Genomic DNA, 57,671 nt, shown 5'->3' with positions numbered 1-57,671 from the left:
GCGGGCTGGGCGATTCAGTTTGTCGGTCATCACTATGAAGGACGCAAACCGGCGTTTGTCGATGATGTGACGGGGCTGATTGTCGGGCCGTTGTTTGTGGTGGTTGAGCTGGCGTTTTTGCTGGGGATGCGGCGTGAGTTGAAAGAGCAGATCGAGGCGCGGGTTGGGGGCGTGCGGGTCAATCCGAATCGCGCGGCGGTTTAGACCGCAATCGCCAGCAGGCTGGCTGGCTCCCACAGGGTATTTGTGTCGATCACAGATCCAATGTGGGAGCCAGCCTGCTGGCGATGCTTTTTGCTTTAGATGTTGGCGACTTTCTGCCAGACCTTCGGTTTGAAGAACAGCGTCTCGCCCTTCGCCAGCCCGACCAGGCTGTCGTGATCCTTCACCACTTCAGCTTCGATCAATTCGCTCTGGCCTTCGACCTTCAATGTCACCCGAGTCGTCGCGCCCAACGGACGAATATCGCGCACCTCGGCCGCATGGTGATCTTCCAGTTCATGGCGCGACAACGACACCTCGTGCGGACGGAACAGCACGTGTTTGTCTTCACCCAGATGCAGACGGTTCGAGTCACCCAGGAAGTGATAAACAAAATCGCTGGCCGGGTTTTCGTAAACGTCGCCCGGTGAGCCAATCTGCTCGATCACACCCTTGTTCATCACCACGATACGGTCGGCGACTTCCATCGCCTCTTCCTGGTCGTGGGTCACGAATACCGAGGTCAGGTTGATGTCTTCGTGCAGCCGCGCCAACCAGCGACGCAGTTCTTTACGGACCTTGGCGTCGAGAGCGCCGAAGGGTTCGTCAAGCAGCAGAACCTTCGGCTCCACCGCCAGGGCGCGGGCTAACGCGATGCGCTGACGCTGACCACCGGAGAGTTGTTCCGGGTAGCGGTCCGACAACCAATCCAGTTGCACCATGTTCAGCAGTTCATGGACTTTCACCGCGATCTGGCTTTCGTTCGGGCGCTGGTTTTTCGGCTTCATGCGCAGGCCGAACGCGACGTTGTCGAACACCGTCATGTGGCGGAACAAGGCGTAGTGCTGGAACACGAAACCGACGTTGCGATCACGCACGTCGTGGCCGGAAACGTCTTCACCGTGGAACACGATGTTGCCCTGATCCGGGGTTTCCAGACCGGCGATGATCCGCAGCAGCGTGGTCTTGCCGCAACCGGACGGGCCGAGCAGCGCCACGAGTTCGCCGCTTTGAATGTCCAGGCTGATGTTGTCCAGCGCCTTGAACGCATGGAAATTTTTGCTGACGTTACGCACTTCGATCGACATGAATTATTCCTCCGCGGCGCTGGCGCGCAGGCGGTTAATACGGTTTTCGCTCCACTGCTTAAGCAGCAGGATGAAGAGCGCCATGATCAGCAACAGGCTCGCCACGGCGAACGCGGCCACGTGGTTGTATTCGTTGTAGAGGATCTCGACGTGCAACGGCAAGGTGTTGGTCACCCCGCGAATGTGCCCGGAAACCACCGACACCGCACCGAACTCACCCATCGCCCGCGCGGTACACAGCACCACGCCGTAGATCAGGCCCCATTTGATATTGGGAACGGTGATATGCCAGAACATCTGCCAGCCATTGGCGCCAAGCAGGCGCGCGGCCTCTTCTTCCTGAGTGCCTTGTTCCTGCATCAGCGGGATCAGTTCGCGCGCCACGAACGGCACGGTGACGAAAATCGTCGCCAGCACGATGCCCGGCAAGGCGAAGACGATCTGGATGTCGTGATCCTGCAACCACGGCCCGAACAGGCCTTGGGCGCCGAACATCAGCACGTAAACCAGACCTGCGATCACCGGCGACACCGAGAATGGCAAGTCGATCAGGGTCACGAGGATGCTCTTGCCGCGGAAAGAATATTTGCTCACGCACCACGCCGCACTGACGCCGAACACCAGGTTCAGCGGCACCGAAATCAGCACGGCGATCACCGTGAGTTTCAGCGCCGACAGCGCGTCCGGCTCGAAGATCGCGGTGAAGAACGCACCGATTCCGAGCTTGAGGCCCTGAGACACCACGATCACCAGTGGCAGCAACAGGAACAGGGCGAACACCAGCCAACCAAGGCCAATCAGGATTCGCCGCGATGAGGCACTGCCGCGGCGGGAGGCGTTAGAGGAAGCAGCAATAGACGATTGGGACATTTCTGCGCCTCCTTATGGGGTTTCGATGCGCCGCTGCAACAGGTTGATCAGCAGCAACAGGATGAAAGAAACCACCAGCATCAGTACACCAATGGACGTGGCACCGGTGTAATCGTACTGGTCGAGTTTGACCATGATCAGCAGCGGCAGGATTTCGGTTTTCATCGGCATGTTGCCGGCGATGAAAATCACCGAACCGTACTCGCCGACCCCGCGGGCAAAGGCCAAGGCAAACCCGGTGAGCCAGGCCGGCAGCAGCGCCGGCACCAGAATATGGCGGAAGACCTGCAACGGCTTCGCACCGAGGCAAGCGGCCGCTTCTTCCACTTCACGGGGAATATCAGCCAATACTGGCTGTACGGTACGTACTACGAATGGAAGTGTCACAAAAGTCAGGGCAAGGGTGATGCCCAGAGGGGTATACGCAACCTTGAAACCCATATCCGCTGCGAACTGACCCACCCAACCATTGGGCGCGTATAGCGCGGTTAGCGCGATACCGGCCACCGCAGTGGGCAACGCGAACGGCAAATCAATCATTGCATCGATGATCTTGCGGCCCGGAAAGGTATAGCGCACCAGCACCCAGGCCAGCAGCGTGCCGATGATGCCGTTGATGATCGCGGCGTACAGCGCGGTGCCGAAGCTCAGCTTCAACGCCGCCAGCACCCGTGGCGCCGAGATAATCGCCCAGAACTGATCCCAGGTGAGTTGAGCGGCATGCACGAACATCGCCGCCAGTGGAATGAGCACAATCAGGCTGAGGTACACCAAGGTGTAGCCCAGCGTCAGCCCGAAGCCGGGTATGACGGGGGAGATACGACGCGACATAAAAGTCCTTGGTTGAGAACGCGCAAAGCCCCGAAGGTAAACCCGGGGCTCGTTGATGGCTATTTAAGATTACTGCGCCTGGTAGATCTGGTCGAACACCCCGCCGTCGTTGAAGAACTTCGGTTGAGCGGTTTTCCAGCCGCCGAAATCCTTGTCGATGGTTACCAGGTCCAGTGTCGGGAACTGTTTGGCGTACTTGGCGGCCACGTCCTTGTCACGTGGACGATAGAAGTTTTTCGCCGCAATTTCCTGGCCGGCCGGGCTGTACAGGTGCTTGAGGTACGCTTCGGCGATCTCGGTGTTGCCCTTTTTCTCGGCGTTCTTGTCGATCACGGCTACCGGTGGTTCGGCGAGAATCGACAGCGAAGGCACAACGATGTCGAACTTGTCGGCACCGCCATCTTCTTTCAGCGCCAGGAAGGCTTCGTTTTCCCACGCCAGCAACACGTCGCCCTGACCGTTGTTGACGAAGGTAATGGTCGAACCGCGAGCACCTGTATCCAGTACAGGAACGTGCTTGAACAAGGTCTGCACGTACGCTTTGGCCTTGGCTTCGTCACCGCCGTTGGCTTTCAGGCCATAGGCCCAGGCTGCGAGGAAGTTCCAGCGAGCGCCGCCGGAGGTTTTCGGGTTCGGGGTGATGACTTCCACGCCGTTTTTGGTCAAATCGCCCCAATCCTTGATGCCTTTAGGGTTGCCCTTGCGCACCAGGAACACGATGGTCGAGGTGTAAGGCGTGCTCGCTTGCGGCAGACGCGTCTGCCAGTCGGCTGGCAGGGTCTTGCCAAGCTTGGCGATTTCGTCGATGTCACCGGCCAGGGCCAGGGTCACCACGTCGGCCCGCAGACCGTCGATCACTGCCCGGCCCTGTTTACCCGAACCACCGTGGGACTGCTGGATTTTCACACTGTCGCCGGCATGGTCCTTCTTCCAGAAGTTGATGAATTCGGCGTTGTAGTCCTGATACAGCTCACGAGTCGGGTCGTACGACACGTTGAGCAGTTCGTAATCTTTGGCAACCGCGGAACCAGCAAAAAGAGCACTGGCCAAAGCGGCCAAAGCGAAATGACGAATCGACGACATGGTGAAAGCTCCTGGAATTCTGATTGTGTTGGCTTTTTCTTATGGTTTGTGGAATCGGGTTGCCGGTTTTTTAGCTCGGTTTGTTGCTCGGGTTCTGCAAACGGAATTTTTCTTTGCGTTCGATCTGGACCACCTGCGCGTTGTGCACGGTGATTTCCACGGCGCCAAACCGCAGGTCGCGCAAAGCGCTCTGGATCTCACGCAAGATGGTTGCTTCGTCTTGACCGTCAACGCTACGTAGAGATGCGCTCATAGTGCTGCTCCTTCAACTGAGAGATTGCCAGGCAGTGGGCGGCACTGCTTGCGGCGTGAGGGCAATAGTAGATAGGCGCAGATATTCTTAAAAAGACTATTTAAGAATGTTTATATAACTAGAAACGATTATCTGACGGGATAAGGGCTTGCGAGGGATTTCAAGCTGATCGCTCCCATGCTCTGCGCGGGAATGCATCCAGTGCGACATTCCCACGCTGGAGCGTCGGAACGATCAGTGCTGCTGAATCAGCGGTGTATGCTCCCAATCCAGCTGCTGCGCCGGTACCGGCCGCCCAAACCAGTAGCCCTGCCCGAGATCGCAACTGTGTTCGAGCAGGAACCCCGCCTGCTCGACCTGCTCGATCCCCTCGGCATGAACCTGCATCCCCATGCTCTGGGCCAACGCAATGATCACCCGCACGATCGCCGCGTCATCTTCATCCCACGGCAACCCGGCAACGAAACCCTGATCGATCTTGAGCTTCTGCACCGGCAAACGCTTGAGTCGCAGCAACGACGAATAGCCGGTGCCGAAGTCATCGATGGCCAGCCTCACACCCAATTCACGCAACCTGTGCATTTGTTCCAGCGCGACTTCCGGGTCGTCCATCACCGCGCTCTCGGTGACCTCCAGCTCCAGACAGGCAGGATCAAGCCCGGTTTCGTGCAGCACCTTCGCCACCTGTTGAAACAGCTCACGGCGGGCGAACAATCGAGACGAGACATTCACCGCGACAAACGACAACACCACCCCGGCCCGCTGCCACTGGCACATCTGCTCACACGCCTGGCGCATCACCCAGGCATCAATTTCGGCGATCAGACCGGTGCGCTCGGCAATGGGAATGAATTCTGCCGGAGACACCAGCCCGCGCTGCGGATGCTCCCAGCGCACCAACGCCTCGACACCGATCAGGCGACTGGTCTTGAGGTCGTGAACCGGCTGGTAATACACCCGCAGCTCCTGCTGTTGCAGCGCACGGCGCAGTTCGAATGCCGTCTCGACCCGTTGCTGGGCATGGGCGGTCAATTCTTCGGTGTAGAGGGCATAACCGTTACGGCCGGCACTCTTGGCCTTGAACAGCGCAGAGTCGGAGTTGCGCAACAACTGCTCGGCGCTCAAGGCGTCGCCAGGAAACAGGCTGATGCCGACACTAACATTGACGAACAACTGATGCCCGTCGATCTGGAACGGCTCCTTGAGGCCATCAATGATCCGCTGGGCCAGCGCCGCAGCGTGGACCAATTGCGGACAGCTTTCAGCCAGCACGGCAAACTCGTCACCGCCGAGGCGCGCCAGCGTGATCCCCGGGCCGAACATCGCCTTCAAACGCTCGGCCACACCCTTGAGCAACTGGTCCCCGATGCTATGCCCGAGGCTGTCGTTGATCATCTTGAAATGATCCAGATCGATCATCAGCAACGCGCAGCCACGCTTGTGGATCTGCGCCGAAGCCAGGGCCTGCTCGGTGCGGTCGGTGAACAGCAAGCGGTTGGGCAGATCGGTCAACGGATCGTAGTGAGCCAGGTGCGTCAGCTCGTGTTCGGAATTCTTGATCGCGCTGATATCGGAAAACACTGCCACGTAATGGCTGCGTCGCCCCATTTCGTCGTCAATGATGCGGATTGTCTGCCATTGCGGGTAGATCTCGCCGCTTTTGCGGCGATTCCAGATTTCCCCGCTCCACTCGCCGGTGCTGTTCAGTGACGCAAACATTGCCTGGTAGAACGCCGGCGGATGATGGCCGGACTTGAACAGACTGGGGCGCTGACCGAGCACTTCTTCACTCTGATAACCGGTAATTGCCATGAAGGCCCGGTTTACATGGACGATCAAACCTTGGTTATCGGTGACCAGCACGCCTTCGCGAGTGCAATCGAACACCGCGGCTGCCTGCCGCAACCGCTCTCGGTCCTCATTGCGCTCGCGCAGTTTGGCGCCGATGCCCAGGCAACGGAACAGTCGCGCCCGGGCGAGGAAAATCAACCCGGCACTGAGCAGCACCCAGGCGTAACCGTTGATCAGTTGCCACCGCAACAGGTCAGTAGAGCTATCGAATAAACTGTTCAATAAATAGCCACTGGACTCCAGCCAGACGACGGAAACCAACAGGTAGAGCAGCGCTGCGCGAAAGGCATCACGATAGGTGGCAGACATTCGGCCGTCCATGTCCCTTCAATAAGGATGGAATTATAGGTTAAAGACACATCCAGCCACTCTTATCTGAAAGAGCGACTGGTTTTATCTGCGGGCTCAGTGATAATGCAACGGCTGTTTATTTCTTTATCGAGGGCCCAATAGCCTATGTGGTACGAAGGTTTTCTCGGCTTGTCGCCCTGGTCACTGGTGGCAGTCACCCTGCTGATGACCCACGTGACTATCGTCGGCGTCACGGTCTATCTGCACCGTTATTCAGCCCATCGCTCGCTTGAGCTCAATGCTGGCCTGAAACATTTTTTCCGCTTCTGGCTGTGGCTGACCACGGCGCAGAACACCCGCGAGTGGACCGCCATCCACCGCAAGCATCACGCCAAATGCGAAACCGTCGATGACCCGCACAGCCCGGTCATCAAGGGGCTGTCCACCGTTCTGCGCAAAGGCGCCGAACTGTACCGCGCCGAAGCGGAAAACCCCGAGACTTTGCGCATCTACGGCAAGAACTGCCCCGAAGACTGGATCGAACGCAACCTCTACAGCCGTTTCCCGTTGCTGGGCGTGGCGATCATGGGCGTTATCGACCTTATGCTGTTCGGCACCATCGGCATCACCATCTGGGCCGTCCAGATGATGTGGATCCCGGTCTGGGCCGCCGGCGTGGTCAATGGCCTGGGCCATGCCATCGGCTACCGCAACTTCGAATGCCGCGATGCGGCGACCAATCTGGTGCCCTGGGGCATTCTGATCGGCGGCGAAGAACTGCATAACAACCATCACACCTACCCTAACTCGGCAAAACTGTCGGTGAAGAAGTGGGAGTTCGATCTCGGTTGGGCCTGGATACAAGTCTTCAGTTTCCTGCGTCTGGCCAAGGTCCAGCGGGTTGCACCGATCGCCCACCGGGTTGAAGGTAAAGGCAACCTGGACATGGATACCGCCATGGCCATCCTCAACAACCGCTTCCAGATCATGGCCCAGTACCGCAAATTGGTGATCGCACCGCTGGTCAAACAAGAGCTGGAAAAGGTCGATCACTCGGTCCGTCACCAGTTCCACCGGGCCAAACGCCTGCTCTCGCGGGAAACCAGCCTGCTGGATGAAAAACACCACGTTCGCATCCAGACCATGCTCGAGCACAGTCAGGCGCTGAAGGTAATTTACGAGAAACGCCTGGCCTTGCAGCAGATCTGGGTCAAGACCAGCTCAAATGGTCACGATATGCTGGCCGCCATCAAGGATTGGGTACACGAAGCCGAAGCCAGCGGGATTCAATCGCTGCGCGACTTCGCCGATCAGTTGAAAACCTACTCCCTGCGCCCAGCCGCTGTCTGACGCCGTTGATCGGTGCGCCCCGTTCGCGGGCGCACCCTTCGGAACTTAGCTCAAAATCCCCTATCTCAAAGACACTTCGCCACCCCGGCGGGCAATGTAGTGGTCGCAGCCTAAATAGCGGCACGCCCTTTGAGATCTGTGTCGATGGTCAATAAAAACCTACAAGACTCATCCCTCCCGCAATGGCCCGAGGCCGCGCAAACGCTGATGGCGCTAATGCATGCCCAAGGCGAAGTGGCGCGCTTGAGCGAACGCGAACAGCTGTTCAGCGCTCTGCTGGTGAGCGTCAATGCGGTGCTTTGGGCATTCGACTGGGAATCCCGTCAGGTGCTCTATGTCAGCCCCGCCTATGAACGGATTTTCGGTCGCTCCGCAGGCCTGCTGCTGTCCGACTACAACCAATGGCGCGACAGCATTTATCCCGACGACCTGGACTATGCCGAACGCAGCCTGGCTGAAGTGCTGGTCAAAGGCGCCGTTGAAGACCGCGAATACCGGATCATTACCGCCGACGGCGAAGTGCGCTGGCTCAGTGACAAATGTTTCATCAACCGTCAGGCCGAGCCGGGGCAGCCGGTGATCATCGTCGGTATCGCCGAAGACATCACAGACAAGAAGCAAATAGAAACCGAGCTGCAACGCCTGGCCACCACCGACGCGCTGACCGAAAGCAGCAACCGCCGCCACTTTTTCGAATGTGCCCATCGCGAGTTCGAACACGCACGGCAATACGGCGCGCCGCTGGCGTTCCTGCTGCTGGACATCGATGACTTCAAAGTGATCAATGACACCTACGGTCACCAGGAAGGCGACAACGTGCTGCAACGAATCGCCGAAAGTGGCCGCGCGACTTTGCGTCGCGGTGACGTGTTCGGGCGAATTGGCGGAGAGGAGTTCGCAGCAGTGTTTCCCGGTTGTGCGCCAGACATGGCCATGCAGGTGGCCGAGCGCTTGCAACGGGAGATTCAGCGATTGAGTTTCAGACATGACGACCAGACGTTCGGCATCACCATCAGCCAGGGCCTGACCAGCCTCACTGCCGAGGACGAAAGCCTCGACAGCCTGTTTGCCCGCGCGGATGCGGCGATGTATGAAGCCAAACGCCAGGGCAAGAACCGTATCATTTCATCCTGAGCCCCAACTCAGGCCCAACACAATTCCAATGTGGGATCGCCGCACCGCCGCTCCCACATTGAATGGTGGTGATTTTATTTTTTGCGCAAGCGCATCAACTCTGGCAAACCAATCTTGAGCAACCTTGCCGTGCGGCTCTTCGCCAGGTCCTCAATGCCCTCGTGCTCGGTCAGCCGCGCCATTTGCGCGGCCATGTTCATCACCAGCGCTTCGCGGGAGTAAACCCCGCCACCGAGCTGATAGACCGCCGCAATCAGCTCTCGCAGCTCCAGCGGCAAACGCCAGCGGGTGCGCAGCGCCGAACCATAGGCCGCACCGAACCCGGCCAATGCATCGCCGACCTCTTCCCATTCATCCAGCTCACCGCCGGCCTGTTTCCACTCCTGCAAACACCGCAGCAACGCCAGGTCGCCCAAGCGATGCAGCATGCCGGCGCAGTAGCAGCGCTCCTGATCCAGATCCAGCAAGCGCGCCAGGGTCCGGCCATACTCGGCGGTGCGCAGCGACAACTCCCAATAGTGCTCGGCATAGTCGGCCAGAAACGGATCGCTGAGACGAGCACTGCGCTTGAGCGCCAGCCCCAGAATCAGGTTCATGCTTTGCCCGGTGCCGAGACGGTGCAGCGCTTGGGACAAGGTTTGTGCGGCAGTGCCATGATGCTGAGCCGCGCTGTTCGCCGCAGCGATGAGCACGGCGGTGATCTGCGGATCTTTGCGGATCTCGTCTTCCAGTACCGTTAAATCCAGGCCGTTGGGATTGAGGCTGCGTTTGACCGCCAACTGCACGTCAGTCATCAACGGCGCACCGTCAGCCAGTTCACGACGACGTTCCAGGTACACCGACAAGGTCATGCCCGGGGTCAGTGACGGAGCCTCGCAAGACACCTCTTCACCAGCGTTCAGCAGCAACTCCTTCAGGCGGTGGGTCAGGCTTTCCATGTTCAGGGGTTTGGTCAGGTACGCCGAAGGCGCCAAGGGCAAGACTTCACGGACGCTGGCGCTGTCATTGCGGCTGCTCATCAGAATGAACGGCAGCGGCGGGTTGCGTTTGCGCTGACGGACACTGCGCAAGACATTCAAACCATCGACGCCGGGCAACTCCCACTCAACAATCACCAGGTCGTAAGGATTTTTCGCCAGCAGTTCCAGCGCTTGCTGGCCATCGGCACACAGATCCGGCCGTGCGTCACAGCGCACATTCAACAACACTTGCTTGAGCAGGTCGCGGGACCAGGGGTCGGCTTCGGCAATCAACACACGCGGTGAAGCGGGTAAAACTACAACGGTCATCTGCACGCTCCATTTGCAATGCTTGTACCTTAGTCAATGCTGGCCATTCGAAACAGTGCAATGGGTTCTCAGGACACAAAAAAACCCGCCGAAGCGGGTTTTTTGTCGAACAGCTCACACATTCATCGGAGCACTTTAAATCAAAGCTCCGAGAAGCACTCTTCGATGATTGCCAGACCTTTGTCCAGTTGCTCGTCCGGCGAAGTCAGCGGTACCAGGACGCGCAGAACGTTGCCGTAAGTGCCGCAGGACAGCAGGATCAGACCCTTGTCGCGAGCCTTGGCCACAACAGACGCAACGGCTGCAGCGTTTGGCTTGTGGCTGTCGCCGTCGACGAACAGCTCGACCGCGATCATCGCGCCCAGGGCACGGACTTCGCCGATCACCGGGTATTTGGCCTGAATGGCTTTGAGGCCAGTGACCAAGCGCTCGCCGACTGCCTTGCAGCGGTCCAGCAGGTGTTCTTCTTCAAACACTTCCATCACGGCCAGGGCCGCGGCGCAAGCAATTGGGCTACCGGCGTAAGTGCCGCCCAGGCCGCCTGGAGCAATGGCGTCCATGTATTCGGCCTTGCCGCAAACACCGGCCAACGGGAAGCCGCCAGCGATGGATTTGGCGAAGGTGGTCAGGTCGGCAGCAACACCCATCTGTTCCATGGCGAAGAAGGTGCCGGTACGGCCAGCGCCAGTCTGCACTTCGTCAGCGATCAACAGAATGCCGTGCTGGTCGCACAATTCACGCAGACGCTTCATGAACGCTTTAGGCGCGACGTAGAAACCGCCTTCGCCCTGAACCGGTTCGATGATGATTGCAGCGATGTCACGCGGCTCGGCGTCGTTCTTGAAGATGCGTTCGATGCTGGCGATCGAATCGTCGATGCTCACACCGTGCAGTTCGTTCGGGTACAGCGCGCGGAAGATGCCGCCTGGCATCAGGCCCATGCCGGCCGAGTAAGGCACGACTTTACCGGTCAGGCCAAGGGTCATCATGGTGCGGCCGTGGTAAGCGCCGGTGAACGCGATCACGCCGGCACGGCCAGTGGCGGCGCGGGCGATTTTCACGGCGTTTTCCACGGCTTCGGAACCGGTGGTCACCAACAGGGTTTTCTTGGCGAAATCACCTGGCACTTTGGCGTTGATTTTTTCGCACAGCTCGACGTACGGCTCGTAGGCCAATACCTGGAAGCAAGTATGGGTCAGCTTGTTCAGCTGCGCGGTCACGGCGGCGATGATTTTCGGGTGCAGGTGACCGGTGTTCAGCACGGCGATACCGCCGGCGAAGTCGATGAACTCACGACCTTCAACGTCGGTCACGGTGGCATTCTTCGCGGACTCGGCGAAGATCGGGTGAATCTGACCAACACCGCGTGGTACAGCGGCTTCGCGGCGTTTCATCAGGGATGCGTTAGTCTTGCTCATAAAGTCCTCATTCACCGCTCATCGGGCGGCGTGGTTCAAGGAAAATGCGGCGGGGAGGCAACTACGGCAGCATGCGATGATCGACTGCCACAGCGTTCCCGGCCACAGAGAAAATTCCGTTTGAAGCGCGCAAAGGGACAGCGCTCTCGTGCCCTTTGCGCTTGAAGCAATGCCTAGTTAGATGCCCAGGCAGAGGTATTTGATTTCCAGATAATCTTCGATGCCGTACTTGGAGCCTTCACGGCCCAGGCCCGAGGCCTTGATGCCGCCGAACGGCGCGACTTCGTTGGAGATCAGCCCGGTGTTGACGCCGACCATACCGTATTCCAGGGCTTCAGCCACACGGAACACACGACCCAGGTCGCGAGCATAGAAGTACGAGGCCAGACCGAACTCGGTGTCGTTCGACATCGCGATCACTTCGGCTTCGTCTTTGAAACGGAACAACGGCGCCAATGGACCGAAGGTTTCTTCCTTGGCCACGGCAGCGTTCTTCGGCACGTTGGTCAGGATGGTCGGCTCGAAGAAGTTGCCCTCCATGCTCTTGCCACCGGACAGCACGGTTGCGCCTTTGCTGACGGCGTCAGCAATGTGCTCTTGAACCTTGGCCACGGCTTTTTCGTCGATCAGCGGGCCAGTGGTGGTGCCTTCTTCCAGACCGTTGCCGATCTTGAGCTTGGACACAGCCACCTTCAGCTTCTCGGCGAACGCGTCGTAGACCGAATCCTGAATGTACAGACGGTTGGCGCAGACGCAGGTCTGGCCGTTGTTGCGGTACTTGGAAATGATCGCGCCTTCGACGGCCTTATCCAGGTCCGCGTCGTCGAACACGATGAACGGCGCGTTACCACCCAGTTCCAGCGAGACTTTCTTGATGTCCTTGGCGCACTCGGCCATCAGCTGACGGCCGATTTCGGTCGAGCCGGTGAAGGACAATTTACGCACGATCGGGTTGCTGGTCAGCTCGCTGCCGATATCGCCGGCGCTGCCGGACACAACACTGAACACGCCAGCAGGAATGCCTGCACGCTGGGCCAATTCAGCCAGGGCGAACGCGGAGAACGGGGTTTGCGAAGCAGGCTTGAGCACCATGGTGCAACCGGCGGCCAGGGCCGGGCCGGCTTTACGGGTGATCATCGCGGCCGGGAAGTTCCACGGGGTGATTGCAGCGGTCACACCGATTGGCTGCTTGATCACGATCAGGCGCTTGTCTGGCTGGTGACCCGGAATCACGTCACCGTAGATGCGCTTGGCTTCTTCGGCGAACCACTCGATAAAGGAAGCGGCGTAAACGATTTCGCCCTTGGCTTCGGCCAATGGCTTGCCCTGCTCCAGGGTCATCAGGCGAGCCAGGTCGTCCTGGTTCTCGATGATCAGTTCGAACCAGCGACGCAATTTGTTCGCACGGTCCTTGGCGGTCAGTGCACGCCAGGCCGGCAGCGCTTTGTCAGCGGCTTCGATGGCACGGCGGGTTTCGGCAGCGCCCATTTTCGGCACAGTGCCCAGAATTTCGCCCGTTGCCGGGTTGTTGACCTTGATCGTCTGACCATTGTCCGCATCAACCCAAGCGCCATCGATAAAGGCTTGCTGGCGGAACAACTGGGTGTCTTTAAGCTGCATGTCGGCTTTCCTTAACAGCACCGCGGCAAGCGCGGAGCGAATTATGATTGTAGAAAGGCGCCTTAATAGGCTGCCGTCAGGGAAATCATTCACCGGGCTGAAGCACATAAATAGCGCACTGATCGAACTCGTGCGGTTCAGCACCCAGACAAGAGCGTTTGAAATCTCAAACGAATCCTAGGATCAAAGGGGGTAAAGGACAATAGGCTGTTCGAAAAAAAGAACGAAAACGCCGCATTTGCCTCAATTTTCAGATCAGCGTAGCAAACACGGGTTACGCTTGGAAAAACGCAGGCGATTCAGCAGCATGGACGCCCGCAGCGCATATGAGTATCATGGCGCCCGCATTGCACCAGTAGCTCAGCTGGATAGAGTACTGCCCTCCGAAGGCAGTGGTCGTGGGTTCGAATCCCGCCTGGTGCACCAAACGTAGAAACGAGAAAGCCTCAGATCTTAGGGTCTGGGGCTTTTTTGTGGGCGTCATGAAATGAATAGAGCAGTTTTGTCCGAAACAAAAACTGACGACACCCAAGTTACCGATGGTGGTGGATTTGTGGCTCGAGTGTTCAACTGTGTCAACGGCGTGGACCCTGTTCCAACCATCTCAATGACAAACCGGGGCTGATTGTGGAGCACCCAGATGATTGATCAAAAAGACAACGACCTTCCTTCTGCACCACAAGGCGAACTTCTGCTGTTTCAAAGCGCTGATGGTCAGGTCCGCCTTGAGTGTCGCTTCGGAGCCGATACGCTTTGGCTTTCCCAAGCGATGATCTGCGAGTTGTATGGTAAGGCCAAAGCCACCATCAGCGAGCACATCAGCCACATCCTCGCGGAGGGCGAGTTAGTGGAAGATTCAGTTGTTCGGTATTACCGAACAACTGCCGCTGACAACAAACCTTACAACGTCAAATACTTCAGCCTTCCGCTGATTCTCGCAGTGGGTTACCGAGTCCGCTCTAAACGCGGTACCCAGTTCCGTCAGTGGGCTACGCAGACTCTGCAGGAGTACCTGATCAAGGGTTTCGTGATGGATGACGAAAGGTTGAGAAATCCCCCTGTAGGACATTCACTGGTACCCGATTATTTCGACGAAATGCTGGAACGTATTCGCGATATTCGGGCCAGCGAGCGGCGAGTTTATTTAAGGGTAAGGGATATCTTCGCGATGGCTGCGGACTATGCGCCATCAAACAAAGAGACCACCGCGTTCTTCCAGATCATTCAAAATAAGATACATTTCGCCAGCACCGGCCTGACGGCAGCCGAGTTGATTGCTGACCGCGTTGACGCTACCAAGCTGAATTTGGGCTTGACGGGATTCAAAGGGGATGAGGTGCGCTAAATCGCATCGTCACCATGTGGCTGGATTTCGCAGAAGATCAGGCATTGATGCGCAAGCAGATTTTCCTACGAGACTGGCAGGAGAAGCTGGACCAATTTCTGGAATTCAACAGTCGTGAAGTTCTGCAAGGTGCGGGAAAGATCAGTAAACAGGAAGCTGAAGAAAAAGCGCGGGCGGAGTATGAACGCTATGCCGAGCAGCGCCGGAGCCTGAAGGAAACGGAGGGTGAAGGTTTGGGCATTGAGGCACTACGCAGCATTTCACAAAAAAATCGCCTGTGAGATGTGGAAAGCTCGACTTGATCTGACAGTCACAACAGAAAACATCGTAACTGTCAGACCGGGCCGTCTGAGCGCACACAAAAAAACCGCCGAAGCGGTTTTTTCATTCTGTCGTCCAATCAAACTCGTCGTATTCATCATCCTCTTCGTCCTCGATCACTTCATCATCAAGAACGCCTTCCTCAAACGCTTCCTCTTCCTGCTTCGCCAGCAGAAACTCCTTACGACTCTCAGTCACCGCGCGCCGTAATTCCTGCCCCTTCACCGGGCAGTTGAGCATTTGGGCGATGCGGTCGATTTTTTTCGCCATGGCTACCTCCAACGCATCGGCTATGGGCCGATAGTGCGCGCTTTCGGGTGTCGATGCCAAATTTGCCGACCGCTGTTCCCCTCATTCCTTCTGCAAATCCTTGAGTCTGGCCGTGAGATTTTCCTTGGGAAAGCGTTTGTGCAATGTCGCCATCAGGTCAGCGGCCGCTTGAGCCTGACCAGCCTTTTGCAAGCGGATCACCTCCCTTAATTGATCGTCGATAAACTTTGCCGGAGCTATCACCGAGCGTTTGCTGACCTTCGCTTCGTCAGCCATTTCAGCGTTGATCGATTCGCTCTGCGCTGGGGCAGCAAGATCGGCCATTGGCGCCGCAGGCGCGGGGGCGGACATGGCGCCGGCCGGGGCAGCCATGGAGCGCGCAACCGATGACGGTGCTTCTTTTTTGGCGACCGGTGCAGACGCTTTGGGCGCAGGCGCGAAGTCGTAACTCGGCGGTTGTTCCTCTGTGCGTTGCACCAGTGCAAGCATCAGGGCCACGCCGACGAGGCTGGCAAATGCGACCTGCCAACGGGGTTTTTGGCAGGCCTGGACCCAGCGTTTCCATAGGCCTGGTTTCTGCACCGGGACTTCGCGCTGTGCGGCAGCCAGGAGGAACGCGTCGAGATGGGCCGGCGGTTCGCTGGTCGCGTGTTCACGATAGTGCTTCAACACTTCGTCTTCTGGCGTAGGACGGGCGTCAGTCATGTCAGTACCTCCTCGGCCAGCAGCCGACGCAGTTTTTGCTGGGCGTAACGCAAGCGGCTTTTGACGGTTTCCAGCGGTGTTTCGGTGAGGGTGGCGATCTGCGGCAGGTCGAGATCGCCGTGGGCGCGCAGCAGGAACACTTCGCGCTGGTCAGCGGGCAGGTTTTGCAGGGCCGCTTCGAGGCGCTGGCTGTCGCGGCTCAGGCTCAGCAGTTGTTCGGGATCAGCAGAATCATCGCTCAGCGCGTGGATCTGTTCGTCATAGCTGTCGTGCAAGGGGTTGTGAATTCCATGTTTGCGCCAGTGATCGATCAGGCGGTTGCGGGCGATCTGGTAAAGCCAGGTACGAAAATTCGCCCGGCCTTGTGGCTGACTGGTGCTGCGGATCAGGCTCAGCCAGGTTTCCTGATAAACCTCTTCGGCCAGCTCGGACTTGCCGCTCAGGCCGAGCAGGAATCGGTAGAGCCCTTGGCGGTGACGGGCATACAAAATCTCGAAAGCCGGCCCGTCGCCCGAGCGATAACGTGCCAGCAGCGATTCGTCGCTCGATTCAGGCGCTGACATTTCAGTTGTTGCCTCCTTTAAGCGGCTCACTATTCGATGCGGTCGTGGTTCGCAGACTTTGCGCCAATTCCACCAATTGCACGAACTCTGCACGCAGACCGAATCGATCTTCACCCCGCGCACCGCGCGCCAACGCCTCGGTGTCCTTCAGGCTGAAATCACCGGTATACCGGCCGTCCTTGAGCTGCTGGGAAAATGCCGCCACGGCCGCCGCAAATCGCAGGTCTTCACTGGCTGGCGCAGCACTGTCAGTGATCGGCCGCTCGATCAAGCGACTGTTCCCACCTTCCGGCAACTGATAACGCACACGCAGCATTGCCATTTCACCAGTCTTTTCAGAAACAACAGCCCCGGAATTGCCATACCGCAACGGCTCCAACCAGCCCTTCTCACCTTTGGGCACGATTTCGTACAACGCCGTGACCGTATGTCCTGCACCGATTTCACCCGCGTCGACCTTGTCGTTGCTGAAATCCTCACGCTTCAACGCCCGATTCTCATACCCCAACAGCCGATATTCGCTGACTTGCGCCGGATTGAACTCGACTTGCAACTTCACGTTCTTCGCCACCACCGCGAGGGTCGAGCCGAGCTGATCCACCAGCACCTTGCGCGCTTCGCGCAGGTTGTCGATGTAGGCATAGTTACCATCGCCGGCGTCGGCCAGTTGCTCCATCAGGTGTTCATTGTAGTTATCCACACCAAAACCCAGGGTAGTCAGGGAAACGCCAGTCTTGCGTTTATCCACAGCCATTTGCTTGAGGCTGTCGAAGTCGCTGATGCCGACGTTGAAGTCCCCGTCCGTGGCCAGCAGGATGCGGTTGATGCCTTTGGGGATGAACGCTTGCTGCGCCATTTGATAGGCCAGTTCGATGCCCGATGCTCCGGCAGTCGAACCGCCAGCGGTCAGTTGATCGATGGCTGTACGAATCTTCGCCTTTTCCCGTCCGGAAGTCGGCTCCAGTACCACACGCGAATCGCCCGCGTAGACCACCAGCGACACCCGATCCTGCTCACGCAACTGATCGACCAGCAGTTTCAGGGTGCTTTTGACCAGCGGCAAACCCTCGCGACGGTCCATCGACCCGGACACGTCCACCAGAAACACCAGATTCGCCGGGGCCAGTTCCGCGACGGCGCGGTCCGAAGCCTTGATGCCGATGCGCAGCAATCGGGTATGCGGGTTCCACGGTGACGGTGCCAGTTCAGTGGTCACGCCGAACGGCGAGCCATCCGTGGGCAATGCGTAATCGTAGGGAAAGTAATTGACCATTTCCTCCAGGCGCACCGCGCCTTCGGGCGGTAGGCGACCCTGATTCAGCAAGCGCCGGACGTTGGCGTAGGCGCCCGTGTCGACGTCGGCGCTGAAGGTCGAGACGGGGGCCTCGGCCACGCTGTGAATCGGGTTATCCGCCAGCGCTTGATATTGCTCGCGCTGCTCATCCCGATAACCGGGCGCAGAGGCTTCAGACATCGGGGCATAGCCCGCCATCGGCGCCGGACGCACACTGCGCTTGGCCATCGAGGCGTCCGCCATGACCGCCTCGCTTTGCACCAACGCCTCAGTCTTCAAAGCACCCTGAGCCGGTGGCGACACCGAGGAGGAGTCAGGTGTGGACGAAACACCGCAACCGGCAATGGCCAGCAACAACCCGGCGGCGAAACCCTGGGCGGCCGGGCGAAGGAAATGCAGAGGGAGGGACATGGGGGCTGACCTCAGGAGGAAATTGATCCATTCATCCTCTGAGACGGACAGCCCGTTCGGTTCGGGTTAAGCCGAAGCGAAAAAATCTTCAGCGGTGATAACGCCGCACCACGCTGCTGTTTTTCAGCACATGGCCTTTGATCTTTTCCATCAGCTCGGCGCGGGTCAGGCCGGCGGGCAAAGCGTCCGGGGCCAGGTCCAGGGCATAGAGCTGGATGATGTAGTGGTGCGAGCTGTCGCCAACGGGCGGGCAAGGTCCGATGTAGGTGGTGGTGCCTTTGCTGTTGCTGCCACCCACGCCTTCCAGGGCGGATTTGGCACCGACGCCGGCCGGGATCTGGCGAGTCGTGGACTTGATGCCGTAGTGAATCCAGTGATCGACGCCCAGGCCTTTCTGGCCGTCCGGGTCGTGCATGACGATGGCGTAGCTGAGAGTGCCTTGAGGGCCGGCATTCCAGCTCAGCGCCGGGGACTGGTTCTTGCCGCCACAACCGCTGGCATCGCTGGCCGCCGCCGAGGTGAACAGGCGGTTATCCGAAACACCGGGAATGTTGAGGGTGAAGCGCTCCTGGGCCTGCGCCGGAAATTGCACGCAAAGGGCGACTGCAACGGCCGCCAGCCAAGGGTTCAGAGAGATCAATCGGGTCATACCGGAACACCTTTTGCGGGTAGGGCCGTGGTCGGCGTGCAAACTATAGCCGGACCGTTTGTGCGTTGGCAGTGGGAATTGGCTGAACCTCGGGATAAGCGCCAGACTCTTAACAGAAACGCCCGCCAGGAGAGCGATCATGGCACTGCACCGCGTCGCCCGTTTCGCCGATGTGTCCGAAAACCGGGGCCTTGAGGTCCAGATCGCGGACACGAAAATTGTCCTGCTGCGGGTGGGCGATCATCTGCGCGCCTTTCAGGGCGAATGCCCCCATGCCGGGGCGCCGCTGGCCGAAGGCGCTTTGTGCCACGGACGTTTGATCTGCCCGTGGCACAAGGCGGCGTATCGGATCGAGGACGGTGCGCTGTGCGAACCGCCGTCCCTGGACAGTCTCAAGCGCTACCGGCTGGAGGTGCGCGATGACGAAGTCTGGGTCGACGATCAGCCAATGTCCGACGCTCATACCCCACCGGCGGACGACGAGCGAACGTTTGTGATCATCGGCGCCGGTGCCGCAGGCACGGCGTGCGCGGCAGCGTTGCGCGAAAAGGGCTTCGGTGGCCGGGTGCTGTTGATCGACCGTGAAACCGACGCCGGGTACGACCGCACGGTCTTGAGCAAATTCGTGATTGCCGGGGAGATGCCACCGGAAGAAGTCCCGCCGCTGCGTGATGAACACTTTTACCAAGAGCAGCGCATTGAGCGAATAAACGCTGAAGTGACGAGCCTGGACGCCGCGAACAACACGTTGCGCCTGGCTGATGGTCAATTGCTAAGCTACGACGCTGCCCTGCTCGCCACCGGTGGCACACCCAATCCGCTTACGCTGCCTGGCGCCGACCTGCCGCAAGTGTTCTTGCTGCGTTCGAAGGATCAGGCGCAGCGGATTCTGGACTCAGCAAAACCAGGCCAACGAGCGGTGATCATCGGCGACAGTTTCATCGCCATGGAATCCGCTTCCTCCCTGCGTCAATACGGCCTGGACGTCACCGTGCTGGCCCGCCACGCCGTGCCTTTTGCCAAACAGTTTGGCGACGCCGTCGGCAAGGCGATTCGTGCCCTGCACGAGGCCAATGGCGTGGTGTTTCATACGGATGGCAATGCAACGCACATCGAAGGAACGACCAAGGTTGAAGCGGTACGCCTGGACAACGGTCAACGTCTACCGGCGGATCTGGTGTTGGTCGGCATTGGCGTCAGTCCGGCAACCGGCGCGTTTACCGGCCTTCCTCTGGAAAAAGACCTGTCGCTGAAGGTCGACGGCGGGATGCGCGTGACCGATGGGCTTTGGGCCGCCGGCGATATCGCGACCTTCCCGCTCAACGGCCAGCCCCAACGGATCGAACATTGGCGCCTGGCACAACAACAGGCACGGATCGCTGCGATGAACATGCTCGGCGGCGACGAGCATTACCTCGACGTGCCCTATTTCTGGACCTGGCACTTCGGTAAAAACTACGACTACCTTGGCCGCGCCGCGACCTGGGATGAGGTCGAGTTCAAAGGCGATCCTGACCATCCACCCTTTATCGGCCTGTTCGGCAAGGAGGGATTGGTGGTCGCCGCGGTGGCTTGCGATGAAGAGCGTGCGATAGCGATGCTCGCCGAACGGATGAAACAGCCGTTGTCGGTGGATGAGGCGTGGCGGCTGATTCGGGACTTGAATTAACGGGATGAGGGAGTCCTTCGGCCTCCAGCGGGAGCAAGCTCCCTCGCCACAAGCCAGACAGCAAAACGCCCGGCGTCTGCGTCGCGCAGAGGCCGGGCGTCGGTGTGTAACCCTCGGTTTTACTGGACCTCGCCAGCACCGCCGAACTTGCTCATGAGAAACCCTACAAACTCTTCAACAGTCATTTTCTGGCCGTTGAATTCCACCTGATTGTTGGCGTAGTGCAGTTTGGTGACGATGTTGTTGCCGTCCAGTTTTGCCAACTGCGCACCGACCGCCATGCCGCCGAACATGTCGGCGGTGGCGGTGGCCTGATCGGCGATGAGCTTGGCGTCGGTCTGACCGTCGATTTGCGACTGCACGCTCAGCAGGTCAACGAGCATTGGCTTGGACACTTTCACGTTGACGTCCAGCAGCGCGATCAGTTGTTGGGTCAACTGGTCCGGCGACAGGTCCATCGATTGTGGTTTGGTCAGGTCGAGCACCAGGTTGGCGCGGCTTTCGCCATTGGCGGTGTTGAACGACAGATTCTCCAGGGCGACCTGCGGGCCGGCGGCCAGCAGTTTCTCCAGGCCGGTTTTGACCTGTACCTCTTCGGCCGGGGTCAAAACCAGTTGTGGAGCCGGCAGACCGGCGGCGGCAGCTTCAGCAGCAGCCCTCTCGTACGGCTGCAGTTTGGTCTGGTAAATCTGCATCAGCGACATCGTCGCCGGGATGTCGAGGTTCTTCAGGCTCATGGCCATCTGCGCCGAACCCACCGTCTTGCCGTTCAAGGACACTTCGCCAACCTTGTAATCGGCGCGCCCCGAGGCGCTGGTGCCCGATTCCTCGGTCTGATTCTTCATCTCGAATTTCTTGACACCCAACACCGACTGCTTGGCGCCGAAGGTGGTTTTGCTGTCGGTCAGCTCGACGGTGTTCTCGCCGGTGTAGTAGCCGTAGGTGCTTTTTGCCAGGTTGCTGGCCAGGGTCAGGCCGTTCAGTTCCACCTTCACCGGCGTTTGATCTTCAGCCACCGTGACCAGGGTCAGGCTGTCCATGTAGCCGTTGGCCTTGACCTTTTGCGCTTGAGCGCTGGCATCGACATCGAGGTTCAGCCCGGAAAACTTCAGGCTGGACTTGTCGTCCAGCGCCATGTCCAGCGGCAACAATTGGAGCGTGCCATTGGTGGAATTGTCGTAGCCGATGTTGACCACGCCTGTGAGCGGCGATTTGTCTTTGGCAGCGGCGAACCACTGCTCGGTGATCGGCGTCTTTTCCAGCTCGTAGTGACTGGTGGCCAGGACCGGCAGCCACTTCAGCGACACCAGGCGCGAGAACGGTAGCGGACCGTGTTCGATGTGATCGACAAACAGCAGTTCGATCGGCGCTTCACCGAACATTTCACCCTCGCCTTTCAGACGATAGTGCGCGGTGCTGCTGAAGACGTTGCGTTCCAGCGATACCAGTTCCAGCGACGCCGTGCCGTTGGAACCGACCAGCGCGGTTTGCAGTTCTTTGTTGGCATCGGCGATCGAGGTGTTCAGCACGCCTTCGAGTTTGCTGCCGGTGTACCAGGCACCGCCGGCGCTGATGGCACCGATGGCGACAACAATTCCAAGAAGCACGCCTGCTGATTTATTCATGAATTACCCGATCGATGTCCGTTGTTGAAAATGTGGTCGTCTTCCCTGAACCCATGACGGGTTACGGTCACGACTGCGCTGAAATTGGAATGGAGGTTAGCATCAGGCGCACCGGGCGACCCAATGATTAAAGGTTAAAGAGTGTCTATGGACCGCGCATGGGGGTTGAGAGTTTCTGCGGTCATGAGATCGCCTTCGCGAGCAGGCTCGCTCCCACAGGGTTTGTGATCGACACATAACCCATGTGGGAGCGAGCCTGCTCGCGAAGGCGTCAGACCTGACAACACAGTCTCAAGAATATTGGACTTCAATCTCATCCAATTGATGATCAAAGCTTTTCAGCCGTGCGGTCCACGTATACACCAGCACTTCAAAATCCCGATTGATCACCGCCCCGCCCGTCACTTCCGCGCGCGGGTCGCAGTAGTCCAGTTGATAGCGTTCGCGGGCCATGGCGGTGGCGACATTGGACAGTTCGCGAGCGTTGTTGAGCCAGTGCCGGCCGTCTTCGGCGATTTGCCTGTCCAGCTCCAGACATTGCTTCTTGAGCACTTCGAGGCTTTTTTCCAGTGGCGTGCCGGTGAGTTCACCCATGACTTCCTGGAACGTACGCCCCGGTTGCCAGTAGCTGCCCCAGAAATACCGGTCAAACACCGTTTCGACGCGACGCAAAGCCACCTTGGTGTCCCAGATCAGCACCAGGGTTTTGCCTCGTTCGCACTGTCTTTTTTTGACGCGCTGACCCTGGACTGACGCCACCGCCACCATCACGATCGCCATCACGGCAATCAGCGCAGCAGCGCTATCGAGGAACACCAGCGCCTTGTCGATCTGATGGGCCAGCATGATGCCGTAGAAATACGTGGCCGACAGCAAGACCAATGCCGTAATAGCGCACCAGAAGCCGGGAGCATAAGGGTTTTTCATTATTGGAATCCCCATGACCAACGCGAGCCTTGATTGATGAGCCCGACGCGCGACCTCATCAAATCAAAGCATAGCAACGGCCTCAGGGTTTGCCGGGTTGTGACGGTTGCGTTCGTCCGCTTTCCCAGCCGCCGCCCAATGCCAGGAACAAATCGATCTGGCTCATGGCAACCTGCGTGCTGGCGGAAGCCAGTTGCGCCCGCACGTCGGTGTAGGTGCGGGTCGCTTGCAAGTCCGCCAGAAACGATGCGCGGCCCGCCTGGAAGAAGCGGTGGGTCTGGTCTGCGGCCAATTGCGCCGATTGCTCGGCGTCGGCCAACGCATCGCGGCGTTGCAGCAACGCGGAGTACTGGGCCAGGCCAGTTTGGGTTTCGCGGATGGCGTTGAGCACCACGCCATCGAAATGTGCCAGCGCGCCTTGGGTCGTTGCTTCGGCCTCGCGGATTCGCGCCCGGGAGCCATTGGACGGCACGGTCCAGGTCAGCAACGGTCCGAAGCCCCAGCGATTGGTCGCCGGTTTGCCGAGGTTTTCCAGGATGCCGACGGTACCGACGGTCGCGCCGATGCTGATGTCCGGGTACAACTCGCCCGTGGCGATGCCGATGCCGGCGGTCGCGGCAGCCAGTCGTCGCTCGGCCTGCCGCACATCGGGACGGCGCTTGAGCAACGTCGCGCCGTCACCGACCGGCAACAATTGGGCAATTTTCGGCAGTTCGGCGCAGCTATCGGTGCCGGCCGGCAGTTGATCCAGCGGTTTGGCCAGCAGCATCGACAAGCGGAACAACCCGGCCTGACGCGCCGCCTCATAACGCGGCATGTCGGCGCGCAGGGATTTGAATTGGGTTTGCGAGCGGGTCACCTGGGTTTCATCACCGCGCCCGGCGTCACGCAAGCGCTGGATCAGCGTGGTGCTCTGGGCTTGCAAGTCGAGGGAGTGCTGGGCGATTTCCTGCTCTTCGTTGGCGGCGCAAACTTGGGTGTAGGCCCGAACCACGTCGGCCACCAGAGTGATTCGCGCAGTATCGGCCGCGGCTTGCGTCGCATCGGCATTGGCCTTGGCCGCCTCGATGCCGCGCTGCAAAGTGCCGAACAAATCGAACTGATACGAGGTGGTAATGCCAATGTCGCCGACGTTGGCCACCGGCACTTTCTCCGGCAGCAGGAACGCTTCGCCAGACTCCTGCAAACGCTGGGCGCCCATCTTCACCCCGCCGCTCCAGCCACCTGCCGCTTGAGCTTCATCGACCTGCGCGCGCGCTCGGGACAGGTTCGCCGCCGCCACGCGTAAATCAGTGTTAGAGGCCATCGCCTGCTGGACCAATTGATCGAGGCGCGGATCCTGATACAAGCGCCACCAATCGCTGGGCACCGGTGCCGAGACGACATTTTTGCCGCTCACCGCCAAGTCGCCCTGCAAGTCTTCACGGTGTACGGCGGCCTCGTCCGGCAAGTGATAATCCGGCCCGACCACCTGACAGGCCGACAGCAACAGGCCTAATCCGGCGATAGCCAAACCCGGGGCCCTGCTCATTTCGCCGGCTCCTGGGCTTGATCATCAATGATCGACACCGTGGCGGTACGCCCGGCGATCATGCGGAAATCCGCCGGCACATCATCGAAGGCGATCCGCACCGGAATCCGCTGGGCCAGCCGCACCCAACTGAACGCCGGATTGACGTTGGGCAGCAGGTTGCTACCGCTGCTGCGGTCGCGGTCTTCGATGCCGGCGACGATGCTTTCCACATGCCCACGCAGGCGACCGCGGTCGCCGATCACCCGAATATCGACGCTCTGGCCGACATGAATGCCGTCCAGTTTGGTTTCTTCAAAATAACCGTCGATGTGGAATGAATGGCTGTCCACCACCGACAACACCGGACGCCCGGCGGTGACGAATTCCTGATTGCGCGGTGCGCGGTCGTTGACGTAGCCGTCCACCGGGCTGCGGATGGTCGAGCGGTCGAGGTTGAGCTGGGCGCTGTCCACCGCCACCTGGGCCTCCATCAACGCCACTTCGGCGCGGGCCACCCGGGACTGGCTCTCTTCCAGCTGCTCGCCCGGCACCAGATTGCCGAGGCCACGGTTACGCTTGGCTTCGCGTTGCGCCTGCGCCAGGGTTTCCTGACGGTCGGCGACCGCCGCCTTGGCCTGACGCAGGGCCAGTTTGAAACGGTCCTGATCAATGCTGAACAGCACCTGGCCACGTTTCACCAGTTGGTTATCACGCACGTCGACCCGCTGGATCAGCCCGGACACGTCCGGCGCGATCTGCACGATGTCGGCGCGAATATGGCCGTCGCGGGTCCAGGGCGCGAACATGTAATACATCACCATGCGCCAGACCACGACAACGGCGAAGGTCACGATCAGCAGGGTCAGGACCACGCGACCGATGGTCAAAAAAGGTTTTTTCATGTCATCAGGTATCGACTGAGTGAGTCCACGGCGCCGAGCAGCACAGCGTAGAGAGCCACGTTAAACAATGCCCGGTGCCAGACCAGACGATAAAAGTGCAGGCGCGTGAGCAACCCGTGCACCAGCAGGTAAAACACATACGTTATGCCCATGAGCACCAGCAGCGTGGGCAGGAACACCCCGCTGATATCCAGATCACCGATCATAAAGGCGCTCCATCGATGCCATGGGGAAGCGGTTCTTCGAGCTCGCCGGCGCCGACGAATTCCACCCCTGGCAGCAGCGACAGACGCAGGCCACTCAAGGCATGCAGCAGATGCAGACGCGCACCTTCATCGCACTCCGTGCTGAGGGCACGGCGGGTGCGGTCCAGGGTCATCAGCAACGGACTTGGTGCCGGCAAACGTTCGCCAGCCTTGAGGCAGGCTTTGAAATACTCGCCGACCTCGGCCACCACTTGATGGAGCAGCGCTTGCGGTACACCGAGGACTCGCGGCGTATAGGCGAGCAAATCCAGCAGGTTCAGCGCCACGCGTACTTCACGCAGCGCGATGCCGGTGTCCTGACCGGTCATGGCCAGACGCGGCAAATGCTGCATCAGGCGATCGAGGACCTGCACACCTAACTGCCGATGCTCTGCCAGCGAGGCCGGCTCGGTGAGGCTGACAATGTCGCGCCAACTGAAACGGGTCAGGCGCTTGGCCGCCAGTTCCGCGCCAAACGGCCGGGCAATCAGCGTCCAGACGAAGGCGAACAGCAAACCGACGGGGCCGGCCAGGTTGGAGTTGGCGAAGCTAAGGAAATCCGCGTCGTAAGCACCCTGAATACTGATGAATGACGAGGTGTTGACCAGCGTCAGCAGCATGCCCAGGTAAAACTGCGGCTTGACCGTCAGGGTGCCGATGCAAATGAACGGCACGGCGAACGCCAACACCAGCATCGGAAAGTCATGCAGGTTGGGCAGCACCAAAAACAGATAAAGACTGGCAAATAGCACCGACATCGCCGTCCAGAAAAAGAACCGGTAAATCTGCGGCGCCGGGTCGTCCATCGAGGCAAAGAAGCTGCACGCCACCGCCGCCAGAATCACTGCAGCACCACCGTCGGTCCAGCCGAGCAGAATCCATAGCACCGAAGCGACGATGATCGCGGTCACCGTCGACGCCGCCGAATAGAGCATCAGCCCACGGTCGAGAAACGGCGACAACCGACCCAGCCGCCAGTGCCGATACACCGCCCGCCAACTGTCCTGGCTTTCGCACTGGATGGCGTATTGCAGGCTGCGGCAGTCCTGCCACACATCGATCCACTCGCCGAGGCGATACAGAGCGTTGGAGACCAGCAGCTGCTTGCGATCGTCCAGCGCTTCGGCGGACGGTTGCAGCGCTTCGAGTTGATCTTTCAGCGCTTGCCAGCGGACGAGATCGGCGTCTTTGTGGCCGAGCCATTCGGTGGTTGCGGTCAGCAACGGCGCGAACTTATCCACAAGCTCGGGCGTGCGTCGTTCAAGGGCATAAAGCGCGTCGTCGAGGGCGTCGATCACTGGCAGCAGATGAATCATGCGGCCGCGCAGTTCCTTGGTATTGCGTACGGTTTGCGGCCGCGCGCCTTCGTGGGGCAACTGACCGATCATCAACTCCAGTGTGTTGAAGGTCGCGACCATCGAGGAGCGCAGCGCGCTGACTTCGTCCGGCTGCACATTGCGACGGAGGAAACGCAGGCTGTAAGTCGAGGCATCGGCAAACCATTTGTTGACCGAATCGTTGAACACCGGCGCCAACCGTCGTGGCCAGAACATCGCGCCGACCACCGCCGCCACGGCGATGCCGAGGAAGATTTCTTCCGTCCGCGCTTCGGCCACGTCCCACACCCCTAACGGGTTATCCACCACCGGCAGCGCGATCAGCGGCAAGGTGTAACCGGCGAGCATCAGGGCGTAACTATTGGCCGTGCGCAGGTGCAGCGACAGAAACAGCAGAATCCCGGTCCACAGCGCGATGACCACCACCAGCACATAAGGGCTCTGGACAAACATCGGGACGAAAAAAACCGCGGCGGCGGCACCGAGAAGGGTGCCGACCGCGCGGTACAACGCCTTGGAACTGGTAGGGCCGACAAACGGACTGGAAACGATGTAGACCGTGGCCATCGCCCAATAAGGACGGGGCATTTGCATAAGCATGGCGATGTACAACGCGATCATCGACGCCGCGAACGTTCGCACACCGTAGAACCAGTCCCGCGCCGGGGGCATGCCGGTAAAAAATCCGCTCAAGGGTGGATCACCGGCAGGTGATTGGCCGATTCAAAAGCCCTCAGCACCCGCAATGCCGCTTCCAGATCACTCTGATCGATCCCTTCGAGCACTTCATGGCGCAAGCGCACCAGCTCGACTTCGACGGCTTGCACCAACTCACGACCGGTCTCGGTCAGGCTCAGGCATTTGGCGCGACGGTCACGGGCGTCTTCGGTACGGCAGACGTAGCCGGCATGACACAGCTGATCCAGCAGGCGCACCAGCGACGGGCTCTCCATCCCGGCCGCCTGCGCCACCGTCACCTGCCGCACACCCTCGCCCAAACGCCCGATCATCAACAACGGAACGGCGCAGGCTTCGGAGATTCCATAGTTGACCAGCGTGGTCTGGCAGATTTTGCGCCAATGCCTGGCGGCCACCACCATGGAGCTGCTGATGTTCATCTGGAGAGCGTTGAGGTTCTTCGGCACGAGGGGAAATACACACTGTTAGTTTGCTAACTATCAATATGGCATTTGAGGGGAAAGTTGGTCAAGTTTTGAAACAATTTGGCTGCCATCCGTCGTGAGGCGGTTACCTAAATGAACGCCGGTACTGAAGACGTATATACTTCGTCAGTATTCGAATCGAGGATATGAAAATGTCTAAACAAGCTGTTTTCACGATGAAACTTGAACCAGAGCTGCGAGAAGAGTTCATGGCCGAAGCTGAAGCCTCTCATCGCCCCGCATCGCAAATCGTCAGGGAAATGATGCGTCAGTTCGTTCAAACACAACGAGAGTCGCGCGAGTACGAAGCGTTCTTGCAACGCAAAGTCGACAATGCACGTATTTCCATGCGAGCTGGTGAAGGCTTGACCAATGAGGAAGTTGAAGCACAATTCGCCGCCAGGCGTGCGCAGGTAACCAAGAAAGGATGAAAATAATCTGGACGCCCGCAGCCGCACAGGATCGTGCAGACATCTGGGATTACCTGCATTCCGTCAACGCGATAGCCGCCCTCGAAATGGACAACCGCTTCATTGATGCGATATCTCGTATTTCTCAGTTTCCTGAAAGCGGCCCTGTCGGAATCATTACAGGCACTCGCGAGTTGATTCCCCATCAAAGTTATCGTGTGGTTTATCAGCCAGAATCGGATGCAATCTGGATACTTGCCCTAGTCCATACATCCCGACAGTGGCCACCAAACAGTTGACTTTCAGGCCCCTCGCCCCTTCCGCAACAGCACATCCAACTGATCCACCACCTCCGCCCAATCTGCATCATCCAGAATCTCCTCCCGCAATAACTGCGCTTGGCCCTCGCTCCAGAAAAATGCATCGGCCAGATGCAATTCGGGTTTGAGCGGTGAATGGGTGGCGATGAATTTGTCGATGCTTTCGGCGTCATCAGGCAGGCCGAGTTGTTTGAACAGGTTGGGGAGGCTGTGGGTTGGGGATTCCATATCGGGCTCCTTTTTCATGGCAAATGATTGGGTGACTGCTGCGCAGTCAATCGCGAGCAGGCTCGCTCCCACATGGAATCGCGCTCAACTGTGGGAGCGAGCCTGCTCGCGATGGCGATGTAACTGACGCCGCAAAACTACTGACTCAACTCGCGCACTTCAGCATGCGGCACCATTTTCAGGTACTCCGGCACGCTCATGTGCACCAGGTTGTTGTGGTTACCCGCCTCCAGGTAGATGTCTTTTTGCCGGGTCAGCAGTGGGTCGATGACCATGTCCATGCCATAGGATTCGCCCAACGCAGGCACCGCGCCGCGTTCGCAATCCTGGAACAGATGCGCCAGGGTGCTTTCCCGAGTGACCTGCCATTCGCCGCTGCTGCGGATTTTGCTCAGGTCCAGGTGACGACTCGCGGGCAGCACGGCCATCAGGTAATGACCATGGTGATCGTCGAGGATCACCGATTTGGCCACCCGTTCGGCAGGAATGCCCGCAACCCGCGCGGTTTCAAGGCTGCTGGCCGAGTGTGGATGGGTGACGACGTCAAATTCGCAGTGAGCCTTTTCAAGGCTGCTCTGCACAGTTTTTGCCATACGCATGATGCACCTCGGTGTCCGCAACAACATTCGGGCGGACGATAGTTAAACCTTTTCTCTCCCTTGAAAGTCTAGGCCCGCTGGCGCAAACCGGCGGGAAATCTGCCCGTCGGCCAACGTCGACAACTGATCAAAATTCGTACAATTAAGCACTCAGCTAGACTGTATACAGAACCCCCAATGATTGGCCGGAGGGTCACGTGAACATTCGTTGCTGTGCAGTTGCGCTGCTGTTGGCCCTGAGCGGATCGGTATTCGCGGCGGACACCGTCGTCCTGCTGGCGCCCAACCCTATCGGGATCTGGCTGATCACGTTCGGCATCGCGTTTTTGATCGCCGAGGCGGCCTTGCCCAATTACGGCGTGATCGGTTTGGGCGGCATTGTGATGTTCGTGATCGGCGCGGTGATCATGACCAACACCGAGGTGCCTGTTCCGTTGATGATCGGCCTGGGACTGATCAGTGCACTGCTGCTGATTTTCCTGCTGATCCACGCCCTGAAAACCCGACCGCGCGAAAACGTCAGTGGCGATGCAGGGCTGGTGGGTAGCGTGGCCCCGGTGATGTCTCTGGCCGGCAATGCCTACAACGGTTGGGTGCACCTGCAAGGTGAAAAGTGGCAAGTACTCAGCGCCACGCCGCTGCAACCCGGGCAAAAGGTCCGGGTGGTGGCACGCAAGGGATTGCTGCTGGAAGTGGCCGCGGCTGACGCGGCGCCGAGTGGAGAATAGTTATGGGCCTGCAACTGGGTTTTGCCGCGCTGCTGTTATTGCTGATTGCACTGGCGGGGTCGACCTTCCGCATCCTGCGCGAATACGAGCGCGGCGTGGTGTTCCAGCTCGGGCGCTTCTGGCAGGTCAAGGGCCCCGGCCTGATCCTGCTGATTCCGGTGGTCCAGCAAATGGTTCGCGTCGACTTGCGCACCGTCGTCCTCGACGTGCCGGCACAAGACGTGATCACCCGCGACAACGTCTCGGTCAAGGTCAACGCGGTGTTGTATTTCCGCGTCCTCGATCCACAGAAAGCGATTATTCAGGTTGAAGACTTTCTCATGGCCACCAGCCAATTGGCCCAGACCACGTTGCGCGCGGTGCTCGGTAAACATGAGCTCGATGAACTGCTGGCCGAGCGTGAGCGGTTGAACATCGACATCCAGCAAGTACTCGACGCCCAGACCGACGCCTGGGGCATCAAGGTCGCCAACGTCGAGATCAAGCACGTGGACCTCAACGAATCGATGGTCCGCGCCATCGCCAAACAGGCCGAAGCCGAGCGGGAACGCCGGGCCAAGGTCATTCACGCCGAAGGTGAATTGCAGGCTTCGGAAAAACTCATGCAGGCTGCCGAGATGCTTGGGCGTCAGCCAGGGGCGATGCAGTTGCGGTACATGCAGACGTTGAGCTCGATTGCCGGGGACAAGACGTCGACCATTGTCTTTCCGCTGCCGATCGAATTGCTCAAGGGGATGGCGGATTTGTCGTCCAAAGAGTGACCTTTCTTACAGACACCAACGTCCGGTAACTCCATCGGAGATTTCCTTCAAGTTGTAGCGGTGTTGGTGAACTTGTTCCGGTCCGAACCCGGGTCTAGTCTGGCTTTGTCACTGAAAAAGCGGTGACACGGACGTGCAAGTCCGGGTAAAACGTTGACCAATTTCGCGTAGGCATTCGTCGAGCACTTTGTGCTCGCTGTATTCGCTTTATGGCGGCTTTGTGCGGGAGACCTTCGGGTCTGCCGAGGCTTGTTGGTCTGGCGTTTACTCGGTCTTGCACCCCGCACATAGCTGCCACCCTACTTCGCGTGCAAGCGAACCGGGTCAGTGCCTTTTAAATAATGAGGTCAGACCATGTTCAAACCAACGCCGAATCCTCCAGAGAACTCTGGAACCGATTCCCAAGATCCACTCGAAGCCGAAAAACTCAAAGAAGCCGCCGAACGCGCCTTCGCCCACTACTTCCCCCCGACCACCGAAAAGCCGCCCAGGCACCGCAAAGGCAACCTCTTCACCGTCGCCCCCGAAGTCAACACCGAAACCCTACTGGCCAACGCCTCCGAAGACCTGCTGTCCATCAGCGCCATCGCTGCCAATCTGGCAGACGATGTGGACGGGACACGGCGCTCGGTAGCCCTGGCGCTCAGCCGCATGGCCGATGGCGTGCAATTGCTCGTAGAGCGGGCGCTGGATCATTGGGAGGAGTCGGAGATCATGCAGGCTCGGGTCAAGGTTTAGCCGGACAGGTTTGTGGTGAATTGACCACCGCCATCGCGAGCAGGCTCGCTCCCACATTGGATCTCGGTCGTACACAGAAGCTGTGTTCACTGAAGATCAACTGTGGGAGCGAGCCTGCTCGCGATGGCGTCAGTGCTGTTGATACATGACTTGGCAACTAGCGCTTCATAAGGCTTTCGCGCCTCAATGCAACACGAACAAGCGCGCGTTGGCGCCTCCCGCTTGGGTTTCGCCAACACGCTGCCAACCTTCGGGCAACGGCGCGAACTCGTCCGGCACATCGACAGTGCCGACCAACCACACCCGGCCAGTGCCTGTTGGCAAAGTGGCGAGGCTGTCGAGGTAAGTATCCTGGGCAACCAGCGTGCCAAAACCATAGGCATTCGGCCGACTCGAGGCGCCATTTGGCAACGGCGGGGTGTACAACAGCGGTTTGGCGTCGGTGCGGTTGTAATAGACATAACTGAGATACCAGAGCATGTCGCTGGTGACGATCCGGTCACGCTGAGGCTGCGGATCGAAAAAACACCATCGCCGAACCACCCGACCCAGCCATGCAGCAGCAGGAAATACAGCGGCGGGTGCACGTCATGGGCCGCGTGTACCCAGATTCCGGCCAATGAATATTGGCTCAGCAGCAGGCTGGACCCTTCGTCGCCCCAGATGGCCGCGCCTCCATTGCCTCCCCTCGAGACTGCCGGTGAAAAAACCTGGAGCAGGCAATCACTGTAGGACAGCCGTAGCGCCGTCGTCGATGCTGGCTTTACGACCCACGACATGGCAGCCATGCGCATCAACTACGCTCTGGCGTGGCGTGATTCAGCGGTCAAACCGGATTATTGGTAACGGCGTTTGCCGCCGGATACACCGACTCCCATCCACCACCCAACGCCTTGTACAACCCCACCATCGCCAGCGAAACCCCGGTCGAGCTCTCGACCCATTGCTGCTGAGTCGCCAACAATTCGCCTTGCACCGTCAGCACGTTAACGAAATCCACCACCCCTTCAACGTATTGCTGTTGCGCGGTACGCAGGGCGATCTGGTTTTGGCGCACCGCTTCGGCGAGGCTGTCGCGACGCAATTGGCTGGCGTTGTAGGCGGTCAGTTGATCGTCGATTTCATGCCAGGCGCGCAGTACGGTTTGCTGGTAGGCGATAGCGGCTTCCTGTTGTTGCGCTTCTCGCAAGTTCAGCACACCGCGCAGGCGACCACCGTCGAATAACGGCAGGCTGAATTGCGGGCCGATGCCGAACGAGCGTGAGCCCCACGAACCGAAATCAGCCAGCTGCATGGCTTGGGACCCGACATTGCCTGACAGCGTGATGCGCGGATAGAAATCGCCCCTGGCGACGCCGATGCTTGCGGTGGCGGCATGCAGGCGGGCTTCGGCCCGGCGGATGTCCGGGCGGCGTTCAGCCAGTTGCGACGGCAAGCCGATGGCGACCTGACGCGGAGTTTGTGGCACAGGGGCATCAGTGGATAACTCGGCCGATAGCGCTTGGGGCGGCTCGCCCATCAGCAAGCTCAGCGCGTTGATCAGTTGCGACTGACGCTGCTCCAGCGCTGGCAGGCGCGATTCGATGGCCGCGACTTGCGCGGCGGCTTCGGCGACATCCAGATCGGTGGCGACACCGTCGGCCAAGCGCAGTTGCGAGAGTTTCAAACTGTGGCGGGCGACATCGAGGTTCTGTTCGGTAACCGCTCGCGTATTTTGTGCGCCACGCAGCTGAATGTAGTCCTGCGCAACTTCGGCGAGCACTGACAACAGCACACCGCGGCGGTCGTTTTCTGCCACTTCAAGAGTGGCATCGGCCGCTTCGGTTTCGCGACGCACACGGCCCCAGAAATCCAATTCCCAAGAGGCCGAAAAGCCTGCGTCCCACAGGTTGAACGCTGAGTCGCCATTGTTGCCCGACGGATCGTTCAAGCCTTCGCCGCTATTGCGTCTGCGCCCGTAGCTGCCAGTGGCGGCGGTATTGGGATAGCGGTCGGCAGTGGTTACCTGACGCACAGCGCGGCTTTGCTGCAAGCGGCTGCTGGCGAGTTTCAGGTCGAGGTTATCGGTCAGGGCGCGTTGGGTCAGGGCCGAGAGTTTCGGGTCGTGGAACACCTCCCACCAGCGTTCGTCCATGGTCTGGGCGACGGCTTGGCTGTCGGCAGCCTTGACCGGTTTTGACCATTCGGTGACTTGCTGAGGATGGGGTTTGTGGAAGTCCGGGCCGACGGTGCAGGCTGAAAGGCTTATCGCGAGCAAGGCACAAAGGGTGAGTCGAGGCAAAAGGCCTCTTCGCGAGCAGGCTCGCTCCCACAGGGGATATCCTTTTGTGCAGAGATTGTGTGCATTGCATAGACCCACTGTGGGAGCGAGCCTGCTCGCGAAGACGTCAGCCCGGTCAACAAAGATCTTCATCGCTGAGTAACCTCACGCGATGTGGCGCTAGCCGTATCAACACTCGCCTCCACCGACATCCCCACCCGCAACCGCTCAACCAACGGTTGACCCGGCGCCAGAACAATTTTCACCGGAATCCGCTGCACCACCTTGGTGAAGTTGCCGGTGGCGTTGCCTGGTTTGATCGAGGCGAACGTCACGCCAGTGGCCGGTGCGATGCTTTCGACGCGACCGCTCAACACCTCACCGCCGAGACTGTCGACGCGAACCTGCACGTCCTGCCCCGGTTGCACATCAGTCAGTTGAGTCTCCTGAAAATTGGCAACCACATAAGCCTGTGCCAGCGGCACCACCGCCAGCATCTTGCTGCCCGGCGTGACATAGGCACCGACACGCACCGCGCGCTCGCCGACCATGCCGTCCTGCGGCGCGACGATGCGCGTGTAAGACAACTCATAACTGGCTATTTCCAGCGCCGCTTGCGCCCGTTTCAGTTCGCCTTCGGCCGCGTCACGCTGGGCCGTGAGGATATCAACCTGCTTGCGTTCCGCCGCCAGCACCGCCGTGACGTTGGCCAGTCGAGCGGTGGCTTGATCGATGCGTGTACGTGCTTGCTGAGCATTTTGCACGGTACCAGCACCGACTCCGGCGAGGTGGTTGTATCGGTTCAACTCATGCTCGGCGAACGCCATTTCAGCCTTGGCCGACACGACCGTTGCCTGTGCCTGAGCGATCACCGAACTCTGACGTTCAAGGGTCGCCCGCGCATGTTGCAGTTGTGCCCTGGCCACCAGGGTTTCGGCGTCCGCAGCTTGAGCGGCGGCGCGTAAATCGCGGTCATCGATCAACGCCAGCAACTGCCCGGCCTTGACCTGCTGGTTGTCTTCCACCAGCACTTCCTTGATAAACCCGGCAACGCGCGGTACCACCAGCGTGAAGTCCGCCGAGATGAAGGCGTCGTTGGTGGTCTGCTGCGTACGCTTGCCAAACAGGCCTGGTACCAGCAGATAGACCAGCACGCCCACCGCTAACGCTGCGGCAACGCCGACAGCCACTTTTTGCTTTGCATGAGTCGTCATAAAAACCTTCTGTTTCAGTGAAGCATTCAAGTTGGCGCACGCGGCGGATAGGTCCGCGTCGGCAGCCAGAAAATCAGCAGGATCAGCGCAAGGGCGATACCGGTCATGCACAGATAAAGATCCGATGCCGTCAGCACCACGGCCTGCTCATGCAGCCGGTGGGCAAGGCCTGCGCTGTCGCTGTCGACCAGAGGTGAATTGCCGAGGCTGTCCACCAGCATCGTCGAGTGAAAATGCAGCCTTGAAGTGGTCAGCGCTTCCAGCACGCCGGTGGCGATCACGGCCGCCAGGCCTTTCACGGTGTTGAACCAGGCTGAAGCAAACGGCCCTTCCATTGGGCTGATACTGCCGGTGGCGAGCATCAACAGCGGCAGCACTGCCATGGGTTGACCGAAGATTTGCAGCAGTTGCAGCACGTAGAAGTCGTCGCGAATCCACACCGACGTCAGCTGCGACCCACCGATGCACGACAACGCCAGCATGCTCAGGCCGATGCCCAGCACCCAGCGGCAATCGACCCAGCGCAGGTTGCACAACGCTGCCACCAACGGCAGCGCGATCAACTGTGGCAGCGCCGCCAACAGCATGATCGGCGCGGTCTGAACCGGGCGATAACCCTGCACCTGCGCCAGGTAGTTGGACGGAATAATGATCACTGCCAGCAGCACGACCAGGACGCCGGCCAGGGTCAGCAGGGCGAACGACAGGTTGCGGATGCCGAGCATCTGCATCTTGAAAAACGGGATCGGCTGCGACCACTCGTTGATCAAAAACAGCACCAGCAGTAACAACCCACCACCAAGCAGTCCGCAGATCAGATTCGACTCGAACCAGTCCAGCCGATTGCCCTGCAGGATGCCGATCACCAGCATGCAGATGGCCGGAAAACCCAACAGCAAGCCGCGCCAGTTGAATTGCTTGAAGCGCTCAAGGCGCAGTGGGTCCTGGGGCAAGCCGTAGGCCACCGCCGCCATGGCGATCAGGCACGGCACGATGATTTGCCAGAAGGTCCATTGCCAGCCGACGTATTCGGTCCACAACCCGGCCAGCGGGGTGCCGAGGCCGGGGCCGAAGGTTGCCGTCAACGCATAACCGGCCAGACCGTAGAGCTTCACGTCGGCCGGTAAGAAACGCAGCGCGACGGTCATCAACATCGGTGGCAACGCGCCGCCGGCCAGGCCCTGAAAGGTGCGCATGACCAACAGGCTTTCGTAACTGGGGGCGAACGGGCAGAGCACACCCAACAGGGTGAACACACTGATGGCGCAAAGAGTGAAACGCCGCAACGAGAATGTCACCGCGCACCACGGCGCGAAGGCCATGGCCGCTACCGAGGTCGCGGTGTAGCTGGCGACCAGCCAGGTGCCTTCGTCATAGCCGATGGCCAGCGCGCCGCGAATGTCGGCCAGGGCAACTTTGGTCACCATCTCGTTCAGGCCCGACGCCAGCACCGCCAGCAAAACGCCCACCAGACCGATGATGATCCGGGGACCGAAGACCGGTGGTGTTACAACGGGCGCCGGGTTGGCCGCGGCGAGAGGTGCCGTGACCATGAGGGAAGTCATGTACTGCGAGCTCCGGGATTTGAATACCGAAGCATTTTAGGGAGCGCGGGGCTTGACGAAAATTGACTTATCGGCAGGTTATAAGTGCGCCCCATGCAGCAATACAGAACCCTGTGGGAGCGAGCCTGCTCGCGATAGCGTTGGATCAGTCAGCATAAATGTTGAATGTTATGGCCCTATCGCGAGCAGGCTCACTCCCACAGGGGGACAGCGTTCAACTTCAGGTGGGCTGTGCGGCCAGCCATGTCTCGTCGCAACAGGCTTTCAGGGTTTCGCGCAGCCAGCGATGGGCCGGGTCTTTGTCGAAACGCGGGTGCCAGGCCTGGGTCAGCATCAGGGTGGGCAAGGGAATCGGCAGCGTGAATGAGCGCAGCTTCAATCCCAAGCGCCGGACGCTCAACAGCGCCTCCTTGGGCACCGGCAAAATCAGGTCGGAATCAGGCAAGGCGAACATCGCCGCATGGAAACTCGGCGCAATCACCGCCACCCGCCGCTCCAGCCCCAAGGCATTGAGCGCTGTATCGATGGGGCCACGGGCGATGCCACGACGGGACATGCTGATATGAGAAAAACCGGCGTAGCGTTCGGCGGTGATCTCTTCGTCGAACAGCGGATGGTCCTCGCGAACCAGGCCCACAAAGTGCGTGGAGAACAGATTCTGAATCTTCACTTCCGGGGTCAGCGGCCGGGTATTGCTAATGCTCAGGTCGATGCGCCCTTCGCGCAGCGCTTCATCATCGCCATCGCCTTCAGGCACAAAGCGCAGTTCGCAATGCGGGGCCTGACGATCAAGGGTGTCGAACAACTTGCCGCCGTATACACCAACGAAAAAGTCATTGGCGCGGATGCTGAAACGCCGCCGTAACGAACCCAGCTCCACCTCATCAGCGGAACGGAACAGCAGCGCGGCTTGCTCTACCACATTCCGCACTTGCTCGCGCAACGCCAGTGCCTTGGGTGTGGGCACCAGACCACGGCCGGCGCGCACCAGAATCGGATCGCCGATGGCTTCGCGTATCCGCGTCAGGGTCCGGCTCATGGCCGCCGGGCTGAGGTTCATCCGCCGCGCCGCGCCCACCACACTGCCCTCGTCAAGCAAGGCGTCGAGGGCGACCAACAGGTTCATGTCCGGGAGTTGCATGCTGAGCACTCGTGTCTGATCTGGATTGATCCAGACGCAATGCTAGCAAACATCTCCCGGCTGATGTGTTGGCTGGCCTGGCCCCATCGCGAGCAGGCTCACTCCCACTGGGTTCTGTGTCGAATACAAAATCTGTATCCGCTCAAGATCCACTGTGGGAGCGAGCCTGCTCGCGATGGGGTCGAACCAGACACCGCAGAACTTAGCGCTGCATCCCCCAACGCTTCACCGTCACCCGCTCCAGTGTGTTGAACACCAGGTTCTCCACCAGCAAACCGATCAGGATCACCACCGCCAACCCGGCAAACACCTTGTCGGTGTACAGCTCATTGCGGTTCTGGAAGATGTACCAACCCAGTCCACCCTTGCCACTGGTAGCGCCGAACACCAATTCAGCCGCGATCAGCGTGCGCCAGGCAAAGGCCCAACCGATTTTCAGCCCGGCGAGAATCGACGGCAGCGCTGCCGGGATCAGAATGAACAACACAAAACGCATGCCCTTGAGGCCATAGTTTCGTCCCGCCATGCGCAGGGTTTCCGAGACACCGAGAAACCCGGCATAGGTGTTCAAGGCCAAGGCCCAAAGCACCGAATGCACCAGCACGAAAATCAAACTGTTCTGCCCCAGCCCGAACCACAACAGCGCCAACGGCAACAGCGCAATCGCCGGCAGCGGGTTGAACATCGAGGTCAACGTGCTCAATAGATCGCGACCAAACTGCGTCGACACGGCCAGGGTGGTCAGGGCAAACGCCAGAACGATGCCGATCAAGTAACCCTTGAGTAAAACCACCAGCGAAATCCACACCTTGCCCAGCAACTCGCCGCTGAGCAGACCGTCATACAGGGCACTGGCGGTTTGCACAAAACTCGGCAGCAACAGGTCGTTGTTCTGAACACGGGCGACCACCTCCCACAGCACCGCGAGCAAAATCAGGATCAGGCTTTTACGCAACCAGCTCTGTTGCCAGAGACGCTGGCCAAGCGGTAATTCACGCTCCAGCGGCACGCTCGTGAGCGGCTGCAGGACGGTTTCGAATGCTTCACGTGCAGATGATAAATGGCTCATCGGGCACTCCTCTCAATGGCTCAATAAGCGATGCGAATGTCGGCGAAATCCAGCTCACGCTCGGGTTCCGCGGACGGTCCTTCATTGAATAACAACCGATGAATCCGTCGCGCCGATTCCTGGAACGCCACCCCACCCAGGCTGTGCAAATCGTATTGATGGCTGTGGACTTCGGCCCGTACGCGACCCGGATGCGGCGACAGCAGCAAGATGCGATTACCCACCACCAGCGCCTCTTCGATGGAGTGCGTGACGAACAGCAGCGTGAAACGCACCTCTTCCCAGAGCAGCAGCAACTCTTCCTGCATCTTGCGGCGAGTCAGTGCGTCGAGCGCGGCGAAGGGTTCGTCCATCAAGAGGATTTTCGGCTGCATCGCCAATGCCCGAGCGATCGCCACACGCGCCTTCATGCCGCCGGACAAGGTGTGCGGATAAGCATCGGCAAACGCTGCCAGGCCGACTTTTTCCAGGTAGTGCAGCGCTCGTTCTTCAGCCTCGCGGCGCTTGAGGGTTTTTGAGGCGAGCAGTGGAAACATCACATTCTGTTTGACGGTTTTCCACGGCGGCAGCTGATCGAACTCCTGGAACACCACGATCCTGTCGGGCCCCGGCGCGTTGACGGTTCGCCCTTGCAGGCGAATCTCGCCCTCGCAAGGCTGGATGAATCCGGCAACCGCCTTGAGCAAGGTCGACTTGCCGCAACCGGACGGACCGAGCAGTACAAAGCGGTCCGCCGGATCGATTTCAAAACTGACTTGGTGGGTCGCTCGAACCACGCGCTGCGGCGTGCGGTATTCGAGGCTGACATTGTCGACCGACAGCAGCGCCTGGGCTGCCGTGATCGGATTGCTGACCGTGTGGCCTTGCAAAGGGGCGTTCATCTCGATCAGCTCCCTTGCAGTGGTTTGGCGTCCTGGAAGAAGTAGTCCTTCCACGAATCCGGTTTGTTTTTGATCGCGCCGACGCGATAGAGAAACTCGGCCAGCGGGTAGGTATTTTTCGGCGTGATGCTGAACTCGAACTGCGGGTTGTCGATGATTTTCAGCAACGCCGCGCGGTCGATTTTCGCTTTGGTGACGCGGATGTAAGTGTCGGCCGCTGCGCCTTTATCGTTCTGGGCAAACTGCGCCGCCTCGGTCAGGGCTTCGATAAAGGCCTTATAGGTTTTCGGGTTCTCGTCGCGGAATTTCTCGGTCGCGAACAGCACGGTCGGCGAGTTCGGGCCGAGTACGTCATAGGAATTGAGCACGACGTGGACGTTAGGGTTTGCCAGCGCCTGATCCTGGAACGGCGGGTTGGAGAAATGCCCGGTCAACTCGGTCCCACCGGCAATCAACGCCGCTGTAGCGTCGGGGTGCGGAACGGCGATGGTGTATTTGTCGAGGCGATTGAATTCCTTGTCGCCCCACTGCTTGGCGGCGGCGTATTGCAGCAGGCGCGATTGCACCGACACGCCAACCGCCGGCACCGCGATGCGGTCCTTCTCGGTGAAGTCGGCGATGGTTTTGACCTTGGGATTATTGCTCACCAGGTAGTACGGGAAGTTGCCGAGGGAGGCGACAGCTTTGACGTTCTGCTTGCCGTGGGTGCGGTCCCAGATCGTCAGCAGAGGGCCGACGCCGGCGCCGGCAATATCGATCGAACCGGAGAGCAACGCATCGTTGACCGCCGCGCCACCGGAGAGTTGAGTCCAGTCGACCTTGATGTCGATGCCTTCCTGCTTGCCGTACTTCTCGATCAGGTTCTGATCGCGCACCACGTTGAGCAACAGGTAAACGATGCCGAACTGTTCGGCGATGCGGATTTCACCTTCGGCGTGGGCCACGGTCGGCGCTACCAGGCTGCCGGCAATCAGGCTGAAACCCAGGCCGATGGCCGCGGCCAGCGGTACAAATGAAAGACGTTTGGACATGAGGCTTCTCCAACAAATCAGTAAGGCGCATCGCCCTGGATGGTGGTGCGATACAGCTTGCGGCGCAGATGGCTGGGGCATCCGGCGGCAAGATGGATCAGCGAGCGGTTGTCCCAGAACACCAGGTCATGGGGCTGCCATTGATGGCGGTAGATGTTTTGCGGCAACACGCTGTGGGCGTAGAGCTCGTCGAGCAGTTGCTTGCTTTCGTCTTCCGGCAAACCGACGATGCGGGTGGTAAAGCCCTCACTGACGAACAACGCCTTGCGGCCGTTTTCCGGGTGGGTGCGTACGACTGGATGAACAACTTCGGCAACTTGGGCGAGCTGTTCAGGCGTCAGCGTCGGGCGCCAGTTGCCTTCGAATTTGGTCTCGCTGTAGCGCGCCGTGTAGGAGTGCGCCGCCGAGCGACCTTCGACGGCTTTACGCAACGCTTCGGGCAGGTTGTCCCAGGCTTTGTGCATGTCGGCGAACAGCGTGTCGCCGCCTTCGGACGGCAATTCCTGGGCGTGGAGCATCGAGCCGAGGCTCGGCAGCTCTTTATAAGAAAGATCGGAATGCCAGAACTTGCCGGCGTCACCGAGGCCGACGGATTGGCCGTTTTCGATGATGTTGGAAACGATGAGAATTTCCGGATGCCCGGTCAGCAAAAATTGCTTGAGCACATGGATCTGCAACACGCCGAACCGGCGGCTGAAGGCGATCTGTTGCTCGGGGGAAATGCGCTGATCGCGGAACACCACCACGTGATGATCCAGATGCGCGCGGTGGATGCGGGCAAAGTCCTGATCATTGAGCGGGCGGGACAGGTCGAGGCCGATGATTTCGGCACCGACCGCGCCGCTGAACGGGCGAACGTCGAAAAATTGTGGCGCGATGCTTTGAGATAAAGAGATTACTGACATAAATCACTCCCACGCACGGCGCGCTCAAGAGCGCGCGTCGATCAGAAACTCACGGAGGTCCCGTGTTGGTTCGTGTCGTGCGGCGCGCCGATTGGTCGGCAGGTACGCAGAAGGATGACTTTATAGATATAAGAACTGAAATTTAAATACCGTTAGCGAATAACCATATGGCTTATTTCGCCTATGCTGCTGACAGGATGACGCGGCTCCACTGCTGAGGGATGCTCAATGTTCTACGTGCAACGCAATACAGAAGGCCAACTGACGCGCGTGGAAGCCGAAGCCTACGCCGAATCCACGGAAACGCTGCCGGCCGACCACCCTGATCTCCAGGACTGGTTCACCAGTGAAGTCATGGCCACCCGCCTCAAACAACTTCAGCAAATCAAACAACTCAAGCAACTGAAGCAGAGCGACCTGGAAATGATCCGGGTACTCGACGACTTGATTCAGGTGCTGATCAGCAAAGGCGTGATCCTCGTCACCGACCTGCCAGCCCCTGCACGAGCCAAGCTCATGGACCGGACCCAGGCCCGTGAGGCATTGGGCGGGTTGAGCCATTTGGTCGATGATGATGAGGATGGGTTGATCTGACGTTCTCACCTGGATCGTTCCCACGCAGAGCGTGGGAACGATCAAGACGATCAATGGGCTAACGCCAAGGCTTCGGCTCACCAAACAACCGCCCCTGACCCCCATACAACCCCATCTCGCGAATCACCGCCAACTCCCCTTCAGTCTCGACCCGCTCGGCAATCAACGGCAGATCAATGCTGTGGGCCGCGCGTTGAATGGCTTCGATGAAAAGGCGCTTGTCGCTCTCCTGATCAATCGCGCGGATGTAGCTGCCGTCGATTTTCAGATACGCCAACCCAAGCCGCGCCAGGTTGCCGATCATGCTGAACCGCCCGCCAAAGTGCTGCAGGCTCAGGGAGAACCCGAGTTCACGCAAACGTCGCGTCAGCTCTTCCAGCACCGCTTGCTCAGGCAATTGCTCTTCGCCGATTTCCAGCGTCAATCGCTCCCCGAGATTTGAATGCGAGCGCAAAATCTCGAAGACTTTATTCAGTGCCTGCGGATCGGCCAACGTTGCCGAAGACAGGTTCAGCGCCAGCGACTCTTCGTGGTCGGCCATCTGCTCCAGTACCGTCTCCAACATCAGACGGTCCAGCCGCGCGGTCCAGCCAAAACGTTCGAGCCACGGCAGGAAGCGTCCGGCGGGAATGATCTGCTCTTGATCGTCGAGCAAGCGTGAGAGGACCTTGTAGTGCAACACCAACCCAGTGTCTTGAACGGCCACCACCGGTTGAAAATACAGCTCGAATCGTTGCTGACTCAACGCCTGATCGAGCAAGTTGTGCCAGGCATGGTGGTCATCGCCAACACTGGCCGATGCACTGTGATCCACGCAGACCCAGCTCGAATCACCCTGGCCTTCGGCTTGAGCCAACGCCTGGTCCGCCAACCCGAGCACTGCTTGTGGTGAGTCGCCATGAACGAACGGTGCCAGCCCGATAGAGGCCACTGAAGCCACGTCGGTGGCGCCGGTCGCATGCAGGCTGGCCAAGGCACTGTCGAGGTTCTGCGCCAGTTGCAGCGCTTCTTCGCGCACCAGTCCCGGCGCCAGGACGGCAAATTCGCCGCCACGAATGCGCGTGACGAGGTTCAGCGTTTCCGGGTACCTGGCACACTCGCGGGACAATTGTTCGCCGACCGCTTTAAGCAGGTCATCAGTGCGTTGACCGCCCAAACGTTGATTCAAACCGGCCAGATCCTTGACCCGCAACAGCAGCAGATAACCCGAGCTGGCTTGCTCCTGATTGCTCACCCGCGCGTTCAATTGCATCTCGAAATAGCGCCGGTTGGCCAGGCCCGTGAGGTTGTCCTCATAGGATTCGACCCGCAGTTTTTCACTGCGCTCGGCCTGTTCCTGAAACAACGCCTTGAGCTTCTCGACCATCTGGTTCATGGCCTGTACCACACGGCGCAATTCAGGTGTGCGCGGCAGGTCTGGCAGGCTGAGGAATTCCCGGCGAGCGATGGCGTGGGACTGGCGCACCATATAATCCAGCGGTTTCAATTGCCGGCGCAGCAACAGCGCGCCCAGTGCCGCGCTTACCGCACCGCAGAGCAACAACCAGCCAAGGCTGCCCAACGCACTCTGCCAAAGCTTGGCCAGCGCAAACATCGGGTGGCTGACCACCTCGACCCGCGCGGCCTGTTCCCAGCCACGACTGACGATCGCATCGCCGCCAGCGGATTCGAGGCCGATCAGGTTGACGAACCAGTCCGGCACGTTGTTCACCGCCGGGATGCCACTGCGCTCGACAATCGTCTTATCGTTAGCCAGATCGACCACCCGAATGCTCGCGTAATAGCCACTGTCGAAGATCGAACTGACCAGCAACTCGACCATCGCCGGGTCGTCGATGTTTGGCGTCAGGGACAGCGCCAGCGCCGTCGCGGCGTCCTGGGCGTGGGAGCGCAACTGGTTGACGTATTGGGTGCGCGAGCTCTCCAGGCTGACCATGAAGCTGCCGGTGAAGGCGACCACCAGGAACAGGCAAATAGCGATCAACAGCTGTTTGAACAAAGACATCTGAGCGCGTGCTCCTAGTTAGTCGTCTCGACCGGGAAACCTTCTGCCTGCATTTTTTTCAACACATCCTGCCAACGGGAAAGTCGTTTGGTGTCACCGACCTTTTTGTTGCCCTTGGCGCCCGGTAACCACAACCCTTCGGCATTAAAAGAGTAGACCGGCAATAGATCGGCTCGCTGGCTGGCAGGCTTTATCGCATCAATCAGACTGTCGAGTACCAGCGGCATGGCATCCGGGCTTGAGTAGTAGGTCAGCACCATGTGCGCGCGGTTCAGGCGCAAAGCCTTTACGTAGGTGATGCGCAGCTTGTCACTGGAAACGCCGAGATGGCGCAGGCTGAAATACTTGGCGATGGCATAGTCTTCGCAATCGCCAGCGCCCTTCCACAGGCCTTCGATCGGGGTTTCCCAATAATCGACCGTGTGCCACAGGTCGATGTCTTCCTCGTAACGCATCTGTTTGTTGAAGAACTGATTGACCACGTTGAGCTGTTGCAGCTCGCCGACCTGCTTTTGCGTGGCCAGCAAATGTTGCCAGGCATCAATGCGCTGCTGACCTGCGCCCAAAGGCCCGTACAATGCCTGCGCCCGGCGACTGATCAGGGAAAAATCCCAGTCGGCCTGCAGACCGCCCAGCATGACGCCGGCCAGCCACAATGCGCAGCCTAGCCAGCGCAGAGTCTGAGGGATCGCAAAACGTACCGCCAATGCAAGGCATCCAGGGTAGGCAGGTGGAAGTGGGGTGATGGTGGAGCTTAGCCCGGCAAAAGACAATGGCACGGTGAGATCACTGATGGCGCGCTAAACTTTACATGTGCGCGCTTGTGCCCGTTTGACAACCCGTCAGGCAGTCACTAGTGTCCATTTGGATCCAAAAAAATTCATTCAATCAGACAGGGTGCGTTGTAGTGACACAGAAGCCCAACCCTCTAAGCAGTATCAAGGTCAACGGGCCGATTCCCGCTCATCTGGCACGCTCGGTGATCGAGGAGACCCTGCGCGCAGCCATTCTCGACGGTCGCATCCCTTGCGGCACCGCCCTTCGCCAGCAGGACCTGGCCGACCTGTTCGGCGTCAGTCGCATGCCGGTCCGTGAAGCCTTGCGCCAGCTCGAGGCGCAATCGCTGCTTAATGTGATCGCTCACAAAGGCGCAGTGGTTGCACCGCTGGTTCAGGGCGATGCCACCGAAACCTATGAGCTGCGGATCCTACTGGAGTCCGAAGCCCTGAGCCGCTCAATTCCCCTGCTCACCACCGCGGATTTCAAACAGGCCGCCCGCTACATCGACGAACTGGAAACGGAACACGACTACACCGAAATCGGCCGGCTCAATCGCTTGTTCCACATGTCGTTGTACTGCAAGGCGCCGAATCGGCGGCTGTTGAGGCTGGTGGAAGATGGCTTGAACGAAGAAGAGCGCTTCCTGCGCTTCAACCTGGAAGCCATGGGGCTGGGCAAGCTGTCTCAGGAAGATCACCGGGCGCTGTTGCGGGCCGTTGAAGACCGGGACATCGAAGGTTCGGTGAAGCTCCTCGAACATCACCTCAATCGCGGGGTTGAGGTCATCACGCGCTACCTCAACAGCCCCGAGGCACAGAACAGAAAACCCTCGAAGTAATCTCCGTGGCAGGCCTGAGCGAGCAGATCGAACTGCTCGTCTTCGCTTGCTGCGACGTCGCACGTCCTCCGCCCCCTGCTTTCGACCCTCAAGCCAAAATAATTGCACCGACAGGATGACACCTCGGTGATAGCGGCTGCCTTGAAATACGCTCACTCTTGCACTGCCAACGAATAATGAACGGGCGACGTACCGCACGAGCGGAGCAGTGCCCGCATCAAGAACCTAAGGAAGGAGTCTTGCCACGGGAAAGGAAGAATCGGCGTCGCTCCCGGCCAACTTCCACCCCTTCAGATCACGTTAACGATTTCCATTAGAAAGTTGCTTTGAGTGAGGCATTCACTCTTTATTAAAATTCTGACTTATATAAGCCGGAAGGAGCAACTACATCCAAATAAAATGTTAATCGGATATTTTATTGAAACTTATCGCGCCGCAGAAAGTTAAACTTTCAAATAAAATAAAAATAACTTGCCGGGAACTTTATTCGTGTATTAGTTTTTCTCCGCCGCCACTGAACACTGGTAGCACGCCGTATTTAAAGACTTTCGCGTTATCAACACTGATCAATTCGTTGAGGCGCCCGTTCGCCAACAGGAAACTTCAAAGAACAGTTACTTGTTGATCAGTCCGCACCCCACATCACTTATAGGCTCGCCCATGAAACAGACTAAAGACCGTCTTGATCAGAAAAAATCAGAACTTAGTGCGCACCCGATTTTCCGCGAAATACATTCACTGTCGGTCCTGCAACGCTTTATGGAGTCCCATGTATTTGCGGTGTGGGACTTCATGTCGCTGACCAAACGCCTGCAACAGGAACTGACCTGCGTTCAGTTGCCCTGGTTGCCGCCGCGAGATCCACAGGCGGCGCGACTGATCAACGAAATCGTGCTCGGTGAAGAGTCCGATGACCGTCCGGCTCAAGGTCACTACAGCCATTTCGAGTTGTACCTGGATGCAATGCGCGAAGTCGGTGCCAGCACGGTCGCCATCGAGCGCTTTGTCGCCCTGCAGAAGGAAGGCGTGAGCTACGACGTGGCGCTGCAGAGCGTGGACGTCGACCCGGCGGCTGCGCAGTTTGTGCGCCACACCTTGCACACCGCGTTGCATGCACCGGGGCATAGCGTGGCGGCGGCATTTCTGCATGGTCGCGAGAGCGTCATCCCGCAGATGTTCCAGCGCATTCTCGACGACTGGGGCATTGGCATTGAACAGGCGCCGACCTTCCGTTATTACCTTGAGCGGCACATCGAAGTCGACGCCGAGGACCACGGCCCGGCGGCCGAAAAACTTCTTGCGCGGTTGGTCGATGGCGATCCGCAACGCGAAGAAGACGTCTACGCCAGCGCCCTCGCCGCCGTGGAAAGTCGCATCGCCCTGTGGGACGGCCTGCGCCTGAGCATGAGCGAACGTGTCGCGGAGGTGAACGCATGAACGCCGCCGACTACCAATCCTTCGCCGACGCCTGGGAGAGCCGCGCGACCATCCGCACGCGCCCGCGCCGCGTACTGGAAAATGATGACAAGCTGATTTATCCGCTGAGTCGCCAGCCCTTGGTGCTGAGCGAAACCTTCCTGCGCGAATGCCCAGAGCAGCGCGATTTCGCCTTGGTGCAGACGCTCTACAAGTTCATCAACGACGTGGTGATTTTCGAAACCGAGATCGTCGATAAAACCGCCCGCAGCATCGCCAAGAACCGCTTCGCCGTGGCCTTCCCGTTCGCCTGTCGCTACGACGCCATGACCGTAGTCGTGGACGAGGATTATCACGCGCTGGTGGCCATGGATTTCATGCAGCAGACCATCGCCATGACCGGCATCACACCCATCGAACTGCCGGATGAAATCGAACTGAGCCGAGCGATTCCAGCCGCTGTGGCGCTCGCACCGCAGCACCTGCGCAGCGCCGTGGAATTGATTTGCGTGGCCATCGCCGAGAACACCGTCACCGGCGATGTGGCGGCGTTCGCCAAGGACGGGACAGTCAAGCAATCGATCAAGGGTTTGATGGCCGACCACTTGCTGGACGAGGGCCGGCACTCTGGTTTCTGGGCGCGACTGGTGCGCATCTACTGGCACACCGCGAGCGAAGACGACCGCCAGTGCATCGCGCAGATTCTGCCGGTGTTCATCGGCCATTACCTGACCAACGACATCCAGAAGTCCTTCGACTTCCACTTGATTGACGCCTTGCAGATCAGCAGCGCGGCGCGTGGCGCACTCAAGAGCGAAGTCGCGGGGCTGGCCTTCCCGATCAATCGCCATCACCCGCTGGTCGCCAACATCGTGCGCTTTTTCCGCAGCAGTTCGCTGCTCGATTCGCCGTGCGTACAAGACGCCCTCAGCGACTACCTGGTTTAACGAGGAGCACATCATGAGACGTCTCGACATTCTGCTCATTGGGCAGAGCCAGGCCCTTGCGGACCTGGCGCTGGAACTCGAACAACACGGCCATTCACTGAGGCGGCTGACAGCCCTCGACGAGCAGCCGCCGGGCAACATGGATTTGCTGATCGACGATGCCAGTCTGCAAGTTCAGGGCCTCAGCGATGCGCCACGACTGACGCTACAGTTGGGTGTCGGTGTGCCGGGAGCTTCTGGCCTGCCACCGCTGGACTTGCTGTGCACATACCGTTCGACGCTGTTCACTCGCTTGCCGATTACCGACGAACCCTCGGGCAATGGCCAGACGCTGCGTCTGCGCGCGGTGACGGAACTGGTGGACCATGTGGCGCTGCTGGTCAGTCGCTACTCGCGGGATGCCGAGTATTTTCTGCCCGCCGAGCCGGCGGTGTCCGCTCACTTCGAACGTGTGGAAAACCTGCAGTTTCTGGAGAGCCTGGCATTTGTCCACCAGCTCAACACGACCGCTGAACCCTGGCTGGTGCAACTCGCGCAGATCCCGATGATCGAGCGGCTTGAGCAGCGCTTCAACCAGTGCGCCGAGCGAGCGGCGCTGAACATCGCCGGCATGTCCCTCAGTTATCGCGAACTGCACGCCCACAGCCGCGCCATTGCACAACGTTTGCAGCCATTGCTCGATCAGCATGAAGGACCGTTGGTGGTCGGTATTTGCCTGCCCAAATGCAGCGCGTTGTATGCGGGGATTCTGGCGATTCTCGGCAGCGGCGCAGTGTACCTGCCGCTGGAGCCGAGCCATCCGCTGCAACGCCAGCAATACATCCTGTCGAATGCCGGGGCGGTGTTGCTGCTGCATGATGGACAGCATCCGCTCGCGGCCGACATGCCGGGGCTGGACATCGGCAGCATCGACATCAGTGACGTGGATCTCGATCAACCGTTGATGCGCCAACGACCCGAGCTCGATGCGCCGTGCATGGCGCTCTACACTTCCGGCACCACCGGCCATCCCAAAGGCGTGTTGCTCAGCCAGGCCAACCTCGCGCACTTCACCGCGTGGTACGCCGACTATGTGCAGCTGACCGAGCAGAGTCGGGTGTTGCAGTTTTCGTCGTTGAGTTTCGACTCGTCGCTGATCGATATTTTCCCGACCCTGCTCCAGGGTGCCGAGCTGATCGTGCCCAGCGACGACCAACGCCGCGACCCGCTGCAACTGGTGGAACTGATCCGCCAGCGGCAACTGAGTCACGCCTTTTTACCGCCAGCGTTGCTGAGCATTCTGCCGCTGGATCAATTGCAGTGCCTGGATCACGTGATGACCGGCGGCGATGTCTGCGAACCCTACGTCATCCAGCAACTGACGCGCCAAGGCAAACTCTACAACCTCTACGGCCCTACCGAAGCCACGGTGCTGATCACCGCGCGGCGACTTCAGGTCGGCGATGGAAATCGAACCCTCGGCGCACCGATTGCCAACAGTCAGGTGCTGATTCTTGATGAGGACTTTCAGCCGGTAGACGAGCAGACCGTTGGTGAGCTGTTCATCGTCGGTCCCGGCGTGTGCCTGGGTTACCTGAACAACCCGCAGCAGACCGCCGAGCGTTATCTGACCTTGAGCCTGTCGAACGGAAAAAGCCTGCGCGCTTACCGCACCGGCGACATGGCGAAGTGGACCCGCGAGGGCATTGAGCTGTGCGGACGGCGCGACAACCAGGTGAAGATTCGTGGCTTTCGGGTCGAGCCGGAAGAAATCGAACGCTGCCTGCGCGACAGTCAGTTGTACCGCCAGGTGGCCGTGGTAATCGATAGCCATCGACGAATTCTGGCGTTCCTTGCGCAGCCTCAAGAGGCTCGACCCGGCACCGCGCGTGAAGCGCTCAAAGCCCACGCCTTGCAGTTTTTGCCGGACTACATGCAGCCCACTGCATGGACCGAACTGGCGAGCATGCCGTTCGCCAGCAATGGCAAAGTTGACCGTAAAGCGCTGCTGGAGCTGCCCGTCAGCATTGCTGAAAATAGCCAACGACGCCTGCCTGCCAGCACCGACGAAACGCTGTTGCTGGAGATCTGGGCCGAACTGCTGGAGCTGCCGGCCAGCGACATTTCCACCGACGAAAGCTTCTTCAATCTGGGTGGCCACTCGATCCTGCTGTCGCGCATGCTCCTGCGTTTGCGTGAAGAATTCGGGCGCAGTATCTCGATTAACCGCTTTATCGAACTGCCCACCATCGCGAAACTGGCGACGCTGGTTCGTGGCTCCGGCACCGAAGCAGTATTGAGCGAAAAGGCCCTGGCCGATGCCTTCCGTGAGCTGGAGATACAGCCGTTGCCGGTCAGTCGGATGGGCGATGTGCACAAGGTGATTGTCACCGGCGCCAACAGTTTTGTCGGTGTGCACATCGTCGAGGCGCTGCTGGCCTGGGGCGCCAGTGAAGTTGCCTGCCTGGTGCGCGACGGCGGCGGACAATCGGCGGCCGAGCGTTTCGCTCACGCGTTGCGCGAAAACCGCCTGGAGCATCTGGACCTGAGCCGGGTGCGGGTTTACGCGGCGGACATTACTCGCCCTGAACTGGGCCTCGCCCCAGAGGTTTACGAGCGATTGGATCGGGAGTTCGGCGCGTTGGTGCACAACGCCGCCAACGTCAATCACGTACTCGATTACGAGTCGCTGGCGCGGGATAACGTCGAGCCGATTTTCGAGTGCCTGCGACTGTGCGAAGGACGCAGCAAAAAGATCTTCAATTTCGTCTCGACACTGTCGGCGTCCAGCACGATTTCCGCCGATGGCCAGGTGCTGGAATTGCCCGCCGCACAGACCCCGCCGATCTACATCAAGAACGGCTACAACCTGTCTAAATGGGTCGGTGAAAGGATTCTCGAGCGGGCTCGCGAACGTGGGGTTCGGGTCAATCTCTATCGCCCCGGCAACATCAGTTTCAATAGCCTCACGGGGGTCTGCCAGCCCCACAAGAATCGCTTGATGCTGATGCTCAAGGGTTCAATCCAGCTCGGCCAGGTGCCGGAATTTGCGCTGAATTTCGATTTGATGCCGGTGGACTTTCTCGCCCGGTTCATTGCCTTCCATGCCAGCCGTTATCAGACGGATAAAGCGGTGTTCAACCTGCACAACCCACAGCCCTTGAGCTGGGACGCCTACGTGGCGTCCTTTCGCGAGGCCGGCCGGGAATTTTCCATGGTCAGCGTCGCCGACTGGCAGCAGCTACTGGGCCGGGTCGACAGCGACAACGCGCTGTTCGGCGTGCTGGGTTTCTACCTCAACGGCTTCGAGGAAGACATCGGCGACATCTCGATGATCGGCCACGAGAACGCTCAAGCAGGCGTTCGGCAGATGGGCGCGCACTACCCGGAAAAATCCCCGGCGTTGCTACGTCGTGGCTGCAACTACCTCAAAGAAATCAATTTCATCTGATTCATCCCGACCCAACAAATGGAGCAAAACCATGAGCACTCTGCAACCCGATACCCTGATCAAAAACCCTCAAGGCTGCCACGTCGTTTCTTCAGTGGAAGTGCCGGCTGATGCTGCGCAAGTCTGGGCCGTGGTCGGCAACTTTGCCGGTTTCGACACATTCATTCCGGCGCTGTCGCACATCGAGATGACGGGTGAAGGCGTGTCGTCCTTGCGCAAGAAGTTCTTCAAGGACGGCAACCTTGTGGTGGAGCAACTCAACTCGCGGGATGACCAGGCGTTGAACATGACGTGGACCACGATTTACAACACCTTGGGCGTGGCCAATTTGTGGGCGGCGATGAGTGTTGAGCCGCTGGATGCGGGCCAGTCCCGAGCAACCTGGACCATCATCGCCGAACCGGCCCAGGGCGGCGCCGAGGCGCTACCGGGATTCAAGGATTTCGTTCAGGGCTTTGCCGATGATGCGATGAACAATGTGCTGAAGCTGTTTGTGTAAGGGTTCGGTTCAGCGGTAATCGTTACACCGCTTTCGCGAGCAAGCCCGCTCCCACAAGTGACCGCGTTCTCTCAGGAGAATGCAGTCACTTGTGAGAGCGGGCTTGCTCGCGAAGAACGATAACGCGGACGGTTGTTTGAACGGCAGTTGCAAATTCCCCAACCCTTGATGACAATGCGACTAATTATCATTTATGACGTCCGGGCTGTTGCGTTCATGTCCTTTCCTGAGATTGCCGTACACGCGCTTTACAGTAACCATCATGGTTGGCTCAACACGTGGCTGCGCGCTCGACTGGGCAATTCAGCCGATGCGGCGGACCTGGCCCAGGACACCTTTGTTCGACTGCTGCAAAGAACAGAACGCCTGGAACTCAAGGCCCCTCGGGCCTTTTTGCGAACCATTGCTCGCGGTTTGGTGATCGACCATTGGCGCCGTGAAGAGATTGAACGCGCTTATCTGGAAACCATCGCTCATTTACCCGAGGCCGAAACTCCGAGCGCCGAAGCGCGGGCCCTGGTGCTTGAGTTATTGGAAGGCATCGCCCGCATGCTTGAAGGCCTGAAGCCGAAAGGGCGTCAGGCGTTTCTGCTGTCCCAGTGCGAAGGGCTTACCCACAAACAGATCGCCGGCCAGATGGGTGTGTCTCTGCGCTCGGTGGAGCGCTATGTGGCCAACGCGTTGTATCACTGCTACATGCTGCGGTATGAAGCATGATGCCTGTGGATAACTCGTTGCTGAATCGACGCGGTGAACCCCATCAGCAGGTGGTCAAAGGCCATCAACTGGTTGCTGCGCTTGCGTAACCATTCGGCCAATTCCAGGCTGCGTCAGCAATGCGACGTCTGGCGGGCGGAACACCATGAGCACGAACTTGCCTGGCAACGGGTGCAGTCGCTGCAAGCCGAACTGAGTAGCAACCTGCGATCGGTGCCCGGTGCTCAAGTGGCTTTCAATACGTTGGAAAAAAGCGCACAGGGACTGGGCCGACGCCAGACGTTGAAACTGCTGTCTGGCGCGCTGCTGATGGGTTCGGCGGTGTGGTTGGGCAAAGACACGATTGGATGGCAGCAATGGAATGCCGACTTCGCCACCGCTACTGGCGAGCGGCGCGGTTTCCAGTTACCAGACGGCACTCGCCTTGAGCTCAACACCGCCAGCGCGGTGGATCTGGATTACACCCCCCAGCATCGGCTGATCAAGCTCACCCGCGGCGAGATCATCGTGACGTGCGGTGGGGCCGATGAAGGGGCTTCTTTTGATCGACCGTTGCGAGTGCAAAGCCGCCACGGTGTTTACGAGGGGGTGGATGCACGGTTCATCCTGCGTCAGGACGCCGAATGCACACGGCTCAGCGTGACCGGTGGCATGGTCGTCATCCACTCCCCGCTTGCCGCCGATGGCATGCCGACTCAGGTCCAGGCCGGGCAGAGTTATTTGATTGATCACCATAGAACGACGCTGGCGCCGCCGCTGGACATGGATGTGGGTGCTTGGGTCGACGGATTGGTCGTTACCCGCAACATGCGTCTCGCGGATTTCCTGAATGAAGTCGGACGCTATCGCCACGGTTATCTGACGTGCTCAGCGGACATTGCCGACTTGCGGCTGTCTGGAGTTTTCCGCCTGGAGAATACCGACAGACTGCTGACGATCCTGCCGCAAACCCTGCCGGTGCAGTTGCGTTATCGCACTCGCTGGTGGGTGACGCTGGAGCGCCAGGTCTGAAATATTTTTGGCGGGTTTTCCGAACAAGTCCGGCTTAGACAGTAAGCACTTCAACTCTGTCTTCAGCGACTTCCTACGGAAACCTACAATGACTGTGCGCGCCATCAGTAAGAACCCTCTTTATTTAACCGCGGATTCAGGTGTCTTGCGTCACGCCGTACGCGCGGCGCTGTTCTCTACCGCATTAGGCGTCGGCCTGCTGCCGACACTTGGCGTGGCGGCGCAGGGCAACGAGGTCAGCAGCCACCGCTACAACATTGCCGCCGGCCCTTTGAGCGATGCGCTCAACCAGTTTGCGCGTCAGGCCGGGATCACCCTTTCGATGACTCCCGATCAAACTCAGGGACGTCAATCAGCCGGGCTGCAAGGTGAATATTCGGTGGACCAGGCCTTGAGCCGCTTGCTCAGTGGTTCGGGGCTGGATGCCGTCAGTCAGAATGGCAGCAGCTATGTGCTGCGACCTGTCGCCGAAACCGAAGCGCTGGCATTGCCCACTACCGACATCAAAGGCTTTGCCCTCGGTAACGCACTGGGCAGCATGGACGGCTACAACGCGACGCACAGCCAGATCGCCACCAAGACCAGTACTGCGCTGTTGGAAACTTCGCAAAGTGTGTCGGTGGTGACTCGCGAGCAAATGGACGACCAAGGCTCGCAAACCGTATCCCAGGCGATGCGCTACACCCCCGGCGTGCTGACCAATCCTTACGGCGCAACCCACCGTTACGACTACGTGGCAATGCGTGGTTTCAACGACGGCTCGGTGGATAACATCTATCTGGATGGCCTGAAGTCCATGGGCGACAGCGGCACCTATAGCACCATGCAGGTTGACCCGTATTTCCTTGAGCGAATCGATATTCTCAAAGGGCCGTCATCGGTACTTTATGGCCGTAGCTCGCCGGGTGGTCTGGTGGCGTTGACCAGCAAGAAGCCCTTGTATGAGGCTTATCACCAGATTCAAGCCACAGTGGGTTCCCAAGGCCAACGCGGTATGGGTTTTGACTTCAGCGGCCCGGTGGATGACGACGAACGCGTTGCCTATCGTCTGACAGGGCTGGCGGATCAGTCCGACACACAGTTCGATCACAACAGGGAAAAGCGCTTCGCCCTGGCACCTACGTTGAGCATCGATTTCACCGAAGACACCTCGCTGACCTTGCAGGCCTATCTGCAACACGATCCGGACGGCGGTTATCACGGCGGTGTGCCGGCCGACGGCACAATCCATCAGCGCAATGGCAATCGGATCTCCCCGAACTTCTTCGAGGGCGAGCCGAGTATTGATGGTTTTCAGCGCGATCAGCAGTCCTTCGGTTATCAGTTCGAGCACCGTTTCAACGACGTATTCACCGCGCGACAGAACTTCAGATATCTGGACTCCAAGGTGAAGCTCGATCAGGTCTACGCGTATGGCTGGACTACACCCACCAGTAACGAGTTGAACCGTTATTACACCGGTGGCGACGAGAAACTGCACGCCTTCATCGTCGATAACATGCTGCAAGCAGAATTCTTCACCGGCGCAACCAAGCACACCGTGCTGATGGGTGCGGACTATCAGCGCCGTAAAACTGTGGTCGACTGGACCGGTGGCGGTCTTGCGCCGATCGATGCGTTCAATCCGGTCTATGGCAACTCGGACATCGACTTCTACAGCCCAACCAGCTATCTGCGTCGTCTGGAGCAAACCGGTGTTTATCTGCAAGACCTGATCGAGATGGACAAATGGCGCTTTTCCTTGGGCCTGCGTCAGGACTGGGTCGAAACCTCAGATGAGAATCGGCTCGCTGAGGCGGGGCGTCCGCAGGGCACTGAAATCCGTGATAAACGCACCAAGCCGACCGGGCGGGCCGGGGCGCTGTACTTGTTCGATAACGGCATCGCGCCGTATATCAGCTATTCCGAGTCGTTCAACCCGAACTCCTACTCGGACAGTGCCGGTAATCCCCTGGCACCTACCGATGGCAAACAATGGGAAGTGGGCCTGAAGTATCAGCCGCCAGGCACCGACAACTTGTTCACCGCGTCGCTGTTCCGCATCGATCAGGAAAACCTCGCAACCAAACTACCGCAGGAAAACTTCTATCGCGCCGTAGGCGCTGTCCGCTCCCAGGGCCTGGAACTGGAAGCGCACATGCAACTGACCGACAACTTCAAAGTGCTGGGCAGCTACACCTTCACCGACATCGAATACTCTAAGTCGATGATCAGCACCTTGAGCACGGACACTGACGTGATCGAGAACAAGGGTAACTCGCCAACCCAGGCACCACGGCACATGGCCTCGATCTGGGCTGACTACGCGTTCGACAACGCGGCACTCGATGGCCTGCGCTTGGGCGGTGGTGTGCGTTATGTCGGTTATAGCTGGGCTGACGCGGAAAACACCATGAAGGTGCCGTCCTATACGTTGTTTGACGCTTCTGTCGGCTATGACTTGGGTAAGGTTGGGTTGAAGGGCGTTGATGTGCGTCTGAATGCGAACAACCTGACAAACGAGTCGTACGTGGCCTCCTGTGCCAGCCTGAACTTCTGCTACCTGGGCGAAGAGCGAAATGTCGCCGCGACGGTGAGCTACCAGTTCTAATACTCGTTACTCCCACAAAGCCAGCCGTCTGAACTCAGGGGCTGGCTTTGTCGTTTCTGCGGGAACATTCCATATGTTTGGCTATAGCGTTACTAAGTTTTTAGTAAGCCCAGAACGACAAAACCCCTGTCTGCGTTAGCAGACAGGGGTTCTGGAATTCAATCTTGACGATGACCTACTCTCACATGGGGAAACCCCACACTACCATCGGCGATGCATCGTTTCACTGCTGAGTTCGGGATGGGATCAGGTGGTTCCAATGCTCTATGGTCGTCAAGAAATTCTGTGACCAGCCCGTTACAGCAGTAACGTGCCAGCAAAATTGGTGACTTCTACTAAAACAAAACCCCTACCTGCATACGCAGATAGGGGTTTCGGAATTTAATCTTGACGATGACCTACTCTCACATGGGGAAACCCCACACTACCATCGGCGATGCATCGTTTCACTGCTGAGTTCGGGATGGGATCAGGTGGTTCCAATGCTCTATGGTCGTCAAGAAATTCGGTAGCCAGGTCGTTATTTGCATAACGCTCCAGCGAATGGGTATGTGACAGTCTGGTGTTTTGTGAGTATCTCGAACTTTCGGTTCATTTCGTCTTCACACACCGCAATCTGGCGCTCCTTTTTGTTTCCAATTCAGAGTCAGCAAATTGCTTGGGTGTTATATGGTCAAGCCTCACGGGCAATTAGTATTGGTTAGCTCAACGCCTCACAGCGCTTACACACCCAACCTATCAACGTCGTAGTCTTCGACGGCCCTTCAGGGGACTCA

Annotated in this window: 50 protein-coding genes, 1 tRNA gene, 3 rRNA genes and 3 pseudogenes (1 of these 57 running past the window's edge); 20 read left to right on the top strand and 37 right to left on the bottom strand. The window is 59.1% G+C overall.

Annotated features, from left to right (window positions below; genetic code table 11):
* Positions 1–204, top strand: the final stretch of a protein-coding gene (locus FQ185_RS05490) for a DUF962 domain-containing protein (protein ID WP_149416616.1). The gene continues 315 nt to the left of window position 1, outside the view; only the last 204 of its 519 coding nucleotides appear in the window; its start codon lies beyond the left edge, outside the window; the stop codon is at positions 202–204.
* Between the two features lie 95 nt (positions 205–299).
* On the opposite strand, the gene FQ185_RS05485 is transcribed toward FQ185_RS05490, so the two are convergent.
* The 6 genes from FQ185_RS05485 to dibA all read right to left on the bottom strand — a co-directional run bounded on the left by FQ185_RS05485 (position 300) and on the right by dibA (position 6,486).
* Positions 300–1,289 carry a sulfate/molybdate ABC transporter ATP-binding protein gene (locus FQ185_RS05485; protein ID WP_149416615.1) on the bottom strand — a complete coding sequence of 330 codons (990 nt, stop codon included), beginning with the start codon at positions 1,287–1,289 and terminating at the stop codon, positions 300–302.
* A 3-nt stretch (positions 1,290–1,292) separates the two neighbouring features.
* The gene (gene cysW, locus FQ185_RS05480) at positions 1,293–2,159 is read right to left on the bottom strand and encodes a sulfate ABC transporter permease subunit CysW (RefSeq protein WP_149416614.1); all 867 of its coding nucleotides are present in this window, start codon (positions 2,157–2,159) and stop codon (positions 1,293–1,295) included.
* A gap of 12 nt (positions 2,160–2,171) precedes the next feature.
* Entirely contained in the window at positions 2,172–2,990 is an 819-nt protein-coding gene (gene cysT / locus FQ185_RS05475; protein ID WP_149416613.1) for a sulfate ABC transporter permease subunit CysT, read from the bottom strand.
* A 69-nt stretch (positions 2,991–3,059) separates the two neighbouring features.
* Positions 3,060–4,073: a sulfate ABC transporter substrate-binding protein gene (locus tag FQ185_RS05470; protein WP_149416612.1), complete on the bottom strand. Its 1,014-nt coding sequence runs from the start codon at positions 4,071–4,073 to the stop codon at positions 3,060–3,062.
* 70 nt (positions 4,074–4,143) lie between these two features.
* Positions 4,144–4,326 (bottom strand): sulfur starvation response protein OscA, encoded by a 183-nt coding sequence (oscA, locus tag FQ185_RS05465; protein ID WP_007945260.1) that lies wholly within the window; start codon positions 4,324–4,326, stop codon positions 4,144–4,146.
* A 234-nt stretch (positions 4,327–4,560) separates the two neighbouring features.
* Entirely contained in the window at positions 4,561–6,486 is a 1,926-nt protein-coding gene (dibA, locus tag FQ185_RS05460; protein WP_149416611.1) for a phosphodiesterase DibA, read from the bottom strand.
* 147 nt (positions 6,487–6,633) lie between these two features.
* Between dibA and desA the strand changes: the two genes are divergently transcribed.
* Positions 6,634–7,818: a delta-9 fatty acid desaturase DesA gene (desA, locus tag FQ185_RS05455; RefSeq protein ID WP_149416610.1), complete on the top strand. Its 1,185-nt coding sequence runs from the start codon at positions 6,634–6,636 to the stop codon at positions 7,816–7,818.
* Positions 7,819–7,962: 144 nt separating this feature from the next.
* Positions 7,963–8,952, top strand: a complete 990-nt coding sequence (locus tag FQ185_RS05450; protein ID WP_149416609.1) for a sensor domain-containing diguanylate cyclase — start codon at positions 7,963–7,965, stop codon at positions 8,950–8,952.
* 74 nt (positions 8,953–9,026) lie between these two features.
* Here FQ185_RS05450 and FQ185_RS05445 read toward each other — a convergent pair whose 3' ends face one another.
* From FQ185_RS05445 to gabD, 3 genes are all read right to left on the bottom strand, one after another.
* The gene (locus FQ185_RS05445) at positions 9,027–10,241 is read right to left on the bottom strand and encodes a response regulator (RefSeq protein ID WP_149416608.1); all 1,215 of its coding nucleotides are present in this window, start codon (positions 10,239–10,241) and stop codon (positions 9,027–9,029) included.
* Positions 10,242–10,381: 140 nt separating this feature from the next.
* The gene (gene gabT, locus FQ185_RS05440; protein WP_149416607.1) at positions 10,382–11,659 is read right to left on the bottom strand and encodes a 4-aminobutyrate--2-oxoglutarate transaminase; all 1,278 of its coding nucleotides are present in this window, start codon (positions 11,657–11,659) and stop codon (positions 10,382–10,384) included.
* Positions 11,660–11,836: 177 nt separating this feature from the next.
* The gene (gabD, locus tag FQ185_RS05435; RefSeq protein ID WP_149416606.1) at positions 11,837–13,279 is read right to left on the bottom strand and encodes an NADP-dependent succinate-semialdehyde dehydrogenase; all 1,443 of its coding nucleotides are present in this window, start codon (positions 13,277–13,279) and stop codon (positions 11,837–11,839) included.
* A 349-nt stretch (positions 13,280–13,628) separates the two neighbouring features.
* On the opposite strand from gabD, the gene FQ185_RS05430 reads away from it, so the two are divergent.
* Both FQ185_RS05430 and rhuM read left to right on the top strand, forming a co-directional pair.
* Positions 13,629–13,705 (top strand) — tRNA-Arg (locus tag FQ185_RS05430).
* 214 nt (positions 13,706–13,919) lie between these two features.
* A pseudogene (rhuM, locus tag FQ185_RS05425) lies at positions 13,920–14,905 on the top strand (RhuM family protein).
* A gap of 103 nt (positions 14,906–15,008) precedes the next feature.
* Here the strand turns inward: rhuM and FQ185_RS05420 are convergent.
* The 5 genes from FQ185_RS05420 to FQ185_RS05400 all read right to left on the bottom strand — a co-directional run bounded on the left by FQ185_RS05420 (position 15,009) and on the right by FQ185_RS05400 (position 18,837).
* A complete protein-coding gene (locus FQ185_RS05420; protein WP_256730371.1) occupies positions 15,009–15,275 on the bottom strand; it encodes a hypothetical protein in 267 nt (88 codons plus the stop codon).
* A 21-nt stretch (positions 15,276–15,296) separates the two neighbouring features.
* Complete coding sequence (locus FQ185_RS05415; protein WP_149416604.1) at positions 15,297–15,920, bottom strand: hypothetical protein; 624 nt, start codon at positions 15,918–15,920, stop codon at positions 15,297–15,299.
* Positions 15,917–16,483 carry an RNA polymerase sigma factor gene (locus FQ185_RS05410; RefSeq protein WP_149416603.1) on the bottom strand — a complete coding sequence of 189 codons (567 nt, stop codon included), beginning with the start codon at positions 16,481–16,483 and terminating at the stop codon, positions 15,917–15,919. Before FQ185_RS05410 ends, FQ185_RS05415 begins: the two co-directional genes overlap by 4 nt.
* A 1-nt stretch (position 16,484) precedes the next feature.
* Complete coding sequence (locus FQ185_RS05405) at positions 16,485–18,188, bottom strand: VWA domain-containing protein (RefSeq protein ID WP_149416602.1); 1,704 nt, start codon at positions 18,186–18,188, stop codon at positions 16,485–16,487.
* A gap of 88 nt (positions 18,189–18,276) precedes the next feature.
* Positions 18,277–18,837 carry a YbhB/YbcL family Raf kinase inhibitor-like protein gene (locus FQ185_RS05400; RefSeq protein WP_149416601.1) on the bottom strand — a complete coding sequence of 187 codons (561 nt, stop codon included), beginning with the start codon at positions 18,835–18,837 and terminating at the stop codon, positions 18,277–18,279.
* A gap of 139 nt (positions 18,838–18,976) precedes the next feature.
* On the opposite strand from FQ185_RS05400, the gene FQ185_RS05395 reads away from it, so the two are divergent.
* Positions 18,977–20,506, top strand: coding sequence for an apoptosis inducing factor family protein (locus FQ185_RS05395; protein WP_149416600.1), 1,530 nt, complete (start codon positions 18,977–18,979; stop codon positions 20,504–20,506).
* A gap of 119 nt (positions 20,507–20,625) precedes the next feature.
* Here FQ185_RS05395 and FQ185_RS05390 read toward each other — a convergent pair whose 3' ends face one another.
* The 7 genes from FQ185_RS05390 to FQ185_RS05360 form a co-directional block, all read right to left on the bottom strand.
* On the bottom strand, positions 20,626–22,131 hold the full coding sequence (locus FQ185_RS05390) for a YdgA family protein (protein ID WP_149416599.1): 1,506 nt from the start codon (positions 22,129–22,131) through the stop codon (positions 20,626–20,628).
* 291 nt (positions 22,132–22,422) lie between these two features.
* A complete protein-coding gene (locus FQ185_RS05385; protein WP_149416598.1) occupies positions 22,423–23,058 on the bottom strand; it encodes an NADH:ubiquinone oxidoreductase subunit N in 636 nt (211 codons plus the stop codon).
* 82 nt (positions 23,059–23,140) lie between these two features.
* Positions 23,141–24,589, bottom strand: a complete 1,449-nt coding sequence (locus FQ185_RS05380; RefSeq protein ID WP_149416597.1) for an efflux transporter outer membrane subunit — start codon at positions 24,587–24,589, stop codon at positions 23,141–23,143.
* A complete protein-coding gene (locus FQ185_RS05375; RefSeq protein ID WP_149416596.1) occupies positions 24,586–25,473 on the bottom strand; it encodes an HlyD family secretion protein in 888 nt (295 codons plus the stop codon). Before FQ185_RS05375 ends, FQ185_RS05380 begins: the two co-directional genes overlap by 4 nt.
* Complete coding sequence (locus tag FQ185_RS05370; protein WP_149416595.1) at positions 25,470–25,679, bottom strand: DUF1656 domain-containing protein; 210 nt, start codon at positions 25,677–25,679, stop codon at positions 25,470–25,472. Before FQ185_RS05370 ends, FQ185_RS05375 begins: the two co-directional genes overlap by 4 nt.
* Positions 25,676–27,748 (bottom strand): FUSC family protein, encoded by a 2,073-nt coding sequence (locus FQ185_RS05365; RefSeq protein ID WP_149416594.1) that lies wholly within the window; start codon positions 27,746–27,748, stop codon positions 25,676–25,678. The genes FQ185_RS05370 and FQ185_RS05365 overlap by 4 nt, the downstream gene beginning before the upstream one ends.
* Positions 27,745–28,173: a MarR family winged helix-turn-helix transcriptional regulator gene (locus FQ185_RS05360; RefSeq protein WP_149416593.1), complete on the bottom strand. Its 429-nt coding sequence runs from the start codon at positions 28,171–28,173 to the stop codon at positions 27,745–27,747. Before FQ185_RS05360 ends, FQ185_RS05365 begins: the two co-directional genes overlap by 4 nt.
* A 197-nt stretch (positions 28,174–28,370) precedes the next feature.
* Here FQ185_RS05360 and FQ185_RS05355 point away from each other — a divergent pair, with 197 nt between their 5' ends.
* The gene (locus FQ185_RS05355; RefSeq protein WP_149416592.1) at positions 28,371–28,649 is read left to right on the top strand and encodes an antitoxin of toxin-antitoxin stability system; all 279 of its coding nucleotides are present in this window, start codon (positions 28,371–28,373) and stop codon (positions 28,647–28,649) included.
* Positions 28,646–28,927, top strand: coding sequence for a type II toxin-antitoxin system RelE/ParE family toxin (locus FQ185_RS05350; RefSeq protein WP_149416591.1), 282 nt, complete (start codon positions 28,646–28,648; stop codon positions 28,925–28,927). The genes FQ185_RS05355 and FQ185_RS05350 overlap by 4 nt, the downstream gene beginning before the upstream one ends.
* A 3-nt stretch (positions 28,928–28,930) precedes the next feature.
* On the opposite strand, the gene FQ185_RS05345 is transcribed toward FQ185_RS05350, so the two are convergent.
* Entirely contained in the window at positions 28,931–29,176 is a 246-nt protein-coding gene (locus tag FQ185_RS05345; RefSeq protein WP_149416590.1) for a DUF2789 domain-containing protein, read from the bottom strand.
* Positions 29,177–29,313: 137 nt separating this feature from the next.
* Positions 29,314–29,775, bottom strand: a complete 462-nt coding sequence (locus tag FQ185_RS05340; protein WP_149416589.1) for an aminoacyl-tRNA deacylase — start codon at positions 29,773–29,775, stop codon at positions 29,314–29,316.
* 197 nt (positions 29,776–29,972) lie between these two features.
* On the opposite strand from FQ185_RS05340, the gene FQ185_RS05335 reads away from it, so the two are divergent.
* The 3 genes from FQ185_RS05335 to FQ185_RS05325 all read left to right on the top strand — a co-directional run bounded on the left by FQ185_RS05335 (position 29,973) and on the right by FQ185_RS05325 (position 32,002).
* A complete protein-coding gene (locus tag FQ185_RS05335) occupies positions 29,973–30,503 on the top strand; it encodes an NfeD family protein (protein WP_149416588.1) in 531 nt (176 codons plus the stop codon).
* A gap of 2 nt (positions 30,504–30,505) precedes the next feature.
* A complete protein-coding gene (locus FQ185_RS05330) occupies positions 30,506–31,264 on the top strand; it encodes a slipin family protein (protein ID WP_149416587.1) in 759 nt (252 codons plus the stop codon).
* 354 nt (positions 31,265–31,618) lie between these two features.
* Positions 31,619–32,002 carry a DUF6124 family protein gene (locus FQ185_RS05325; protein WP_149416586.1) on the top strand — a complete coding sequence of 128 codons (384 nt, stop codon included), beginning with the start codon at positions 31,619–31,621 and terminating at the stop codon, positions 32,000–32,002.
* 183 nt (positions 32,003–32,185) lie between these two features.
* On the opposite strand, the pseudogene FQ185_RS05320 reads toward FQ185_RS05325, so the two are convergent.
* The 9 genes and pseudogenes from FQ185_RS05320 to FQ185_RS05280 all read right to left on the bottom strand — a co-directional run.
* Positions 32,186–32,503: pseudogene (locus FQ185_RS05320) on the bottom strand (hypothetical protein); the annotation flags it as partial.
* 325 nt (positions 32,504–32,828) lie between these two features.
* Complete coding sequence (locus tag FQ185_RS05315; RefSeq protein WP_149416585.1) at positions 32,829–34,415, bottom strand: efflux transporter outer membrane subunit; 1,587 nt, start codon at positions 34,413–34,415, stop codon at positions 32,829–32,831.
* Positions 34,412–35,476, bottom strand: a complete 1,065-nt coding sequence (locus tag FQ185_RS05310) for an HlyD family secretion protein (RefSeq protein ID WP_149416584.1) — start codon at positions 35,474–35,476, stop codon at positions 34,412–34,414. Before FQ185_RS05310 ends, FQ185_RS05315 begins: the two co-directional genes overlap by 4 nt.
* Positions 35,477–35,502: 26 nt before the next feature.
* On the bottom strand, positions 35,503–37,041 hold the full coding sequence (locus tag FQ185_RS05305) for an MFS transporter (protein ID WP_149416583.1): 1,539 nt from the start codon (positions 37,039–37,041) through the stop codon (positions 35,503–35,505).
* A 220-nt stretch (positions 37,042–37,261) separates the two neighbouring features.
* Positions 37,262–38,182, bottom strand: coding sequence for a LysR family transcriptional regulator (locus tag FQ185_RS05300; RefSeq protein WP_149416582.1), 921 nt, complete (start codon positions 38,180–38,182; stop codon positions 37,262–37,264).
* A 202-nt stretch (positions 38,183–38,384) separates the two neighbouring features.
* A complete protein-coding gene (locus tag FQ185_RS05295; protein ID WP_149416581.1) occupies positions 38,385–39,251 on the bottom strand; it encodes an ABC transporter permease in 867 nt (288 codons plus the stop codon).
* 20 nt (positions 39,252–39,271) lie between these two features.
* On the bottom strand, positions 39,272–40,132 hold the full coding sequence (locus tag FQ185_RS05290; RefSeq protein ID WP_149416580.1) for an ABC transporter ATP-binding protein: 861 nt from the start codon (positions 40,130–40,132) through the stop codon (positions 39,272–39,274).
* Between the two features lie 5 nt (positions 40,133–40,137).
* Complete coding sequence (locus FQ185_RS05285) at positions 40,138–41,163, bottom strand: ABC transporter substrate-binding protein (protein WP_149416579.1); 1,026 nt, start codon at positions 41,161–41,163, stop codon at positions 40,138–40,140.
* Positions 41,164–41,180: 17 nt separating this feature from the next.
* Positions 41,181–42,068, bottom strand: a complete 888-nt coding sequence (locus FQ185_RS05280; protein ID WP_149416578.1) for a TauD/TfdA family dioxygenase — start codon at positions 42,066–42,068, stop codon at positions 41,181–41,183.
* Positions 42,069–42,296: 228 nt separating this feature from the next.
* On the opposite strand from FQ185_RS05280, the gene FQ185_RS05275 reads away from it, so the two are divergent.
* Positions 42,297–42,662, top strand: coding sequence for a tryptophan synthase subunit beta (locus FQ185_RS05275; RefSeq protein ID WP_149416577.1), 366 nt, complete (start codon positions 42,297–42,299; stop codon positions 42,660–42,662).
* 58 nt (positions 42,663–42,720) lie between these two features.
* On the opposite strand, the gene lapD is transcribed toward FQ185_RS05275, so the two are convergent.
* Together lapD and lapG are read right to left on the bottom strand one after the other, a co-directional pair.
* Complete coding sequence (gene lapD, locus FQ185_RS05270) at positions 42,721–44,667, bottom strand: cyclic di-GMP receptor LapD (protein WP_149416576.1); 1,947 nt, start codon at positions 44,665–44,667, stop codon at positions 42,721–42,723.
* 14 nt (positions 44,668–44,681) lie between these two features.
* Positions 44,682–45,374, bottom strand: a complete 693-nt coding sequence (gene lapG, locus FQ185_RS05265; RefSeq protein WP_149416575.1) for a cysteine protease LapG — start codon at positions 45,372–45,374, stop codon at positions 44,682–44,684.
* Positions 45,375–45,574: 200 nt separating this feature from the next.
* Here lapG and FQ185_RS05260 point away from each other — a divergent pair, with 200 nt between their 5' ends.
* The 8 genes and pseudogenes from FQ185_RS05260 (at position 45,575) to FQ185_RS05225 (ending at position 56,895) form a co-directional block, all read left to right on the top strand.
* Entirely contained in the window at positions 45,575–46,285 is a 711-nt protein-coding gene (locus FQ185_RS05260; RefSeq protein ID WP_149416574.1) for a GntR family transcriptional regulator, read from the top strand.
* A gap of 660 nt (positions 46,286–46,945) precedes the next feature.
* Positions 46,946–47,722, top strand: a complete 777-nt coding sequence (locus FQ185_RS05255) for a DUF3050 domain-containing protein (RefSeq protein ID WP_149416573.1) — start codon at positions 46,946–46,948, stop codon at positions 47,720–47,722.
* Complete coding sequence (locus FQ185_RS05250; RefSeq protein ID WP_149416572.1) at positions 47,719–48,648, top strand: diiron oxygenase; 930 nt, start codon at positions 47,719–47,721, stop codon at positions 48,646–48,648. Before FQ185_RS05255 ends, FQ185_RS05250 begins: the two co-directional genes overlap by 4 nt.
* A gap of 13 nt (positions 48,649–48,661) precedes the next feature.
* A complete protein-coding gene (locus tag FQ185_RS05245) occupies positions 48,662–52,078 on the top strand; it encodes a non-ribosomal peptide synthetase (RefSeq protein WP_149416571.1) in 3,417 nt (1,138 codons plus the stop codon).
* Positions 52,079–52,109: 31 nt separating this feature from the next.
* On the top strand, positions 52,110–52,577 hold the full coding sequence (locus FQ185_RS05240; RefSeq protein WP_149416570.1) for an SRPBCC family protein: 468 nt from the start codon (positions 52,110–52,112) through the stop codon (positions 52,575–52,577).
* Positions 52,578–52,793: 216 nt separating this feature from the next.
* Positions 52,794–53,294, top strand: coding sequence for a sigma-70 family RNA polymerase sigma factor (locus FQ185_RS05235; protein ID WP_149416569.1), 501 nt, complete (start codon positions 52,794–52,796; stop codon positions 53,292–53,294).
* Positions 53,294–54,305 (top strand): annotated as a pseudogene (locus tag FQ185_RS05230) (FecR domain-containing protein). The gene FQ185_RS05235 and the pseudogene FQ185_RS05230 overlap by 1 nt, the downstream one beginning before the upstream one ends.
* Positions 54,306–54,393: 88 nt before the next feature.
* The gene (locus FQ185_RS05225) at positions 54,394–56,895 is read left to right on the top strand and encodes a TonB-dependent siderophore receptor (protein ID WP_149416568.1); all 2,502 of its coding nucleotides are present in this window, start codon (positions 54,394–54,396) and stop codon (positions 56,893–56,895) included.
* Between the two features lie 162 nt (positions 56,896–57,057).
* Here the strand turns inward: FQ185_RS05225 and rrf (FQ185_RS05220) are convergent.
* From rrf (FQ185_RS05220) to FQ185_RS05210, 3 genes are all read right to left on the bottom strand, one after another.
* A 5S ribosomal RNA gene (gene rrf / locus FQ185_RS05220) occupies positions 57,058–57,173 on the bottom strand.
* A gap of 107 nt (positions 57,174–57,280) precedes the next feature.
* A 5S ribosomal RNA gene (rrf, locus tag FQ185_RS05215) occupies positions 57,281–57,396 on the bottom strand.
* A gap of 168 nt (positions 57,397–57,564) precedes the next feature.
* Positions 57,565–57,671: ribosomal RNA gene (locus FQ185_RS05210) — 23S ribosomal RNA — on the bottom strand; the annotation flags it as partial.

This window comes from Pseudomonas sp. ANT_H12B, assembly GCF_008369325.1.
Taxonomy (GTDB): domain Bacteria; phylum Pseudomonadota; class Gammaproteobacteria; order Pseudomonadales; family Pseudomonadaceae; genus Aquipseudomonas.
This window is presented reverse-complemented; position numbering and strand designations above follow the sequence as displayed.

Coding starts and splice junctions, on each gene's coding strand:
- FQ185_RS05485 (WP_149416615.1), bottom strand. CDS start 1,289: ATGTCGATCGAAGTGCGTAACGTCAGCAAAAATTTCCATGCGTTCAAG.
- cysW (WP_149416614.1), bottom strand. CDS start 2,159: ATGTCCCAATCGTCTATTGCTGCTTCCTCTAACGCCTCCCGCCGCGGC.
- cysT (WP_149416613.1), bottom strand. CDS start 2,990: ATGTCGCGTCGTATCTCCCCCGTCATACCCGGCTTCGGGCTGACGCTG.
- FQ185_RS05470 (WP_149416612.1), bottom strand. CDS start 4,073: ATGTCGTCGATTCGTCATTTCGCTTTGGCCGCTTTGGCCAGTGCTCTT.
- oscA (WP_007945260.1), bottom strand. CDS start 4,326: ATGAGCGCATCTCTACGTAGCGTTGACGGTCAAGACGAAGCAACCATC.
- dibA (WP_149416611.1), bottom strand. CDS start 6,486: ATGTCTGCCACCTATCGTGATGCCTTTCGCGCAGCGCTGCTCTACCTG.
- desA (WP_149416610.1), top strand. CDS start 6,634: ATGTGGTACGAAGGTTTTCTCGGCTTGTCGCCCTGGTCACTGGTGGCA.
- FQ185_RS05450 (WP_149416609.1), top strand. CDS start 7,963: ATGGTCAATAAAAACCTACAAGACTCATCCCTCCCGCAATGGCCCGAG.
- FQ185_RS05445 (WP_149416608.1), bottom strand. CDS start 10,241: ATGACCGTTGTAGTTTTACCCGCTTCACCGCGTGTGTTGATTGCCGAA.
- gabT (WP_149416607.1), bottom strand. CDS start 11,659: ATGAGCAAGACTAACGCATCCCTGATGAAACGCCGCGAAGCCGCTGTA.
- gabD (WP_149416606.1), bottom strand. CDS start 13,279: ATGCAGCTTAAAGACACCCAGTTGTTCCGCCAGCAAGCCTTTATCGAT.
- FQ185_RS05415 (WP_149416604.1), bottom strand. CDS start 15,920: ATGACTGACGCCCGTCCTACGCCAGAAGACGAAGTGTTGAAGCACTAT.
- FQ185_RS05410 (WP_149416603.1), bottom strand. CDS start 16,483: ATGTCAGCGCCTGAATCGAGCGACGAATCGCTGCTGGCACGTTATCGC.
- FQ185_RS05405 (WP_149416602.1), bottom strand. CDS start 18,188: ATGTCCCTCCCTCTGCATTTCCTTCGCCCGGCCGCCCAGGGTTTCGCC.
- FQ185_RS05400 (WP_149416601.1), bottom strand. CDS start 18,837: ATGACCCGATTGATCTCTCTGAACCCTTGGCTGGCGGCCGTTGCAGTC.
- FQ185_RS05395 (WP_149416600.1), top strand. CDS start 18,977: ATGGCACTGCACCGCGTCGCCCGTTTCGCCGATGTGTCCGAAAACCGG.
- FQ185_RS05390 (WP_149416599.1), bottom strand. CDS start 22,131: ATGAATAAATCAGCAGGCGTGCTTCTTGGAATTGTTGTCGCCATCGGT.
- FQ185_RS05385 (WP_149416598.1), bottom strand. CDS start 23,058: ATGAAAAACCCTTATGCTCCCGGCTTCTGGTGCGCTATTACGGCATTG.
- FQ185_RS05380 (WP_149416597.1), bottom strand. CDS start 24,589: ATGAGCAGGGCCCCGGGTTTGGCTATCGCCGGATTAGGCCTGTTGCTG.
- FQ185_RS05375 (WP_149416596.1), bottom strand. CDS start 25,473: ATGAAAAAACCTTTTTTGACCATCGGTCGCGTGGTCCTGACCCTGCTG.
- FQ185_RS05370 (WP_149416595.1), bottom strand. CDS start 25,679: ATGATCGGTGATCTGGATATCAGCGGGGTGTTCCTGCCCACGCTGCTG.
- FQ185_RS05360 (WP_149416593.1), bottom strand. CDS start 28,173: ATGAACATCAGCAGCTCCATGGTGGTGGCCGCCAGGCATTGGCGCAAA.
- FQ185_RS05355 (WP_149416592.1), top strand. CDS start 28,371: ATGTCTAAACAAGCTGTTTTCACGATGAAACTTGAACCAGAGCTGCGA.
- FQ185_RS05350 (WP_149416591.1), top strand. CDS start 28,646: ATGAAAATAATCTGGACGCCCGCAGCCGCACAGGATCGTGCAGACATC.
- FQ185_RS05345 (WP_149416590.1), bottom strand. CDS start 29,176: ATGGAATCCCCAACCCACAGCCTCCCCAACCTGTTCAAACAACTCGGC.
- FQ185_RS05340 (WP_149416589.1), bottom strand. CDS start 29,775: ATGCGTATGGCAAAAACTGTGCAGAGCAGCCTTGAAAAGGCTCACTGC.
- FQ185_RS05330 (WP_149416587.1), top strand. CDS start 30,506: ATGGGCCTGCAACTGGGTTTTGCCGCGCTGCTGTTATTGCTGATTGCA.
- FQ185_RS05325 (WP_149416586.1), top strand. CDS start 31,619: ATGTTCAAACCAACGCCGAATCCTCCAGAGAACTCTGGAACCGATTCC.
- FQ185_RS05315 (WP_149416585.1), bottom strand. CDS start 34,415: ATGAAGATCTTTGTTGACCGGGCTGACGTCTTCGCGAGCAGGCTCGCT.
- FQ185_RS05310 (WP_149416584.1), bottom strand. CDS start 35,476: ATGACGACTCATGCAAAGCAAAAAGTGGCTGTCGGCGTTGCCGCAGCG.
- FQ185_RS05305 (WP_149416583.1), bottom strand. CDS start 37,041: ATGACTTCCCTCATGGTCACGGCACCTCTCGCCGCGGCCAACCCGGCG.
- FQ185_RS05300 (WP_149416582.1), bottom strand. CDS start 38,182: ATGCAACTCCCGGACATGAACCTGTTGGTCGCCCTCGACGCCTTGCTT.
- FQ185_RS05295 (WP_149416581.1), bottom strand. CDS start 39,251: ATGAGCCATTTATCATCTGCACGTGAAGCATTCGAAACCGTCCTGCAG.
- FQ185_RS05290 (WP_149416580.1), bottom strand. CDS start 40,132: ATGAACGCCCCTTTGCAAGGCCACACGGTCAGCAATCCGATCACGGCA.
- FQ185_RS05285 (WP_149416579.1), bottom strand. CDS start 41,163: ATGTCCAAACGTCTTTCATTTGTACCGCTGGCCGCGGCCATCGGCCTG.
- FQ185_RS05280 (WP_149416578.1), bottom strand. CDS start 42,068: ATGTCAGTAATCTCTTTATCTCAAAGCATCGCGCCACAATTTTTCGAC.
- FQ185_RS05275 (WP_149416577.1), top strand. CDS start 42,297: ATGTTCTACGTGCAACGCAATACAGAAGGCCAACTGACGCGCGTGGAA.
- lapD (WP_149416576.1), bottom strand. CDS start 44,667: ATGTCTTTGTTCAAACAGCTGTTGATCGCTATTTGCCTGTTCCTGGTG.
- FQ185_RS05255 (WP_149416573.1), top strand. CDS start 46,946: ATGAAACAGACTAAAGACCGTCTTGATCAGAAAAAATCAGAACTTAGT.
- FQ185_RS05250 (WP_149416572.1), top strand. CDS start 47,719: ATGAACGCCGCCGACTACCAATCCTTCGCCGACGCCTGGGAGAGCCGC.
- FQ185_RS05245 (WP_149416571.1), top strand. CDS start 48,662: ATGAGACGTCTCGACATTCTGCTCATTGGGCAGAGCCAGGCCCTTGCG.
- FQ185_RS05240 (WP_149416570.1), top strand. CDS start 52,110: ATGAGCACTCTGCAACCCGATACCCTGATCAAAAACCCTCAAGGCTGC.
- FQ185_RS05235 (WP_149416569.1), top strand. CDS start 52,794: ATGTCCTTTCCTGAGATTGCCGTACACGCGCTTTACAGTAACCATCAT.
- FQ185_RS05225 (WP_149416568.1), top strand. CDS start 54,394: ATGACTGTGCGCGCCATCAGTAAGAACCCTCTTTATTTAACCGCGGAT.